The organism is Candidatus Symbiopectobacterium sp. NZEC135 (genome assembly GCF_025962695.1).
The window spans coordinates 1-57,602 of the sequence record NZ_JAGFPF010000026.1; the positions used below are offsets into that span (position 1 = coordinate 1).

At 53.6% G+C, this 57,602-nt stretch carries 43 protein-coding genes and 1 pseudogene; 9 read left to right on the top strand and 35 right to left on the bottom strand.

The window, feature by feature from the left end; translation table 11 throughout:
• Positions 1-141, top strand: a pseudogene (locus J5224_RS13835) (hemin ABC transporter substrate-binding protein); the annotation flags it as partial.
• Positions 142-272: 131 nt separating this feature from the next.
• Here J5224_RS13835 and yrIlm read toward each other — a convergent pair.
• From yrIlm to J5224_RS13905, 14 genes are all read right to left on the bottom strand, one after another.
• Positions 273-5,075: a YrIlm family inverse autotransporter adhesin gene (gene yrIlm, locus J5224_RS13840; RefSeq protein ID WP_319802442.1), complete on the bottom strand. Its 4,803-nt coding sequence runs from the start codon at positions 5,073-5,075 to the stop codon at positions 273-275.
• A gap of 281 nt (positions 5,076-5,356) precedes the next feature.
• Positions 5,357-7,633, bottom strand: coding sequence for a carbamoyltransferase HypF (gene hypF / locus J5224_RS13845; RefSeq protein ID WP_264625924.1), 2,277 nt, complete (start codon positions 7,631-7,633; stop codon positions 5,357-5,359).
• Between the two features lie 44 nt (positions 7,634-7,677).
• Entirely contained in the window at positions 7,678-8,706 is a 1,029-nt protein-coding gene (gene hypE / locus J5224_RS13850) for a hydrogenase expression/formation protein HypE (RefSeq protein ID WP_413544676.1), read from the bottom strand.
• Complete coding sequence (gene hypD, locus J5224_RS13855; protein WP_264625925.1) at positions 8,707-9,840, bottom strand: hydrogenase formation protein HypD; 1,134 nt, start codon at positions 9,838-9,840, stop codon at positions 8,707-8,709.
• Complete coding sequence (gene hybG / locus J5224_RS13860; RefSeq protein WP_252317407.1) at positions 9,827-10,114, bottom strand: hydrogenase maturation factor HybG; 288 nt, start codon at positions 10,112-10,114, stop codon at positions 9,827-9,829. Before hybG ends, hypD begins: the two co-directional genes overlap by 14 nt.
• Complete coding sequence (gene hypB, locus J5224_RS13865; protein WP_264625926.1) at positions 10,105-11,226, bottom strand: hydrogenase nickel incorporation protein HypB; 1,122 nt, start codon at positions 11,224-11,226, stop codon at positions 10,105-10,107. Before hypB ends, hybG begins: the two co-directional genes overlap by 10 nt.
• Positions 11,227-11,257: 31 nt before the next feature.
• Positions 11,258-11,599 carry a hydrogenase maturation nickel metallochaperone HypA gene (hypA, locus tag J5224_RS13870; RefSeq protein WP_264625927.1) on the bottom strand — a complete coding sequence of 114 codons (342 nt, stop codon included), beginning with the start codon at positions 11,597-11,599 and terminating at the stop codon, positions 11,258-11,260.
• 1 nt (position 11,600) lies between these two features.
• Positions 11,601-12,110, bottom strand: a complete 510-nt coding sequence (gene hybE / locus J5224_RS13875) for a hydrogenase-2 assembly chaperone (RefSeq protein ID WP_264625960.1) — start codon at positions 12,108-12,110, stop codon at positions 11,601-11,603.
• Between the two features lie 23 nt (positions 12,111-12,133).
• Complete coding sequence (locus J5224_RS13880) at positions 12,134-12,667, bottom strand: HyaD/HybD family hydrogenase maturation endopeptidase (RefSeq protein WP_264625928.1); 534 nt, start codon at positions 12,665-12,667, stop codon at positions 12,134-12,136.
• A gap of 70 nt (positions 12,668-12,737) precedes the next feature.
• Entirely contained in the window at positions 12,738-14,444 is a 1,707-nt protein-coding gene (hybC, locus tag J5224_RS13885; RefSeq protein ID WP_264625929.1) for a hydrogenase 2 large subunit, read from the bottom strand.
• Positions 14,422-15,621 carry a Ni/Fe-hydrogenase cytochrome b subunit gene (hybB, locus tag J5224_RS13890; protein ID WP_264625930.1) on the bottom strand — a complete coding sequence of 400 codons (1,200 nt, stop codon included), beginning with the start codon at positions 15,619-15,621 and terminating at the stop codon, positions 14,422-14,424. The genes hybC and hybB overlap by 23 nt, the downstream gene beginning before the upstream one ends.
• Positions 15,608-16,654, bottom strand: coding sequence for a hydrogenase 2 operon protein HybA (hybA, locus tag J5224_RS13895; protein WP_264625931.1), 1,047 nt, complete (start codon positions 16,652-16,654; stop codon positions 15,608-15,610). The genes hybB and hybA overlap by 14 nt, the downstream gene beginning before the upstream one ends.
• Before the next feature lie 3 nt (positions 16,655-16,657).
• Positions 16,658-17,806 (bottom strand): hydrogenase 2 small subunit, encoded by a 1,149-nt coding sequence (hybO, locus tag J5224_RS13900; protein WP_264625932.1) that lies wholly within the window; start codon positions 17,804-17,806, stop codon positions 16,658-16,660.
• Between the two features lie 839 nt (positions 17,807-18,645).
• On the bottom strand, positions 18,646-20,238 hold the full coding sequence (locus J5224_RS13905; protein WP_264625933.1) for an ABC-F family ATPase: 1,593 nt from the start codon (positions 20,236-20,238) through the stop codon (positions 18,646-18,648).
• Between the two features lie 661 nt (positions 20,239-20,899).
• On the opposite strand from J5224_RS13905, the gene J5224_RS13910 reads away from it, so the two are divergent.
• Positions 20,900-22,291, top strand: coding sequence for a diguanylate cyclase domain-containing protein (locus J5224_RS13910; protein ID WP_264625934.1), 1,392 nt, complete (start codon positions 20,900-20,902; stop codon positions 22,289-22,291).
• 139 nt (positions 22,292-22,430) lie between these two features.
• Here the strand turns inward: J5224_RS13910 and J5224_RS13915 are convergent, their stop codons facing one another.
• A complete protein-coding gene (locus J5224_RS13915) occupies positions 22,431-23,366 on the bottom strand; it encodes a ParB/Srx family N-terminal domain-containing protein (protein WP_264625935.1) in 936 nt (311 codons plus the stop codon).
• A gap of 125 nt (positions 23,367-23,491) precedes the next feature.
• Here J5224_RS13915 and J5224_RS13920 point away from each other — a divergent pair, with 125 nt between their 5' ends.
• The 3 genes from J5224_RS13920 (at position 23,492) to treC (ending at position 27,653) form a co-directional block, all read left to right on the top strand.
• The gene (locus J5224_RS13920) at positions 23,492-24,037 is read left to right on the top strand and encodes a GNAT family N-acetyltransferase (protein WP_264625936.1); all 546 of its coding nucleotides are present in this window, start codon (positions 23,492-23,494) and stop codon (positions 24,035-24,037) included.
• A gap of 448 nt (positions 24,038-24,485) precedes the next feature.
• Positions 24,486-25,904 carry a PTS trehalose transporter subunit IIBC gene (gene treB, locus J5224_RS13925; RefSeq protein ID WP_264625937.1) on the top strand — a complete coding sequence of 473 codons (1,419 nt, stop codon included), beginning with the start codon at positions 24,486-24,488 and terminating at the stop codon, positions 25,902-25,904.
• A 78-nt stretch (positions 25,905-25,982) separates the two neighbouring features.
• Positions 25,983-27,653 carry an alpha,alpha-phosphotrehalase gene (treC, locus tag J5224_RS13930; protein WP_264625938.1) on the top strand — a complete coding sequence of 557 codons (1,671 nt, stop codon included), beginning with the start codon at positions 25,983-25,985 and terminating at the stop codon, positions 27,651-27,653.
• A gap of 16 nt (positions 27,654-27,669) precedes the next feature.
• Here the strand turns inward: treC and tssK are convergent, their stop codons facing one another.
• From tssK to J5224_RS14010, 16 genes are all read right to left on the bottom strand, one after another.
• Positions 27,670-28,998 (bottom strand): type VI secretion system baseplate subunit TssK, encoded by a 1,329-nt coding sequence (tssK, locus tag J5224_RS13935; protein WP_264625939.1) that lies wholly within the window; start codon positions 28,996-28,998, stop codon positions 27,670-27,672.
• 412 nt (positions 28,999-29,410) lie between these two features.
• Positions 29,411-29,722: a stress response protein ElaB gene (gene elaB / locus J5224_RS13940; RefSeq protein ID WP_264625940.1), complete on the bottom strand. Its 312-nt coding sequence runs from the start codon at positions 29,720-29,722 to the stop codon at positions 29,411-29,413.
• A gap of 199 nt (positions 29,723-29,921) precedes the next feature.
• Positions 29,922-31,379: an NADH-quinone oxidoreductase subunit NuoN gene (gene nuoN / locus J5224_RS13945; protein ID WP_264625941.1), complete on the bottom strand. Its 1,458-nt coding sequence runs from the start codon at positions 31,377-31,379 to the stop codon at positions 29,922-29,924.
• 6 nt (positions 31,380-31,385) lie between these two features.
• Entirely contained in the window at positions 31,386-32,921 is a 1,536-nt protein-coding gene (nuoM, locus tag J5224_RS13950) for an NADH-quinone oxidoreductase subunit M (protein ID WP_264625942.1), read from the bottom strand.
• Between the two features lie 128 nt (positions 32,922-33,049).
• Positions 33,050-34,900, bottom strand: coding sequence for an NADH-quinone oxidoreductase subunit L (gene nuoL / locus J5224_RS13955; protein WP_264625943.1), 1,851 nt, complete (start codon positions 34,898-34,900; stop codon positions 33,050-33,052).
• Entirely contained in the window at positions 34,897-35,199 is a 303-nt protein-coding gene (gene nuoK / locus J5224_RS13960) for an NADH-quinone oxidoreductase subunit NuoK (protein WP_264625944.1), read from the bottom strand. Before nuoK ends, nuoL begins: the two co-directional genes overlap by 4 nt.
• On the bottom strand, positions 35,196-35,741 hold the full coding sequence (gene nuoJ, locus J5224_RS13965; protein WP_264625945.1) for an NADH-quinone oxidoreductase subunit J: 546 nt from the start codon (positions 35,739-35,741) through the stop codon (positions 35,196-35,198). The genes nuoK and nuoJ overlap by 4 nt, the downstream gene beginning before the upstream one ends.
• Positions 35,742-35,751: 10 nt before the next feature.
• Complete coding sequence (nuoI, locus tag J5224_RS13970) at positions 35,752-36,294, bottom strand: NADH-quinone oxidoreductase subunit NuoI (protein ID WP_222157554.1); 543 nt, start codon at positions 36,292-36,294, stop codon at positions 35,752-35,754.
• A 13-nt stretch (positions 36,295-36,307) separates the two neighbouring features.
• Positions 36,308-37,285: an NADH-quinone oxidoreductase subunit NuoH gene (gene nuoH / locus J5224_RS13975; RefSeq protein ID WP_264625946.1), complete on the bottom strand. Its 978-nt coding sequence runs from the start codon at positions 37,283-37,285 to the stop codon at positions 36,308-36,310.
• Positions 37,282-40,017, bottom strand: a complete 2,736-nt coding sequence (nuoG, locus tag J5224_RS13980; RefSeq protein ID WP_264625947.1) for an NADH-quinone oxidoreductase subunit NuoG — start codon at positions 40,015-40,017, stop codon at positions 37,282-37,284. The genes nuoH and nuoG overlap by 4 nt, the downstream gene beginning before the upstream one ends.
• Before the next feature lie 108 nt (positions 40,018-40,125).
• Positions 40,126-41,475: an NADH-quinone oxidoreductase subunit NuoF gene (gene nuoF / locus J5224_RS13985; RefSeq protein WP_264625948.1), complete on the bottom strand. Its 1,350-nt coding sequence runs from the start codon at positions 41,473-41,475 to the stop codon at positions 40,126-40,128.
• Positions 41,472-42,005, bottom strand: coding sequence for an NADH-quinone oxidoreductase subunit NuoE (nuoE, locus tag J5224_RS13990; protein ID WP_264625949.1), 534 nt, complete (start codon positions 42,003-42,005; stop codon positions 41,472-41,474). The genes nuoF and nuoE overlap by 4 nt, the downstream gene beginning before the upstream one ends.
• A 2-nt stretch (positions 42,006-42,007) precedes the next feature.
• Positions 42,008-43,807 carry an NADH-quinone oxidoreductase subunit C/D gene (gene nuoC, locus J5224_RS13995; RefSeq protein ID WP_264625950.1) on the bottom strand — a complete coding sequence of 600 codons (1,800 nt, stop codon included), beginning with the start codon at positions 43,805-43,807 and terminating at the stop codon, positions 42,008-42,010.
• Between the two features lie 112 nt (positions 43,808-43,919).
• The gene (locus J5224_RS14000; RefSeq protein WP_222157560.1) at positions 43,920-44,594 is read right to left on the bottom strand and encodes a NuoB/complex I 20 kDa subunit family protein; all 675 of its coding nucleotides are present in this window, start codon (positions 44,592-44,594) and stop codon (positions 43,920-43,922) included.
• A 17-nt stretch (positions 44,595-44,611) separates the two neighbouring features.
• On the bottom strand, positions 44,612-45,055 hold the full coding sequence (locus tag J5224_RS14005) for an NADH-quinone oxidoreductase subunit A (protein WP_264625951.1): 444 nt from the start codon (positions 45,053-45,055) through the stop codon (positions 44,612-44,614).
• A 654-nt stretch (positions 45,056-45,709) separates the two neighbouring features.
• A complete protein-coding gene (locus J5224_RS14010) occupies positions 45,710-46,669 on the bottom strand; it encodes a LysR family transcriptional regulator (protein ID WP_264625952.1) in 960 nt (319 codons plus the stop codon).
• A 489-nt stretch (positions 46,670-47,158) separates the two neighbouring features.
• Between J5224_RS14010 and J5224_RS14015 the strand changes: the two genes are divergently transcribed.
• Both J5224_RS14015 and yfbR read left to right on the top strand, forming a co-directional pair.
• Positions 47,159-48,373 carry a pyridoxal phosphate-dependent aminotransferase gene (locus J5224_RS14015; RefSeq protein WP_264625961.1) on the top strand — a complete coding sequence of 405 codons (1,215 nt, stop codon included), beginning with the start codon at positions 47,159-47,161 and terminating at the stop codon, positions 48,371-48,373.
• Positions 48,374-48,498: 125 nt separating this feature from the next.
• Positions 48,499-49,098, top strand: coding sequence for a 5'-deoxynucleotidase (gene yfbR, locus J5224_RS14020; protein ID WP_264625962.1), 600 nt, complete (start codon positions 48,499-48,501; stop codon positions 49,096-49,098).
• A gap of 327 nt (positions 49,099-49,425) precedes the next feature.
• Here yfbR and J5224_RS14025 read toward each other — a convergent pair whose 3' ends face one another.
• The 4 genes from J5224_RS14025 to yfbV all read right to left on the bottom strand — a co-directional run bounded on the left by J5224_RS14025 (position 49,426) and on the right by yfbV (position 53,224).
• Positions 49,426-51,261, bottom strand: coding sequence for an SLC13 family permease (locus tag J5224_RS14025; RefSeq protein ID WP_264625953.1), 1,836 nt, complete (start codon positions 51,259-51,261; stop codon positions 49,426-49,428).
• A gap of 165 nt (positions 51,262-51,426) precedes the next feature.
• Positions 51,427-52,086 carry a sugar phosphatase gene (locus J5224_RS14030; RefSeq protein WP_264625954.1) on the bottom strand — a complete coding sequence of 220 codons (660 nt, stop codon included), beginning with the start codon at positions 52,084-52,086 and terminating at the stop codon, positions 51,427-51,429.
• Positions 52,087-52,114: 28 nt separating this feature from the next.
• On the bottom strand, positions 52,115-52,609 hold the full coding sequence (locus J5224_RS14035; protein ID WP_264625955.1) for a YfbU family protein: 495 nt from the start codon (positions 52,607-52,609) through the stop codon (positions 52,115-52,117).
• A 159-nt stretch (positions 52,610-52,768) separates the two neighbouring features.
• The gene (gene yfbV / locus J5224_RS14040) at positions 52,769-53,224 is read right to left on the bottom strand and encodes a terminus macrodomain insulation protein YfbV (protein ID WP_264625956.1); all 456 of its coding nucleotides are present in this window, start codon (positions 53,222-53,224) and stop codon (positions 52,769-52,771) included.
• Positions 53,225-53,772: 548 nt separating this feature from the next.
• On the opposite strand from yfbV, the gene ackA reads away from it, so the two are divergent.
• The gene (gene ackA, locus J5224_RS14045; protein ID WP_264625957.1) at positions 53,773-54,975 is read left to right on the top strand and encodes an acetate kinase; all 1,203 of its coding nucleotides are present in this window, start codon (positions 53,773-53,775) and stop codon (positions 54,973-54,975) included.
• A gap of 93 nt (positions 54,976-55,068) precedes the next feature.
• Entirely contained in the window at positions 55,069-57,207 is a 2,139-nt protein-coding gene (gene pta / locus J5224_RS14050) for a phosphate acetyltransferase (RefSeq protein WP_264625958.1), read from the top strand.
• Positions 57,208-57,602: the final 395 nt, after the last annotated feature.

Sequence of the window (57,602 nt, forward strand, 5' to 3'; positions counted from 1 at the left end):
GCGGTGCCCGGCATCACCCACACTCGCGCCTGGCGGCAGCAACGTATTGTTGCCATCGATCAGGCGCTGGTGCTAGGTATGGGACCCCGGGTGGCACAAGCAGTGCAGACGCTGAGTGCTGGGTTTTATCCGGGGCCTTAATCGCATCTCTTACATCCACGTGTACTCACTGATGGCTTAACCTTGATTAATTTATGACTATCAGGCTTGCCCTCTTAAGAGGACAAACCTGAATTTTTACTAATGTTGGCTACTTAAAAAGTAAGAAATCATTAAAGCGCTTTATTACACACCATCCAATTAATGGTGCCGCTGATACGCACGTCACCCGAAGGCATATGAAGGAGCGACGTATTTATGGAACTCCAATAGTAACTATTGAAGTTACCGAGGAACCCAGATCCTGAATAAACACTCGCATCTCCCCATTCTCCCCATAAACTTCCGTACGCACGAATGCCGCTCCCTTGAGAGAGCAGAGTTCCTGCTGGCTGTGACAATCCCTGATCTGTGCACCACTGTTTTGCACTTGCCCATGTAGATGCATTACCTCCATTATTTGTAAACCACTGCTTAACAGTAAATGTATAGACCAGCGGGTCTAAACCATGCTTCGATGTTGCAGTGATTGTCACAGGGCCAGAGGGGGTATTGTTGAGTGTCACTTGGCCTGCATTATTAACGGTTGCTGCACCTGGCTGATTCGAGCTCCACGTATAATCCGTGGGATTTGTGTTTGTATTTAATGTAAACGTTGCGGCAGTAAACCCTGTGGAAGGAAACTGAGCGTCGAGTCCAAACTGATGACCATTGGCGGTGATATCGGTTAAACGAATAACCTCAAAACGCGAAACCTTGGCTTTCGTCGTGTGCGTGCCCACTGTTGCCGTTACCTGATTATCTCCGGCAACCCGACTGGTCAGCGTGGTTTGCGCTACGCCCTGCGCATCCGTCTGGACAGTGGATGTGGTTAATGTCGCATTACCGCTCGTTACCGCAAAGGTCACCGGAATGTCAGGAACCACGTCTCCCAGCCCGTTTTTCACCACAACACTCAATGTATTACTGTCAGTGCCGTTGGCAAGCGCACCGCTAGTTGCTGTGAAGTCCGCATCAGCTATCGTTGCCGTGCCCTCATCCGCCACAAAGCTGACATTGACCGTCTGGCTCTTGCTGTTCACCGTCGCCGTCACCGTACTGCTTCCAGCTGTAGTACTGGTCAGCGTCGCCGTGGCGATTCCGTCCGCACCCGTGGTGCCGATCACCGTGTTCACCGTGGCTCCGTTATTCGCCGAGAAGCTCACCGTCTGACCCGCGACCTTGTTACCGCTCGCATCCGTCACCACCGCCTGCACGGCATTATTCTCAGTACCGTTGGCCGCGGCATCGTCTGCCGTCACCGTCAGGTTAGCCGCCGTGATTTCTGCCGTTGTGCCGTCGGCCACAAAGCTGACACTGACCGTCTGGCTCTTGCCGTTCACCGTCGCGGTCACCGTACTGCTTCCAGCTGTAGTACTGGTCAGCGTCGCAGTGGCGATGCCGTCCGCACCCGTGGTGCCGATCACGGTGGTGACAGTAGCACCGTTATTCGCCGAGAAGTTCACCGTCTGACCCGCGACCTTGTTACCGCTGGCATCCGTCACCACCGCCTGCACGGCATTAGTCTCGGTACCGTTGGCCGCGGCATCGTCTGCCGTCACCGTCAGGTTAGCCGCCGTGATTTCTGCCGTCGTGCCATCCGCCACAAAGCTGACACTGACCGTCTGGCTCTTGCTGTTCACCGTCGCCGTCACCGTACTGCTTCCAGCTGTAGTACTGGTCAGCGTCGCCGTGGCGATTCCGTCCGCACCCGTGGTGCCGATCACCGTGGTGACAGTAGCACCGTTATTCGCCGAGAAGCTCACCGTCTGACCCGCAACCTTGTTACCGCTGGCATCCGTCACCACCGCCTGCACGGCATTAGTCTCGGTACCGTTGGCCGCGGCATCGTCTGCCGTCACCGTCAGGTTAGCCGCCGTGATTTCTGCCGTCGTGCCATCCGCCACAAAGCTGACACTGACCGTCTGGCTCTTGCCGTTTACCGTCGCGGTCACCGTACTGCTTCCAGCTGTAGTGCTGGTCAGCGTCGCCGTGGCGATTCCGTCCGCACCCGTGGTGCCGATCACCGTGGTGACCGTGGCTCCGTTATTCGCCGAGAAGCTCACCGTCTGACCCGCAACCTTGTTACCGCTGGCATCCGTCACCACCGCCTGCACCGCATTAGTCTCGGTACCGTTGGCCGCGGCATCGTCTGCCGTCACCGTCAGGTTAGCCGCCGTGATTTCTGCCGTCGTGCCATCCGCCACAAAGCTGACACTGACCGTCTGACTCTTGCCGTTCACCGTCGCGGTCACCGTACTGCTTCCAGCTGTAGTACTGGTCAGCGTCGCCGTGGCGATTCCGTCCGCACCCGTGGTGCCGATCACAGTGGTGACAGTAGCACCGTTATTCGCCGAGAAGTTCACCGTCTGACCCGCGACCTTGTTACCGCTGGCATCCGTCACCACCGCCTGCACGGCATTAGTCTCGGTACCGTTGGCCGCGGCATCGTCTGCCGTCACCGTCAGGTTAGCCGCCGTGATTTCTGCCGTCGTGCCATCCGCCACAAAGCTGACACTGACCGTCTGGCTCTTGCCGTTCACCGTCGCGGTCACCACGCTGGTGCCCGCCGTGGTGCTGGTCAGCGTCGCCGTGGCGATTCCGTCCGCACCCGTGGTGCCGATCACCGTGGTCACCGTGGCTCCGTTATTCGCCGAGAAGCTCACCGTCTGACCCGCGACTTTGTTACCGCTCGCATCCGTCACCACCGCCTGCACCGCATTGGTCGTCGTACCGTTAGCCACTGCATCGTTTGCTGTCACCGTGAGGTTGGCTGCGGTGATTTCTGCCGTCATGCCGTCTGCCACAAAGGTGGTTGCCACGGTCTGGCTCTTGCCGTTTACCGTCGCGGTCACCACGCTAACGCCCGCCGTGGTGCTGGTCAGCGTCGCCGTGGCGATTCCGTCCGCACCCGTGGTGCCGATCACCGTGGTCACCGTGGCTCCGTTATTCGCCGAGAAGCTCACCATCTGACCCGCGACCTTGTTACCGCTCGCATCCGTCACCACCGCCTGCACGGCATTAGTCTCGGTACCGTTGGCCGCGGCATCGTCTGCCGTCACCGTCAGGTTAGCCGCCGTGATTTCTGCCGTCGTGCCATCCGCCACAAAGCTGACACTGACCGTCTGACTCTTGCCGTTCACCGTCGCGGTCACCGTACTGCTTCCAGCTGTAGTACTGGTCAGCGTCGCCGTGGCGATTCCGTCCGCACCCGTGGTGCCGATCACCGTGGTCACCGTGGCTCCGTTATTCGCCGAGAAGCTCACCGTCTGACCCGCGACTTTGTTACCGCTCGCATCCGTCACCACCGCCTGCACCGCATTGGTCGTCGTACCGTTAGCCACTGCATCGTTTGCTGTCACCGTCAGATTGGTCTCAGAAACACTGGCCGTACTGAGTTCAACAGTAATCCGTAGCGTTGAGCGTGAAGAAGCATTTCCTTGGCTATCGTAGGCCACGGCACTTAGGGTATGCGTATTGCTGTTAATATTGCGTGCATACTGATAGGGGGGCAACGTTATCGTCACCCATTGTGGTGACACCTGCGTAATGCCACCGCCAGCAGCGAGTAGTGCACCACTATCCCAATCGATTCGCTCAAGGGCATGCCGGCTATCAACCAGTGCATTCACCGAGACCCTTGTGCCAGCCTCTCCGCTAATCTGATCGGGAAGGGTTAGGCGGATCAGATCCTGCTTTTGGTACTCCAGCACGATATTGTTATTTCGCTCGACCAGATCATAGCGACTACCGGCCAATGTACGGCTCGATGCTACCGCAGAAGGATTAATATGCGACTGCCAGGATTCACCCAAGCGGTAATTCAATTGAAAATTCAGGTTACTGTCAGATTTTCCGCCCTTCCCTGCACGGTGTTCTGCACCTGCGGTGAATAACGGAATCGGGGTGTAATTAACACCCGCCGTAATGGCATAGGGATCTTTCTGACGATTATTTTTACCGAACAAAGCGACATCATTACCACGATATTGCTCATACATAAGCTTACCGCCCAGTTGTGGATAGGCAGGTAAATACGCTTCGGCACGAACATCATAGCCGTTCGCGGGACGTTCGTAATAATCAATAAAATCACGTGATTGATGCCAATCTGTCAGACCAAAATAGCTATTTGCCGATAATTTCACATAGTCAGCCCAGGCCTCGGCACCCACACCGACCCGACGGTTATTACCTGTAAGATCATTGTCAAAAAAAGTATTAACACCGTACATCCAATTATCCTGGAAGGTTCGGTAACCGACACCGGCATTCAGCGTATTGCGGCTGTCCTTATTGCGCGCACCAAGTTGAGTAAATATCAGATTTTTGCTGTTATCCCGCAAAGGCACCAGAACATCGACTGCGCTGCCATCAAGCTTGAAATCATCATTGATGTTCAATTGTACTCGGGCAGTACCATACTGATTCAGCCACTGCTGGGCTGAGGTGTTGACTTGATTGTTGGCCGCCGAGCGTGCCATCTGCTCAGCCGATTTGGCAGTATTTTTGCTGGTCAGCAGCGTTGCACCGGCCATTGTATGGTTTTCAAGTCGGTTTTCTGTCTGCACAGGCGGTTGATTATCGACTGAAAAGGGGGAGCGCTTACGTGGCACCTCAATTTCATCGCCGGTTGTCAGGGCGGAGAACGGTTTGGAAAATGTTCTGTATTGATTGATTTTTTTTAATTCTTCAACAGAAATCCCGTGTTTTTTTGCAATAGAATTTACATTCTCTTTTGGACCTAAAATATAAGGTTCCGTTGCAGGAGGTAAGCGTGTAGTCTCTGCGATAACAGCCGCTATTGCCGGAGAAAAAGAGAGCGTCAGGGGAAATAGCACCTGAAATAAGACATTGGCCCAAACCACTACAGTGGCTTTGCGCGAGAGAGAATACACAGAGTTTTCTTTTTTAGAGAAAAAATAACCAAATGACATACAACAGACCCAGAATAATATAAAAATCAATTAAATAGTAACTAAATTTAGCCATTTGAATTTCACAACACAAGAAACAACAACTGAAATAAAAAATTTTAGGAATTTGATTTCATAAGCCAAGTAAATAAATTTACAATATTTTTCAATATATTAAAATTATTACATTGAGCGTTTTTTTAAAGCAATTTAAATACATTTATATTTTTATCTTTTAAAAAAACCTTCTCCATTATTCTATTTATAACGTATTTTTATATCCGCTAATAAAGATAAAATCGCTACTGTCGATGCACCGCAGCAATCAACGCCTGCCCCAACGAAAGACCACCATCCCCCGCAGGCAAACGCTTTGGTTGCAACACGGTAAAATCAGCCAGTTCCCGATGCAGCAATGTGCTAAGCAGTCGGTTATGCAGAACGCCGCCAGAAAGCACGATAGTGTGAGTATTCCCTTCACGCGCAACCTGACGAGCCAACGCAGCCAATCCCTGCGCCAACGCCACGTGAAAGGCGTGCGCGCGTCGCGCGGGTGATGCCTGATAAGCCAGCCATTGGTGCCAGAATGTCTCCAGATCTAACAGATTGCCGACAAGCGGCATCGATACCGGATGAAACGGGACATCACTTTGCCATGCCAACGCTTCCAACTGGCAGGCGGCTTCACCTTCCCAGCTTTGTTCACGCACGCCAAATCCCGTTGCCGCCGCAACCGCATCGAACAGTCGTCCGGCCGATGAACTGTGCGGGGATTGCACGCCGCGCTCAATCGCTTTGATCAACAAAGGCAGCGCATGCTGAGGAAACTGCTCCGCCTGCGGTTGTTCTCGCCAGTCAGGCACAAAACGCAGCCACTGCGCTAGCAAGTTACGCCACGGCTGGCGGGCCGCCAGATCCGCACCCGGCAATGCGACCGCAGGCAGTCCGCCCCGATGAGAGCAGGAACGGTAATCGGCCAGCAAACATTCACCGCCCCACCATTGGCCCTTTTCGCCATAACCAATGCCATCCAGCGTCAAGCCAACAACCGGTCCGGCATTGCGCGGCCAACCGTGCTCCGCCAGACAGGCGGCAATATGGGCATGGTGATGTAACACGTCATGGCAGGCAATACTGGCATGCTCGGCGCGCTGATGCCCGAGGCGGTGGCTGATATAGCCAGGATGCGCATCCACGGCAATCGCCGTGGGTGTGAAGCGATAAATGTCCTCAAAGAGTGCTATCGCGTTTTGATACTGTTGCTCAACATCACTGTCGGTGAGATCGCCCAGATGCTGGCTGACAATGGCATACCCATCGCGTAGTAAACAGAAGGTGTTCTTGAGATCGGCGCCCATCGCCAACAGTGCGGGTTGGTGCTCGAAACCGGGCGGCAGTGTAAACGCATCAGGTACATACCCGCGAGCACGACGCAGCATTTCAGCATCGCTGCCAACAAGACGCACCAGCGAGTCGTCGGCACGTTGCACGATATCACGGTTATGCAATAGCCAGAGATCGGCCAACCCATTGAGATCGTTTAACGCTTGCGCATTGGTCAGTGCAGGCGGTTTTCCGCTGGCATTACCAGAGGTCATCACCAGTGGGCGATCCACCCGTGCCAGCAGGAGATGCTGGAGCGGGTTGGCGGGCAACATCAGCCCGACTTCACACAATCCAGGCGCAATGGCATCACACAGCGCACCATCAGGTTTCAACGGCAACAACACAATGGGTGCAGCCGCACTCTTCATCAGGTTGAGTGCAGGCGCTTCATCCGTGAGTTGTGCACAACGCGATAGCCAGCGTTCATCAGGCAACATCACCGCCAACGGTTTTCCGGGACGACGCTTGCGTTGGCGCAATTGCTCTACCGCATGTTGTTGTGTGGCATCGCACGCCAGATGAAAACCACCCAGCCCTTTGACGGCAACGATCTGCCCCGCTTGCAGCGCCCTCGCAGCCCACTCCAGCGCCGTATCCCCCCGAGCCAGTTCGTTGCCGGTAGCATCGCACAACCACAGGTGTGGCCCACAATCCGGGCAGGCCGTCGGTTGGGCATGAAAGCGTCGATCGGCAGGGTTTTGGTATTCACTGGCGCACGGCGAACACAGAGAAAACGTCGCCATCGCCGTATTGGGCCTGTCGTAAGGCATATGGCGAATAATGGTAAAACGCGGCCCGCAGTGAGTACAGTTGATAAAGGGATAGTGATAACGCCGATTGCCGGGTGTCATCAGCTCTTGCTGACAGGCAGGACAGGTTGCCGCATCAGGCACTACCTGCGTATCCATCGCTCCCGCACCGCTGTGGGCGATGCTAAAGTCGGTAGGTTCCTGCTCCCATTCATACGGGTGTGATTCGATACTGTCGATATGGGCCAGCGGTGGGCATTCGCGGGCAAGGCCGTCAAGGAACACGGCAACCCGTGGAGACATCACCAGATGAATCAGCACCCCTGCGCTGTCGTTGCTGACATTGCCGCACAGTTGATGCCGATGCGCCAGTTGCCACACGTAAGGGCGAAACCCCACCCCCTGCACTTTGCCTTTAACGCGGATGCGAATGCCGTTGCTCATAGTAGGCGCTACACTCCAGAGGAATAAGGGCCGCCGTTGTTGCGCTAGCAGATACGCGGCATAGGTTCGTTATGCGGCAAATCTAACAGTCGTGACGTGCCGAATATGCCGCGCAGACGCACCTGCGTCGATACCGTCGCTTCACCAATGGTAACAGCCTCTTTGCCCAACGGATGCGCATGCAGTGCGTCAAGCACCGCCTGCTCCGCCTGCGGAGCCACTGCCAGCACCAGTTTGCCTTCATTGGCAAAGTTCAGCGCTTCCAACCCGAGAATTTCGCAGATACCCCGCACCGCCGATTTCAGAGGCAGTGCCGCCTCGTCAATCACCATACCGCAGCCGCTGGCTTGCGCGTATTCATGCAGGATGGCCGTCACACCACCGCGGGTAGCATCACGCAGCGCACGCACCCCGTCGATCGCACGCAAAGGCGCAATCATCGGCGTCAGCGCAGCGCAGTCGCTGCTGAGTTCCGCTTCCAGGCCCAATTTTTCGCGCAGATTAAGGATGGTCGCACCGTGATCGCCCAGGGTCCCGGTAACGATGATTTTATCACCGGCACGGATCTGCGCTGCGCCCCAATTGATCTCGGCTGGAATAACGCCAATTCCTGCCGTGTTGATAAACAGTTTGTCGGCGGCACCGCGCGGCACCACCTTGGTATCCCCGGTCACAATCTGCACGCCCGCCTGCTGCGCGGTGTGCGCCATGGACGTTACGATACGGGTCAGGTCCTCGCCGGAAAACCCTTCTTCAATGATAAAGCCGCAAGAAAGATAAAGCGGTTGTGCACCGCTGACCGCCAGATCGTTAACCGTGCCGCATACGGCCAGCTTGCCAATATCGCCTCCGGGGAAGAAAATCGGATCGATGACATAACTGTCGGTCGTAAACGCCAGACGATCGCCCTGCTGCGTTAATGGGGCCAGCGGCATACGCGCTTGATCTTCCCGTTGTCCGAGCAGCGGGTTATCAAATGCGGTTAAAAACAATGAAGCAATCAGTTGCTGCATGGCCTGACCGCCGCTGCCGTGCGCCAGCGTTATCTCTTTGGGCGGTTTGCTAATATTCACTTAAACGTCACTCCCGACGGGACTTTCTTCCCGGCGATATTGATAATAGGCGGCACAGGCCCCTTCCGACGATACCATCAGTGCACCAATGGCGTTCTCTGGCGAGCAGCGCGAGGCAAACAGCGGACAATCCGCAGGTTTGCAGCGACCAGTCAATACATCACCACAGCGTGACAGCGGTTCATCGGCCACTCGTTGCTGACGGGGTTGAAAGCGACGTTCGGCATCATAGTCATGATAGGCCGCGCGCAATTGCATGCCGGAATCGGCTATCTCACCCAGTCCGCGCCATTCACTGCTGGCCTTGATTTCAAACACCTCGTCCATCGCTTTTTGCGCCAGTCCATTACCGCTGTCCGGCACAATGCGACGGTACTGATTTTCTACCTGGCAGCGCGCTTCACGCAGTTGCGTCACCAGCATCAGCAACGCTTGCAGTATATCCAGCGGTTCAAACCCGGTAATCACAAACGGCTTATGAAACGCATCGCACAACGGTTGATACGGCGAGGCACCGATCACCATGCTAACGTGACCCGGTGCCAGAAAACCGTCGATGCGGATATCCGGCTGCTCCAGCAAGCTGCGCAAGGTGGGGATAATGGTGATGTGCTGGCAGAAAAGCGAGAAATTATGAATGCCGCGCCGTTTGGCCTGCTGTAGTGTCAGCGCCGTGCTGGGCATGGTGGTTTCAAACCCCAGCCCGAAAAACACCACCTGACGCTCAGGGTATTTCTCCGCCAGCGCCAGCGCATCCAACGGCGAGTAAACAATGCGCACATCCGCACCGTGACGGCGTGCATCCAGCAAGGAGCCGTTGCGTCCCGGTACACGCATCGCATCGCCGAAGGTACAGAAGATCACTTCCGGGTGCGAGGCGATTTCGATGCAGGCATCAATGCGCCCCATCGGCAGCACACACACCGGGCAACCGGGACCATGCACAAATTCGATCTCCGGCGGCAATAGCCGATCTAACCCAAACTTGAAGATGGCGTGAGTGTGCCCGCCGCACACTTCCATCAGTTGCAACGGCTGTTCACGCCAGTGCGGCATCGCCGCCACCTGCTTTTCAATTTCCCGCAGCAGCGTTTTGGCTAATTCAGGATCGCGAAACTCATCAACGTACTGCATAACCGTCCCCGTGCTGGCGCATTTCGTCCAGCTCCAGTCCAACTGCCTGCATGGATTGCAGTGCGTCCAGCGTGTCCTGGGCTTCCTGCTCATCGAGCAGGCTCATGGCAAACCCAACGTGCACCAATACCCACTGGCCGATCAATTCTGCCGGTTCACCTTCGCACACCAGTGCGATATTCACCGCACGCTGCACACCGCACACATCCACCAGCGCCGGTTGGTGAATATCTTCACCGACCGACACCACTTTACCCGGAATGCCTAAGCACATTGTTGTGCCTCCAGCCAGGCGAACCATTCATCCATCCCCTCGCCGCTGCGGGCTGAGAGGGCAATCACTTGAATATCCGGGTTCACACGGCGCGCATACGCGATGCAGGCGTCCAGATCGAAATCCAGATACGGCAGCAGATCGATCTTGTTTATAATCATTAAGGCGGCAGCAGAAAACATATGCGGATATTTCAGCGGTTTATCTTCACCTTCTGTCACCGAGAGCACCGCCACTTTATGGCGTTCACCAAGGTCAAACCCCGCCGGGCACACCAGATTGCCGACGTTTTCGATAAACAGAATGCTGTTATCCGCCAATTGCAGACGATGCGCGGCATCATGCACCATTTGCGCATCCAGATGGCAGCCCTTCCCGGTGTTCACCTGAATGGCGCTCACCCCGGTGGCACGAATACGTTCAGCATCGTTGGTGGTCTGTTGATCACCTTCGATGACGGCGCAAGGAACATGGCTGCTGATACGATCAAGCGTTTGTGTCAACAAGGTAGTTTTACCGGAACCGGGGCTGGAAACCAGGTTGAGCGCCAGAATATGTTGTGCAGAAAAATGTTCGCGGTTATGTTCAGCCAGCGCATTGTTTTTGCTCAGCACATCCATTTCAATCTGCAACAGACGCTGTTGTGCCATGCCCGGTGCGTGCGTTCCTGCTTCCCCCTGCCCGTAGTGCAGATCTGAACCGTTCACTTGCGGCTGAAAAACGGCCTGTTGATGCGAATCATGGTGGTGATCGTGATGGTGGTCATCATGATCATGATGGTGTGCATGCGCGTGTCCCTGTTCTACGCCGCGCTTTGACACCACTTTGCTTTCGCCGTGATAGTGGTGGTGAACATCACCGTTATGATGGTAATGGTGGTGATGAATCACAACATAGCGCGGCGAGCCAGCCTCTTCCGGCATGGCGTCATCAGCGTGATGATGCGGATGATGATGGGCATGCGCGTGTTGGTGCGTATGCGCATGATCGTGGTGATCGTGCCCGTGGTGATGCCCATGATGATGGCCGTGGGTATGTTCATGAGCATGATGGTCATGCTCATCACCTTCAATTCTGCGTTCCCCTTCGCCGCAGCCACATGTGGTACACATAGGAACTGACTCCTTACGGTGTTGAACCGCGTTACTCTACTGCTAACTGTTTCAATTGCAGGCTATCGCCTTCATCAATTCGCAGGTTATAGCTGCCACACTGCGGGCAACCCGCACCGTGGCGCGAAATGTCAACCACCGCGCTGCACTCCCAGCACCAGGCCTGGGCAGCGCGTACGGCAACGTGTAACTCGCATCCCTCCGCCAGCGTTTGTCGGCAAACGGATTCAAAGCAAAAGCGCAATGCGCTCTCTTCGATGCAGGACAGCGCCCCGATTTCCAGCCATACGCCAGTGACTTTATGCGCACCGTGTTGACGCGCCTGCTGCTCAATCAACTCTAGCGTGCTATAGCATAGGGATATCTCATGCATGCTACGCATTCCCTCGCAGGAACAGTGCACGACGGCTGAGATTACGCGGCGCATTGGCATCTACCACCGGGAGCGACAGCGCCATGCGCGCGCTCTGTTCTGCCAGCGTTAACGCCTGCTGAGCCGACATCAGGGGATCGATGGGCGACATCAGTGAACAGGAAAGATACTGGTGATTTTGGCCGCTCGCGTCGGCGATTTCGCTCACCATGAACGTGACGTTGCCGCACGGCAATTGCAGCGCCAAACGCTCACCGGTCGTGCGTCGTGACCACACCTGATCCGGCCCCGGCAACACCAGCAAACTTAGGGTCCAGGGCGTTAACAAACAGCCGACCCACTGCTGTTCAAACAGTGTGAAACCACATGTTTTTACCGGAATGGCGGCACGATAAAACGGTAAAGTTTGCATATCACTGTGCGCGACGCGGGTAAACGCCGCTTCCAGCCAGACGGCGGGAGAATCCGCGAAACCCAACGTATCCTCACTCACACCGCTATCGGTCACCATTGAGGGATCGTCGACACGCGCACTCATACGCAGTGCTCCACCGACAAGCAGGTGGTGGGATACGCCGCCTGTTCCTGTGGCGTTTTTCTGCGAACCGTGATGCCGCTGGCGCTCAGTGCCGCCAGAATCTGCGCCAGCGCAGGTTCGACAGCGCGCTGCACACAGTCGCTAAGCCCAATCGTTGACTCCAAGGACTGTGGCTCTACGCCAACCAGCATTAACCGACGAGGAAACTCGTCCGTCAGTTGTAGTGCCATCAGCACATCCGCCAACCCTAACTGGTGCGGGGAAATTTTGCGGGTAAACAGCGCAGGCACTTCATTGTCACGCAGCACGGTCACGGTGCCCGGCGCGCTGCCGGTCAGCACCGCATCGGCAACGATCATGTGCTCACGTTTGGCCATGGTTTCAAGCAACTCCATGCCCGCCGTGCCGCCATCGACGATATCAATTTCCGGTGAGAACGCGTATTGCCGTTCCAACGCTTCAATAATGCGCACGCCAACTGCTTCATCACTCAGCAGCAGATTGCCAATCCCTAACACCAATATTTTCATGATGAACCCTTTTACGACATCCTTCTCGTCATTCCCGCCAATGCGGGAATGACGAACAACAGCGTGACCGTTACAGCACTTTCACTCGGGTGACTTCATTGCCGTTCACCGCGTCAACCACGTGCACGGCACAAGACATGCAGGGGTCAAAGGAGTGAATGGTACGCACCACTTCCAGCGGTTTGTGCGGATCGGCCACCGGCGTACCCACCAACGATTGCTCGTAAGGCCCAGGTACCCCTTCAAAGTTACGCGGTCCGGAGGTCCAGGTTGAAGGCACCACCGCCTGATAGTTGGTGATCTTGCCGTTCTTGAACACAATCCAGTGCGACAGCATACCGCGCGGCATTTCGCCAAACCCGACGCCACGGTACTCTTTGTCCGGGGTGAAATCCGGCTTGATAAAGGTCTGATGGTCACCTTTACCAATGTTGGTCACCAATGCCTGCCACTGCTGCGCCAAAGTATCTTTCAACACGCAGCAATGCACGGTGCGGCCAATCACACGGCCTAGCGTCGAGTGCAGATGCTTCTCTTCCAGCGTTTTACCGGTCAGCGCTTTATACAGACCAGAAACCTGCGCGAAATGGGCTTCCGTGTCTTTGTGTTTGGCCGCCAAACCGCACAGTAACCAAGCCAGCGGCCCGACTTCGACGGTTTTGCCGTAGAACGTTGGCGCTTTCACCCAGGTGTATTTGCCATCATCCTGCCAGCCGGTGTAGTTGGGGCGAGTTAACCCTTCCCACGGTGCTAGCGGTTCATCATCTTTATACCAAGCATGCTTACCACTTTCTTTGATGCCGTCGATCAAAAACGCATCGTTGTGGCTGGTGATCGGACGATATTTGCTGAAATCACCGTTTTCCAGATAACCGCCGGTCAACAGGAAGTTGCCGCCTTTATTGTCGGTCGGTAATTCAGGCACGCTCAGGTAGTGATCGGCCCCTTTGCCCAACGTCAGCCACTCAGGGTAGTGCGCAGCGATAACCGCGCAATCCACTTTGTAAACCTGCTCGATAAAATCTCCCAGACGATCGATGAACGATTTCACGTACATCAGGCGTTCCATGGTCAGCACCGCAGGGGCATCGAGATTGATCGCGTTTGCCACACCACCGACCGCCAAGTTCTGGATGTGTGGCGTTTTGCCGCCCAGAATAGCAACGATGCGGTTCGCATCACGCTGGCATTCCAGCGCTTGCAGGTAGTGAGCGACAGCAATCAGGTTCACTTCCGGCGGCAGCGCCATGGCGGGGTGTCCCCAATAGCCGTTGGCGAAGATCCCCAGTTGACCACTGGCCACCAGATCTTTGATCTTCTGCTGCACTTTGGTGAATTCAGCCGCGCTGTTCAGCGACCAGGTGGATGCGCCTTTCAACAGGGCTTCCGCCTTGTTCGGATCCGCTTTCAACGCCGCCGTCACATCGACCCAATCGAGCGCCGACAGTTGGTAGAAGTGGACAATATGGTCATGAATGCTGTGTGCTGCCAGAATCAGGTTGCGGATGTACTGTGCGTTGACCGGTACGTTCAACCCGAGCGCGTTTTCCACCGCGCGCACTGATGCGATGGCGTGCACCGTGGTACATACCCCACAGATACGCTGCACAATCATCCACGCATCGCGCGGATCCTGACCTTTAACGATTTCTTCCATTCCCCGCCACATGGTCCCGGAAGACCAGGCTTTAGTGACTTTCCCTTGCTCAATTTCGCAATCAATGCGCAGGTGCCCTTCGATACGGGTAATAGGATCAATGGTGATGCGTTGGCTCATGCTTTACCTCGGCCTGATAATTCTTATGAACGCTTCCCAGTGCGGGAAGAACCGGCAACAACCGGATTAACAAGATGTATGCGCACACTTCAATGGCGACAAATCCCATAGAGATCAGCACTTCTTGTGCCGCAGGGAAATAGTGGTAGCCACCGCCAGGATTGAACGCCAACAGTGAATAGCTCAAACGCCACAGTGCCGCACCGAACAGCATGCTGAGACCGCCGACGAACAGCCAGCGCGAATCGTCACGCGCTCCCGGCAACCGGAACAGCACCAGCGGGAACGCCATCAGCGCAGCTTCACACCAGAACATGATGGAGAAGCGATCGCCGCTGAACAGATAGCCGGTTTTGTTGTGCCACAACAGTTCGCCAAAGCGCAGCACCAGGAACAGCACCAGCAATACCTGTGTTATCGCGCTCAACTTGGTAAACAACGGGCGTTCATTGGGACCACGACCTTTCAGCCCGGCCTGCACCAGCGATCCTTCAAACGTGACGATGGAGAAGCCCATGATGAAGGCCGTCAACAACGACAGCAGCGGCAGCAACTCATAGCTTTGCCACAGTGGATGCACCTTGTATCCCGCCGAAATCATCAGCGATCCCATGGAGGATTGGTGCATGGTGGGCAGCAATGCGCCGAGCGAGATGATAAAGAACATCACCTTGTTGAGGTGCTTCAGCGCTTTCTTCCATCCGAACCGTTCGAACACCACGGGCGCAAACTCCAACGCCATTACGCCGATGTAGATAGTCATACAAACGGCGGTTTCAAACAGCACCGAGTTGGTGTTGAAGAAGCCGGGAATGTAGAAGTACGGCAGGTTCCAGTAACGGCCGACGTCGATGGTGATGGACAGCCCACCCAGCGAGTAGCCGAACAGGCTCGCCAACAGCGCAGGACGCACCAGTGGGTGATATTCCCCACGGTTAAACACATAAACCGCCCAAGCCAACGCCCAACCGCCGCAGGCAAACCCGGTGCCCACCAGCAGGTCAAACGCGATCCACAGTCCCCACGGATAGCCCCCGTTCAGGGCTGCTACCGCGCCGATACCAAAGATAAGCCGCCGCAGAATCAATACGCCGCAAATCACCGCAAGCGGTGCCAGCAGCATCACCGGCCAACTGACCAGACGCCCGCCCAGCGGGCTGGCTTTATGCGCCGTCATGATCGTTCTCCTGATCTTTCTTCGGATGATGCGGATCGGCGTGGTGTTCGTCGTCCGCCTTGCGTTCATCCTTGGTATTACGGTGTACCAGCACAGAAAGCCCGGCTAACACCGCCAGCGGCAACACCATGCCTTTATACAAGGTGTGCTGAACGTGCTCAGATCGCGCGCCGGTAGACAGCTCATCCAGTTGCGGCAGATCGAGGTTTTGGTAGGGAACCCCTGCCATCACCAGTACCTGTGTGCCGCCCGCCTCTTTTTCACCGTAAATATGGCGATCGTAGGTCGGAATGGTGTGCAGGTAAGTATCTTTAGCCCCCAGTGTCTGGCGCGGATAGTGGTACTCATCGCCCGGTTTCATTGCCATACGGCGTTTGGCTTCATCCAGCAATTCTTCACGGGTGCCAAAGATCACCGCGCCGGTTGGGCACACTTCCACGCATCCAGGCATGCCGCCTTTATCCAACCGCTCCAACCCTTTCTGGTTACACAGCTCGCACTTGTGCAGTTTGCCGAACGGGTTTTCGTAGTCGTATTTGGGGATGTTGAACGGGCACGCCACCATGCAGTAACGACAACCGGTGCAAACGCTGGCGTCATAATGCACAACACCGGTTTTGGCATCTTTTTTCAGCGCGCTGACCGGACAAACCGAGACACAGTTCGGATCGACACAGTGCATACACTGCTTCTTGATGTAGGCATAACCGTTATCAACCTGGTCTTTGTTTTGACCCGTGCCAGTACTCCACACTTGAATGATGTTGTTGGTGTAAGGGCTCAACTTGTCATTGTTGGACCAGGTAGGTGAACCACCGGCATAAATCTGGCTATCCGGTCGATAGGCCAATTCATTAACCTGCTGACACTCGGTCACACACGCTTGGCAACCTACGCACAGCGTAGAGTCGTAAAGCATGCCCAATGCACCGGGGATCGGCGGTCGATTGGTCGCCGCTGCCTTAGCGGCAAACGGCGTTCCCGCCATGACCGCGCTGGCAGAGGCTAGCTTGAAAAAATTGCGTCTGTTCACGGCTTAGCCCTCCCGGGAATCGTTACCGGCGTCTTGCTGCCCCTGTTTTTGCTGAGCATTTTTCTGTTGACGCCCCAATTCCCTCACTGCCATCAAGCTGACGCCGCCGACCACGCCCAGAACCGCGCCGAGCAGGCCCACCGCCGTGGCAGAGACTTCTCCCCCTTCGGGACGATCTACCGTCGGTTTCTGCGCACGCGGCGTAGGATTCTCCACGTTCGCCAACTGGAAGATCCCTTTCTTAAAGCCGACACCCTCTTCGTTACAGCCATAGCAGGGGTGTCCAATCCCTACCGGCCAGATGCCGCCACCGACGTCACAGAATTCAATGATTGAGCAGTTGCCGTAGGTTTCCGGCCCTTTACATCCCAGATGGTAGAGACACCACCCTTGACGATGCCCGTCATCGCCAAATTCTTTGGCAAAGCGGCCCGCATCAAAGTGTGGACGACGTTCGCAGTGCTCATGGATCAGACGACCATAGGCAAACGTGGGGCGACCTTTGGCATCCAATGCCGGCGCACGTTGATAGGTGATGATATGCGCCACTGTTGCCAAAAAGTTGTGCGGGTTCGGCGGGCAACCGGGGATATTGATAACGGTTTTGCCCGGTAGTACTGCTTCCAGACTGACCGCACCGGTTGGGTTGCTGCCTGCTGCGGCAACCCCCCCCCAGGCAGAGCAGGAGCCGATGGCAATAATCGCCGCCGCATGTTCTGCTGCTTCACGGATATGATCGACGATGGGTTTGCCAGCTACCATGCAGTAGATGCCGCCATCCTTAATCGGAATAGAGCCATCCACCACCAGCACATATTTACCTTTGTACTGTTCAATAGCGCGGTGTTTGTTCTCTTCTGCCTGCTCACCAAAAGCGGCCGAAAGTACCTCGTGGTACTCGAGCGAAATGGTATTCAGGAGCAAGTTTTCAATCGTCGGGTGAGTCGCACGCAGCAGGGATTCGGTACAACCTGTACACTCCTGAGCGCCAATCCACAGCACCGGCGGACGTTGCGCGGAGCCAAGGGATTGCGCAATCTCTGCGGCAGCGGAATCCGCTAGCCCCATCGATGCGGCAAGTGCTGCACATAACTTCATAAAATCACGGCGATTAACGCCATGATGGGAAATCATTACATTTTCCCCAGTCATTTTTTATTATTCTCCTGTAACCAGAACGGAGCTTACCCAATGGATTTCGAAAAGCAGGTACACGACTGCCTCGCGTACTCCCGAAAACTGATGTGGATAAGTCTGGCGGAGTAAGCAAGATAGCCGACGCACCTGCAACTTCAACGGTGTGGGGTATAACACACAACATGTGTACGGGTATGGTAATGAGGAAATTCATTTAACAGACTTGATCTTCATCAAGCAGCGGAACATTAGCCTGCTTATTTCTGTTATAAGTGTGATTGTTTACGCATCATCCTTTTATTTTATTTACTCACACCGAATTTAAATGAGAAATAATCTCAATAACTAATTCTCACTATTTTTTGCAAGCTACAAAACCGCTGCTTAATCGATTAACCTTTAAAAAATGAAAATACAACTCATTGATTTAAAACAATAAAATATAATAATCATATCTTTTTATAATTTATCTTATTTCTCTGATTTAAGACGATCAACATAGAATCTTCCAATATTATCTTTAAATAATTTAGTTAAATAAAAATCTTTAGCGCAAATTTTTTGAATCACATCACAACGCGAAATATATCGCTCATGTACGGGAAAAGACAAAATGGCACCAATAGCCTACGGCTGACTGGCGAAAATAATAAATAACCGCAACTATAACTCTAAGGGAGTGGACGAAAAACGTCACTCACCTCGACAAACAGGGATAGAGGCAGTGATTGCAAGATCCTACGTATTATGAAGCGGTGAATTATGGGCTATCAACGGGGAGCGAACGAGGACGTTATACGGAACGCCCGCTGCGCACCAGTCGTTGCACACAGCGGGGTAACAGAAGCTATGGATTACTCAATACCCTGACTACGCAGGTACTCTTCATAACTGCCGGTAAAATCGACCACTTTGTTCGGCGTAATTTCCAGTACGCGCGTGGCCAGTGAACTGACGAACTCGCGGTCATGAGAGACAAACAGCAGAGTTCCCTGATAGAGCTCCAGCGCCATGTTAAGCGCTTCAATGGATTCCATATCCAGGTGGTTGGTTGGCTCGTCCATCACCAGAATATTGGGGCGCTGCATCATCAGCTTACCAAAAAGCATACGGCCTTTTTCGCCGCCAGAAAGCACTTTCACTTTCTTCTTGATATCGTCCTGACCAAACAGCAAGCGACCCAGTACGCTGCGTACTGCCTGCTCGTCATCCTTTTCCTGCTTCCACTGGCTCATCCAGTCAAACACGCTCAGATCGCCATCAAATTCATATTCGTGATCCTGGGCGTAGTAGGCAATGTTGACATTTTCAGACCATTTGACGGTGCCTTTATCCGCCGCCAACTCGCCCACCAGAGTTTTCAGCAGCGTGGTTTTACCAATCCCGTTGGTCCCCAGGATGGCGACCTTCTCACCCACTTCAATCAACAGGTTAAGACCAGAGAACAGCGGACCGTTATCAAAACCTTTCGCCAGCGCTTCCACTTCCAACGCGTTACGGAACAATTTCTTGTCCTGATCGAAGCGGATAAAAGGGTTCTGGCGGCTGGAGGCTTTCACTTCATCAAGCTGAATTTTTTCGATTTGACGTGCACGAGACGTTGCCTGACGTGATTTTGATGCGTTGGCGCTAAAGCGACTGACGAAAGATTGCAGTTCAGCAATTTGCGCTTTTTTCTTGGCATTGTCTGACAACAGGCGTTCGCGCGCCTGTGTGGCTGCCGTCATGTATTCGTCGTAGTTTCCGGGATAAACGCGCAGTTCACCATAATCCAGATCCGCCATGTGGGTGCACACCATATTCAGGAAGTGGCGGTCGTGGGAAATGATGATCATGGTGCTGTTGCGTTCATTCAGCACATTTTCCAGCCAACGAATCGTATCGATATCCAGGTTGTTGGTCGGTTCATCGAGCAGCAAAATATCAGGATTGGAAAACAACGCCTGCGCCAACAGTACGCGCAATTTCCAGCCAGGAGCGACTTCACTCATCAGACCGTAATGCTGTTCCAGCGGGATTCCAACGCCTAACAGCAGTTCCCCTGCGCGAGATTCTGCACTATAACCGTCCATTTCTCCGTATTTGACTTCCAAATCGGCGACTTTATAGCCGTCTGCTTCGCTCATTTCTGGCAACGCGTAAATGCGATCGCGCTCTTCTTTTACCGTCCAGAGTTCTGCGTGCCCCATAATCACGGTATCCAGCACGCTGAAATTCTCAAACGCAAACTGATCCTGACGCAGCTTACCCAAGCGCTCGTTGGGATCGAGAGCCACGTTGCCGCCACTCGGCACCAGATCGCCACCGAGGATCTTCATAAACGTGGATTTACCGCAACCGTTAGCACCAATCAACCCGTAGCGGTTGCCGTTGCCAAACTTGACGGAGATATTTTCAAAAAGCGGCTTGCTGCCAAACTGCATCGTAATGTTGTTACTTAATAGCAAAGGATATACTCTTATCAGAATGTGATTTTGGGCACATTATGGCACAAGAGAGCGGCAGGATCGCCTATCGTTGTGTGCGTTTTCAGGCAGTCGATAGGTGATAGCCAGAGAAGACGAACAGAAATCGCAGTAGCATACCGCAGCAAGAATAATCAGGAACGTCCCCGCAAGCACTCACAAAAGCGTAATATTACGGTCTGTAAGCAGAAAAACGCACCTCTCCAGTTCACTGTTGATCTCAACAAAAACAATTATATTGTTGATATAAAACCAATTTTTAACAAACCAGTTCCATACATCACTGAATGATGTGCTAAGTCCTTCAGAAAATTATCAGCTCAGGGTGATGTACGATCCAAGGCATTCTGACCCCCTATTACTGTAAGCACAACTGCCGTCATGAGAAATGGCTGAGAAAAACAAAATATTCGTAACACCTAGCGTGGCGACGGGGGTAATTACTATAATGTTCTAAGACCTACCTTTTGTTTTTACTGGGGAAGTACAAAATCTGCCTTAGGCAACTCAAGTTAACAAATCGTTTCTCAAGGTTATTATTTAACAGCATAAAACAGGAATTCATTAACAAAAATTAAGCAGTATAAATTTATCTTAGTGTTATCTACGACATTTCAAGAAACGATTAAATGTGGTTAACATCATGAATTATAGAAAAGAAAAATGGTTGTTCAGCGGTATTGATAGCGAAAGCATTTATGAGATGTACAACAAAAAAGTGATTGTTCCCTTAATGTTATTCTCAAGTGCACTTATCGTGATTGTCATCGGGATGGTTATTTGGATTGGAAACTGGCAAACCTCGTCTGCACAGCGAATTGAAGAGTCGTTAGCGTTGAGCGCTATCAATCAACGGTTTTCCTCTCTCATTAAGACCGTTGATGATTACGCCACATGGGATGATGCGAACAGCAAGATTTCAGACCTCGAATGGGTTAATGAAAATATAGCCATCGCTGTTTTAGGAAAGTATCAATTTACGCTAACCGCTGTTATTGATTCTCATGAAAAGGTTATTTTTTCTTCTTTTAATGGAGAAAGACACGCTGAAACGTTAGATGATTTAATGGGTGACGGATTAACGAGCCTATTAGAGAAACTTGAAAATTCAAAAACAGCCTCGGGTATACTCATTATTCAAGACCAACCTTTTCTGACCGTGGCCTCCGAGATAAGACCATTTTCTACACTTAAAAACAGTTCAAACGATCATGACAAAAAATACCTTATTTTTGCTGAACCGATGGGACAAGAACAACTTTCCAGCTTGTCAAAGATATATAACTTGCCAGCATTACGCGTTACAAATAAAAAACCTTCTCCACCTTATATCCCACTAAAAGCAATCAACGATGAGCATACCTTCTTTCTTTCCTGGGAGAGAAACCATCTAGGGAAAGACATGAGCAGCAAAGTCGTTCCCATATTACTCGTTGTTTTTATTATTTTATTTTTCATCTCCATATTGTCATTGCATAGCATCCGACGACTCTCTGAAATTATTAAAGAAAGCAAAAAAAAATCTTTTCTTGACTCATTAACAAACTTACCTAACAGATCATTGCTACTGATAACCTTAGACACACTAACATCCCGAGAAAAAGTTAGAGAATTCGCTGTTGCATACTTAGACCTGGACGGATTCAAGACAGTCAATGATAATTTTGGACACTATATTGGCGATGAAGTATTAAAAGAAACATCTCAACGTATATTATCTATTATTAACCCCGGTGATATGCTTTCTCGGCAAGGGGGAGATGAGTTTGTTATTATCTATTCTGGTGGAATTGATAAACTAAAGGAATTTTCAGAGCGATTAATCGCTGAGGTAAAAAAACCAATAAAAAGAGAGGGTTTTGTTATACAAATTGGTGTTTCAATCGGTATAGCCCTATACCCCAATCATGCTCTCACCGCGACAGAACTACTGAAAAAAGCCGACATAGCACTTTATCAATCAAAAAACTTTAATAAAGGAACAGTACAGTTTTATGATGAAAAAAACATAATGATAACGCCAACTCACACATAGCGCAGACGCGTTTTTATCATTAACCGTGGTGATGTTGTTGATGCTTAACACGGCATTGACTCAACTAACAAGTGTGATTTAACGTGCAGTGTGCCACACCGGATAAAAATGGCCATGCGCCCTCTGGCGCATGGTTCGCCTACGGCTTCGAATACAGCAGAGCCAACTTACCGTCGGGGTTATTCAGCTTGTTCAATTTTTTATGATTAACCTCGCTCAGTTGCCCCAATTGGCTCAAGGTCGGCGAAGCAGAATTGGGTAAGGTATGGGTTTGTGGTGATGCCTGAACCAGAAGCTGCGCCGCCTTTTGCAACAGCGCAAAATAGGCCTGCTGTGTTGCCGTATCCGCAGGCGTAATCGCCATCTGGCTTTTCAGCCATGCACCCAGATAAAACTCTAAAAACGGGGGGGACGGTTCTGGCCGTTCATACGCAATACCGCGTAAGAAATAGAGCACGGAGCGATAGGGATCGTCCTGCATGACGTCGATACCCACTTGAGTGGGCAATTCCTGCGGTGCAATCTTGCCTGTAGATCCCTCTAACCACACCAGATGATGCTGTTGCATGTAATCCCAGAACACTGCCATTGAGGATAAATGGCGCAAATCATCGGTAATGCGCAGCGACAGCGTGATATCGCTATCCGGCGTGCTGGCACGTAATGCGCTCACGGTGTGATGGCCATCCGTTAGGTAAACCTGACCATCCGGTGCAATCACTGCCGATTTTACCGCATCAGGCTGTGCCCCGGCCGGTTTCGCGCAGCGAAAACTCGTGGCGATGGCAAGGGTCGATGAGTCCGAAAAATCAGCCACTTTTCCCGCCCCTTCTCCCTTACAGAAATCATCAAACAGCGCGCGCGATTTTTGTCGGTAGTGGGCGAGATCGTAGGCAACTTCAGCCTTGCCTATCGCGGGTTGGGTAGGGTGAATAGCTGACGCTTTCACAGTAATCAGCGTCGCGTCGGCAAATACTGCCCCGCTCCAGGTTGCCATCAACATCACAATACCCGTGGCGATCCCGGTGGCACGCCCGTGTGATGGGCGCATGCATTGCAAATGACTTTGCTTCATAAAACCTCAAGATGGAAGACATTGACCCAACAGATCAGCACAGTAGAATCATATGCTATCGGATGGCAAGACTTTCACTGCATCCTCCCGATGCACACCACATAAAACAACAGCAGGGAGCTTCCATGTTGCACACACTACACAGGCTGCATCGCCCGCCGCATCTCACATTGGCATTACAAGAAGAGCGCGATGCCCCCGCGCTGTTTTCTCTGATACAACAAGAAAAGGCGCGTCTGCGCCACACTCTAGCCTGGCCAGACAGCGTGCAACACGTCGAGGATACCCTGACAACCATCAGAAAAAACCGCGCGGATTTTTTTGCCGGACGCTCAGCGGTCTATCTCATCCGTTGGCAGGGAGAAATGGCCGGTATGGCATCCTTTAACAGCCTGAACGCTTCTCAGGGTGAGATTGGTTATTGGATGGCTGAACGCTTTCAAGGGCAAGGCATCGCCTCGCAGGCGATCCAGTTGTTAATCGATTCATTCACCGATGCCGCCATACTGGACACCTTCATTATCAAGGCCGCCACAGTGAATACGCGCAGCAATGCGCTGGCTCAACGTTTGGGTTTTGTGTTTGTCGAGCGCTTACTCGCCGCAGAAAAAATTGGGGATAGCGTTTACGATCAAAACCGTTATCGCTTGCAGCGCACGGCGTCGCGATAAATCGACGCACAGTGGCAAATATCGTCTTTGCAAAAAATAGTGATATTCATCACAAAAAAGTTGAAACAACGTTCTCTTTGGATTACTCTTTAAAACGTGATGAACATCACACTTATTAACGAACCCAAGGAGACTGATTATGAAAATGTTCCGCGATATCAGTAAATTCTTCAAAAAAATGGGGAATGTATATGTCAGCTACTGCGAACGTATCGGCTCAATCATCAGCCCGTTCTGATAACAGCCACTTTCCTCACTAAGGCCGCTTTTTTTCACTAGGCGGCCTTTGTTTTTCTCTCCGTTCACGCCCCCATTCTGCCAAAATCCGCTTATAACTGCTTGGTTTATTTGATTGCGATCGCACTGCGATTATCTCGTTTCCCCCTACTGCATGTTCATTCCCTATCCTTAAACCTGTTCACTCTGGGTATTCACACAAGGAAGCGCAATGAGCAAGGTACAACAACAAGATATAGAGCGATTAATCACGCTGCTGGGTGGAGCCAATAATATTGTCACGCTCACTCACTGTGTTACCCGCTTGCGTTTAGTACTGCAAGACCCGGCTCTAGCCGATGCCAAAGGTATTGAAATACTACCGATGGTCAAAGGTTGCTTCATCATCGCCGGGCAGTTTCAGGTGGTGATCGGCACTGATGTGGGCGATTATTTTCAGGCAATTAGCGCGCGCACTGGCAAGAATAAAGCCAACAAAGAGAGTGTACGCCAGTCGGCACGCAATAACATGACAGTTCTGGAACGCGGAATCTCTCACTTTGCTGAAATTTTCTTCCCGCTACTGCCTGCACTCATCAGCGGCGGGCTGATTCTGGGTTTGCGTAACGTGATTGGCGATATTCCGTTTTCTGACGGACAAACCCTGATCCAACGCCACCCTATCTGGCAATCACTGTATGACTTTCTCTGGCTGTTGGGTGAGGCTATCTTCTTCTACCTTCCGGTCGCGATTTGCTGGTCGGCCGTGCGGAAAATGGGGGGGACGCCAGTATTAGGCATCATCCTTGGCATTACCCTAGTGTCACCGCAGTTGATGAATGCCTATCAGATAGGCCAGCAAGTCCCAGATGTTTGGGACTTTGGCTGGTTTGCCATCGAAAAGGTGGGCTATCAAGCACAAGTTATTCCATCGCTACTGGCTGGCATTACGCTGGCGATGATCGAGACGCGGTTAAAGCAATGGGTGCCTGACTCACTCTATCTGGTCGTCGTTCCTATCACTGCCCTGCTGGCTTCTGTTGCACTGGCGCATGCGGTGATTGGCCCGTTCGGTCGCTTGATCGGTGACGGCGTCGCCTGGGTGGTGAAGGGACTGATGACAGGTAGTTTCGCACCGATAGGTGCAGCACTGTTTGGATTTCTCTATGCGCCGTTGGTCATCACCGGCGTGCACCAAACGACGCTCGCCATTGATATGCAAATGATTCATAGCATGGGAGGGACTCCGGTATGGCCACTGATTGCCTTATCGAATATTGCCCAGGGCTCCGCCGTGATTGGCATCATTATTATTAGTCGCCGACACAACGAGCGGGAGGTTTCTGTGCCAGCGGCACTGTCTGCCATGCTGGGCGTCACTGAACCAGCTATGTACGGCATCAATCTGAAATACGGCTTCCCGATGCTATGCGCCATGACGGGTTCAGCCCTGTCAGGGTTACTGTGTGGACTTTTCGGCGTCACAGCGAACGGCATTGGCGTTGGCGGTTTACCGGGTATTTTGTCCATCAAGCCTACGTTTTGGGGCATCTATTTGGCGGCAATGGTGATTGCTATCGTGATACCAGCGCTGTTAACCATGCTGGTCTATCGCCGTAAACTGCGCAACGCGACGTTACCTTTCCAGTAAACAAAGGCTGGGCGCATTGCCCAGCGGGTAATTGCGTCCTATAACTAGCGTACAGGTAAAGCGTAAACGGATAATGTTATGACAGCACCGCTTCCTTGGTGGCGCACTAGCGTCATCTATCAAATCTATCCCAAAAGTTTTCAGGACAGCACCGGTTCTGGCACCGGAGACCTGCAAGGCATTATTTCGCGCCTTGCGTATCTGCAACAGTTAGGCGTCGATGCGCTGTGGCTTACGCCAGTGTATCCCTCACCGCAAGTGGATAATGGTTACGACGTTGCGGACTACTGCGACATCGATCCCGCTTATGGCACGATGCGTGATATGGAAACGCTGATCGCGCAAGCACACGCGCGCGGCATGCGTATCATTATGGACATGGTGTTTAACCATACGTCTACGCAGCATCCCTGGTTTGTGCAGGCCCAAACGCCTGACAGCGACTATCACGCGTTTTACTACTGGCGCCCAGGAACAGAAGCATCGCCGCCCAACAACTGGCGTTCAAAATTCGGCGGTAGCGCCTGGCAGTGGCATGACCCCAGCCAACAACATTACCTGCATCTGTTCGCGCCGCAACAGGCCGACTTGAACTGGGAGCACGCGCCGGTACGTGAGGCGTTGCAAGCGGTCTGTCACTTTTGGGCAGACAAGGGCGTGGATGGCCTGCGTCTGGATGTGATCAATCTGGTGTCAAAGCAGCAGGATTTCCCTTCGGATAGCGAAGGGGATGGCCGACGCTATTACACCGATGGGCCACGCATGGTGGAATTTCTTCACGAATTCAACCGCACCGTATTTTCACCGCGCGGACTCATGACCGTCGGTGAAATGTCTTCGACCACGTTAGAGAACTGCCTACATTATGCCCCACTGACAGGCCGAGCATTGTCAATGACGTTTAACTTCCATCATCTAAAAGTGGATTATCCGGGTGGAGAAAAGTGGACGCTGGCAGCCCCAGATTTTGTCGCGCTGAAAGCGTTGTTCAATACCTGGCAACGTGGAATGCATAATAAAGCCTGGAGCGCATTGTTCTGGTGTAACCACGATCAGCCACGCATTGTTTCTCGCTTTGGTGATGAGGGCGACTATCGCACACCATCAGCCAAAATGTTGGCGATGGTGCTGCACGGCATGCAGGGCACCCCCTATATTTATCAAGGGGAAGAGATCGGTATGACCAACCCCGGCTATGACACCCTTGAGCACTATCGCGATATAGAAAGCCTGAATATCTACGCGGAACATCTAGCCAACGGTGAAACGCCAGCGCAGGTGTTGCGTATTCTTGCCCACAAATCACGCGATAATGGACGCAGCCCGATGCAGTGGTCATCTGCGCCATCGGCAGGTTTTACGTCAGGTACGCCCTGGATATCCCCCGGAGCCGGTTACGCGGAGATCAACGTAGCGCAGGCACTTGCCGATCCACACTCGGTGTTTTACACCTACCAACGGTTGATCGCCCTGCGCAAAGCGCTTCCTCTGCTGACCTATGGCGACTATCACGATCTGGCCCCCGAGCATCCAACCGTTTGGTTCTATCGCCGACGCTGGCAGGGACAGCAGTTGCTGATGCTCGCCAACCTGAGCCGGGAAATACAGTATTACGCGCTACCAAACCAACCGTCCCCTCAGAACTGGCGTCTGCTGCTGAGCAACTATGACGATCCTCCCGTCCATCCTGCATCACTGACGTTGCGCCCTTATGAGGCGATTTATTGGCTGTCTGATACCGAACTCTGAGGATGAAGGCCACGGTTTACTCTTTCAGCACGGCGAAAAGCCTCAGCGATAAATCACCACAGTGATCCGGCACCGAGATAGCACAATGCCCGGAAGCCAGCGCATCCCGCACGCAGGAATGCTCAAGGTCGACGCTAAAGCAGAGATTTTCCCAATCCAGAGGAATGACCGCAGGGACATGGTTAACCGGCTGTAACGTTTTATCTTGACGCTCTGCGGCTTGGCGCACACTGACGGCATGCCGTGTGCCAACCTCGCACTGCGTCATGATATGCGCGCGCAGCCGGGACGAGGGCCAGGAAGAGCGCGCCAAAAGATAAATATCAGAGACAGAATCCAGATCATGCAGCGGCAACTGCCCGACCCACAGATGATCTTTTTCACGCTTCAGCGCGATCCTCACTGCTCTGGCAGGCATACAAATTTCAAGTAACGCACTGAGTAGTGAAAAGAGAGACGAAAACACCTCTGCGAGGCGAGAATGATCATAGCGGGGAATATCAGCTGCGCTCCACGCCTGCGTATAGGGCAACAGCGGTCCGGCTAATTTAACCAGTTCGCGATAGACCAATTCTGGATGCACTGCGGTTGCCAGGTTGACACCACTTAGCACGGACTCGTAGCGATTTAGCACATTCAACAGCCAAAACAGCGGGATATCAGGCTGTCCCTGCTTTTTGGGGAGATCATGACGCAGCGCAAGTAGGCGGCGACGTTTGATGCGAGAAAGCGACAACAGTTGCTTCGACTGCGCTACCAACATCGGCGAGGAGGAAAACATGAGCAGCGGGGGAATGAACGAGGAATCGATTTCCCAACGCCCTTGCGCATTGCGATTAAGTCGCGCAATGGGATAGGTTTGATAATCATGGTTTTCATCAACGCTAAAGCGTACACAAATTGCCGATCTCTCGACCACACTGTTTTCTCGGAAATCGCTATCCAGCGTTTTCGCGCTATAGGCTAATGCAGGCGGTTCCTGCACACGAGAATGGCGAGGTAATCGATCGCGCTGGCGCTCGCTGGACGGGAGCGCCAACAGCACATCCACCTGTTGCAGTTGCGGTGCCAAACGTTGTTCCAACGGTACTGCACAAGAAAGCGCTGACAAACTGGCAGAGTCAATCCATCTGCCATCGGGCAAACACAGACGCAGTTGCTTTAACGTTAATGACTGCAGCTGCATCGCCTCTTCATCAAGTTGTAACGCTTCAACACCCCATGCATTTGACAATGATTGCGGTAAGGCGTGTGTGCGGCTCAGTCTGTTCTGCTCCGAGGTAAGCAAAGAGGGCCGGGAAGAAAGCAAGGTGCCTCTGTTCCATCGAGGCCTCGGCGTCTTCATGCTTGATGGTTCTCCTCAATATCTTCATGCAGTAGGCAATGCCGGTTTATACAGCAGAGTATCTCAACCGACGTGTATGATGATAATACCTGCATCAGCCGCGAATCACGGCAGTAATGCACTTATCCGTTAGTGATATTATTTACAGGTAAGAGTAACGTTAATGACGGCAACACAGTAGCAGATATGGTAGCCGGGAAGAAACAAAATCACTCACAGAAAAAAGAAATGAGAATCTTCGCTCATCACAAAGATATTTAGCATCGATAAAAAAGTGGCGAATTTATTCCGTTGCAGACCACTATATAATAACAACAAGATAATATTTTTTGAATATAGTCAGCGAATTAAGAAAGCCCAAAAGACAGCACGGTAATAATCACATTATCACCGCACCCATTGAAAAGTCACGTTAGCGGCGCGCCAACAGCAGGCCAAGCACAATCCCTAACGATGCCCCTACCCCTACGCTGTGCCACGGCTTTTTATGCACATAGCCATCCGCACGATTCGCGACTTGTTTCGCTTTTGCATAATAACTGTCGGAAATACCTAATCTTGATTTAACCTCCAATAGGGCATTCTCCGCATTCTTCTTCAAAGTAATATAAGCTTCATCCGCACTATCACCAGAATAACGCAATATATCGTCCAATGTATCGGCCAATAATTTAGCGTCGTCTTCAATACGAATATCTTCAGCAGGTTGTTTTTTCTCAGCCATAATCTACTCCATGTTATTTCACACAACGGTAGATTAACTATAGTCAAGTTTTCAGCCTCTTAGGACCTTAATGACCACAGACCATTCTTAAAAATAGAAATAACGGTAAACAGCAGATCGACATAGCACCCTCACGCACAGAAAAAAGCCGCCACAACCGGTAACGGCTGTGGCGGCTTTATCGCGCAACGCTAGTGCATTACATCAGCGGCTGCGCCATCTGCACCAGTGAAATCAGCGGCTGTGGATACAGGCCCAGCAGCAGCACCGCAATGGCGGAAATCAACACCACCACGCCGCCTGCGGTTAGCGCCCAGTTGTTGGGCGTATCACGCTGACGTTCTTGCGGTGCGGTCAGATAGAGGCTAACCATAACACGCAGATAGTAGTAGAGGCCGATAGCACTCCCCACCACCACCGCGCCTGTCAGCCACCACAGCTTGGCATCGACGCCCACGGCCAACACGTAGAATTTGCCGAAGAAACCCAGCGTCATCGGGATACCGGCCAGAGAGAGCATCATCACCGTCATGACCGCAGACAGAATCGGTTTGTGCCAGAACAATCCGCGATAAGAGAACAGAGAATCCGCGTCCGGGCCACGGTACGGGCTGGACATCAGGCTGACAACCCCGAAGGCTCCCAGGCTGCTGAACAGGTAGCCCGCCAGATAGACGCCCACGGTTTCCAATGCCAACTGGTGGGTTTGCACGGCAATCAGTGCCACCAGCAGGTAGCCGAGGTGAGCAATGGAAGAGTAACCGAGCAGACGCTTGATGTTGCTTTGCGCCACCGCCATCAGGTTACCAAACAGGATGGAGGCAAACGCGATCACACCCAGTGCCGTTCTCACCGACTCACCATCAACCATCGGCGCATAGAGGAACAGACGCATGACTGCACCAAAAATGGCGATCTTGCTGGCGGTCGCCAGGAAGGTCGACACCGGTGCGGGGGCACCTTGATACACGTCCGGCGTCCAGAGGTGGAACGGCACCAGCGAGAGTTTGAACCCCAAACCGACAATCATCATGCCGAGGCCGGCCAACAGCAGTGGCTCATGCAGCGTACGATCCGCCATCCGCGCGCCCAGGCTGGCAAAGCTCAGACTTCCCGAATCCGCATACACCAGCGCCATCCCAAACAGCAGGAAGGAAGAGGCGGCAGCAGAAAGCAGCATGTACTTGATGCCCGCTTCCAGTGAGCGACGCTGACGAAAGGCATAACTCACCAGACCGAATAGCGGCAGAGAGATAAGTTCAATACCGATGAACAGCGACGCCAAATGGTTAGCGCTCGCCAGCAGAACACCGCCCAGTGCGGCAATCGCCACCAGCAGATAAAACTCGTCGCGGTTATCCGGATAGCCTTCCAGCCACGGGTAAGCGAACGTGCAGGTCGCCAGGCTGGCAAGCAGTACCAAAGCGGTGTAGAACATCGAGAAACCGTCTACCCGCAGCAGCGGCGTCACATCCATCGGACCGGCGTTACCCACCAGAATCAGCGAGAACAACGCAATGTTAAGACCGATCACCGTGACAGTGGCATTGAAGAAATGGTTGCGTCGCCACGCAATGCACAGCATCACAACCACGGCGGTCAAACCGACGATTAACAGCGGCAGAAGCGCGACCAGGTGTTGAAGAGTTATTGTCATGGCGAATTACGGCCTTGTCGTTGAAAGTGTTGAATCAGTCACTGATGACATAAACCAATGCTGGATATTAGCCATTGCCGCATCAGACGTATTCAGGATGGTCTGCGGGAACAACCCGAGCAGCACCAGCAATACCACCAGCAACATCACCATCGACAATTCACGGGTGGACAGCCCCGGCAGTTTTTCCTCAGATTTTGGCGTGCCATAGTAAGCGCGTTGCATCATCACCAGCGAGTAGACGGAAGCAAACACCAAACCGAAGGTCGAAATCACGGTGATCACCGGCACCACTGGGTAGCTACCGAACAAAATCATAAACTCACCGACAAAGTTGCCGGTACCCGGCATCCCCAGCGTCGCCACCGCAAAGAACAGCGACAGCGCGGGCAAGAAACGAATGCGTGCCCACAGGCCGCCCATCTGACGCAAATCGCGCGTATGCAGACGCTCGTAAAGCTGGCCGCACAGAATAAACAGACCGGCCGCAGAAAGCCCGTGCGCAATCATCTGAATGACCGCCCCCTGATACGCCAGGTGGCTACCGGAGTAAATGGCGATCATCACAAAGCCCATGTGAGACACCGACGTGTAGGCAATCAGGCGTTTGATATCGGTCTGCATAAACGCCATCCAGGCGCCGTAGAAGATACCGATAACGCCCAGCCACATCGCGATAGGCGCAAATTCATGGGACGCATTGGGGAACAGCGGCAGGCTGAAACGCAGCAGACCGTAGGCCGCTGTTTTCAGCAAGATACCCGCTAGGTCGACAGAACCCGCCGTCGGCGCCTGACTGTGCGCATCCGGCAACCAGCCGTGCAGCGGTACCACGGGCATCTTCACCGCAAAGGCGATAAAGAAGCCCAGCATCAGCATGTATTCCACGCCGCGCGACATTGGGGTGTGCAGCAGTTCGGTGTAGCTAAAGGTCCACACACCGGTAGCATCGTGATGCACAAACACCAGCGCCAGAATGGCAATCAGCATGATCAGACCGCTGGCCTGGGTGTAGATAAAGAACTTGGTGGCCGCGGTAATACGCGTTTTCCCATCGGAACCTTTGTGCCCCCACAGTGCGATGAGGAAATACATCGGCACCAGCATCATCTCCCAGAAGAAGAAAAACAGGAACATGTCAATCGCCAGGAACACGCCGATCACGCCGCCCAGGATCCACAGCAGGTTCAGGTGGAAGAAGCCTTGATAGCGCTGGATTTCATTCCACGAACACAGGATTGCCAACACCCCAAGCAGGCCGGTCAGCACCACCATCAACAGCGACAACCCATCCAACGCCAGGTGAATACCGATACCGAAGCGCGGGATCCACGACACGTTGTATTCAGACTGCCAGAGCGGCACATCAGCCTGCGCCGTTAAAGAGTATCCACCCTGCAACCAAAGCAGCAGTGATAGCACCAGCGTTAATCCCATCGATATCAGTGCGATCCAGCGTGGCGCGCGGGTGCCGAAGCGCTCGAGCTGCCAGCACAGCAGGCCGCCGATAAAGGGGAGAAGTATTAGCCAAGGTAGTAGCATGGCGTTTTGCGTCCCTAATTTTAAGAAATCTGAAAACTTGCTGTGACGGAAGCCATTATTCCTGGTCTTCCGCCCTGCGCATTATTACTGCGTATCTCTCATCGCGTTTACCCTGAGGCACATCGCCATCAGCTAAACTGTAACAATGCCAGCACCACAACCGCCCCTACGCCCATTGACGCAACATACCAGCGCAGTTGACCATTCTGACTGACGGCCAACCCTTTGTTACCCCAACGCACCACCACGGCAGGCAAGCCCATCATCGCGTTCAACGGATCGCGCTGTAGCAGTTTGGCAACCGCCAGATACGGTTGTACGAAGACTTTGTCATACAGCCAGTCAAATCCCCAGGCGTGGAACCACCAGGTGGAGAAGAAGCGACCCGGAGCACTCTGCGCTACGCTAGTCACGAACTGACGTTTACCCAGCCACAGCACGGCAGCCAGCAGAATACCGGCAATCGCCACCACGCCAGACGCGATTTCAAGCGTCAAGGTACGGTCATGACCGAGTTCCGTGGTTTGCGGCAGCACGCCGTGCAACGGCGGCACAATCAGCGCCCCCACGAACGTGGAGAGCACCATCAGCACCAGCAACGGAATATGGTGGGACAGCCCTTTACCGGCGTGCGCTTTGGTTTTCGCTTCGCCGTGGAACACGATGAAAATCATGCGGAAGGTGTACAGCGACGTCATAAACGCTCCTGCCAGCCCCGCCATCATCAGATCCATATGGCCGTTAGCCCAGGCACCTGCCAAAATTTCATCTTTACTGAAGAAGCCTGCGGTGACCAACGGCAGTGCCGCCAGCGCCGAGCCGCCAATCAGGAAACTGACGTACACCAGCGGAATGGTTTTACGCAGCCCGCCCATCTTGAAGATGTTCTGTTCGTGATGGCAGGCAAGAATCACCGAGCCGGAGGCCAGGAACAGCAATGCTTTAAAGAAAGCATGCGTCATCAGGTGGAAAATCGCCGCGTCCCACGCCTGCACGCCCAATGCCAGGAACATGTAACCAATCTGGCTCATGGTGGAATAGGCCAACACGCGTTTGATGTCGCTCTGTACCAGTGCGGCAAATCCTGCCAGCACCAGCGTCACGGCCCCAACGATGCCCACCAGATGCAGTACATCCGGTGCCATCAGGAACAGGCCGTTTGTCCGAGCAATCAGATACACACCGGCCGTCACCATGGTTGCGGCGTGAATCAGTGCAGAGACGGGCGTCGGGCCGGCCATCGCATCCGCCAGCCAGGTTTGCAGCGGCAACTGAGCCGATTTACCCACCGCACCGCCCAGCAGCATCAGCGTTGCCCAAGTGATCGCCGGAGACCCTTCTGCCAGTTTCTGCGGTGCCAACACCATCAGTTCGCGGAAATTGAGCGTGCCCAACTCTTTGAACAGGATGAACAACGCAAAGGCCAGGAAAACGTCACCGACACGCGTCACGACGAAGGCTTTCATCGCCGCCGCACCGTTCTTCGGATTGGTGTAGTAGAAACCGATCAGCAGATAACTGCACAGCCCTACCCCTTCCCAGCCGAGATACATCAGCAGCAGGTTATCCGCCAACACCAGAATCACCATGCTGGCAATAAACAGGTTGGTGTAAGCGAAGAAGCGGGAGTAGCCCTCTTCACCACGCATATACCAAGAGGCAAACAGGTGAATAAAGAAGCCAACGCCCGTCACCACCGACAGCATGGTAAGAGACAGGCCATCCAGTGCCAGACGAAAGGCAATGTCAAAGTTACCTACCGCCATCCAGGTCCACAGATGTTGCGTGAAAAACGTGACGCCGCCCTCATGGTGCTGCGCAAAGAAATCCATCGCAACCCAACAAGTGGTCAATGCGGCCAACCCGATAGACCCCACGCCCACGGTCGCGGCGGTATTTTCCGACCAGCGACCGCGTGAAAATGCCAACAGCAAAAAGCCGAGCAGCGGGAATAATATTGTTAAGTAGAGTAAGTTCATCCGCGCATCTCACTGACAGTATCGATATTCAGGGTATGACGACGGCGATACATCTGGAGCAACAGCGCCAGACCGATGCTGGCTTCCGCTGCCGCCAGCGTGATCGCCAGAACATACATCACCTGCCCATCCGCGTGCCCCCAATAGCTGCCGGCAACCACAAACGCCAGCGCGGCGGCATTGATCATCACTTCCAGACTAATCAGCATAAACAAAAGGTTACGCCGAATAATCAGGCCCGTCAGGCCGATAAAGAATAAAATGGCAGCCAAAGCTAACCCATGTTGTAACGGGATCATGCACGCTCCTCCGCCAGTTTCTTCTCGGTCTCTTCTTTAGCCAGGCTATCGACCATCTTGTCCTCACGGCCCACGTGGAACGCAACCACCAGCCCGGCCAACAACAGCATAGAGGCCAATTCCACCGCCAACACATAAGGTCCAAACAGCGTGATACCAACGGCTTTGGCATCAATCATGTTCCCTGCAATTTCCGCGCTGCTGATACTGAAAATGGCGCGAACCACGACGAGCAGCAGAACCAGAGCCAGCACCGCCGGACCAATCCATACGCTCGGTTTCAACCAGGCGCTTTCTTGCTGGTCTACGCTATTCAAGTTCAGCATCATCACCACAAACACGAACAGCACCATGATGGCACCGGCATAAACGATGATTTCCACCGCACCGGCAAAATAAGCCCCCAGCGAGAAAAACACGCCGGAGATAGCCAGCAGCGAGACGATTAAATACAACAATGCATGTACGGGGTTAGTGTGAGTAATCACACGTAGGGTCGCCAGAATGGCGATTAACCCCGATGCATAAAACGCGAATTCCATGCTCGGCTCCTTAAGGCAACAGGCCTTTGACATCAATGGGTTTGGCTTCGTTTTCGGCGTCGCCCTTCTCTTTCCCATCGATAGCCATGCCCGCCATCCGGTAGAAATTGTATTCCGGGTATTTACCGGGCCCAGAGATCAACAGATCTTGTTTTTCGTACACCAGATCCTGGCGCTTGTACTCGCCCATTTCAAAATCCGGCGTCAGCTGAATCGCGGTGGTCGGGCACGCTTCTTCGCAGAACCCGCAGAAAATGCAGCGCGAGAAGTTAATGCGGAAAAACTCGGGATACCAACGGCCATCCTTCATTTCCGCTTTCTGCAACGAGATACAGCCGACCGGACAGGCCACGGCGCACAGGTTACACGCCACACAGCGCTCCTCACCATCCGGATCGCGCGTCAGCACAATACGGCCACGGTAACGCGGTGGTGGGTTAACCGGCTCTTCCGGATACATTTTGGTTTCACGCTTTTTGAAAGCGTTGGACCCGACCATACAGATACTGCGTACCTGGGTACCGAAACCAACCACAATGTCTTTTATCTTCATGGTTCAGTTCCCTTTAGTGTGCGTTGTACAAAATCACGGCCGCCGTCGCCAGCAGATTGAGCAGCGTTAACGGCAAACAGACGGTCCACCCGAAGGTCATCACCTGGTCATAGCGCGGACGCGGCAACGAGGCACGGATCAGGATGAACATCATCATGAAGAAGCCGGTTTTCAGCGCAAACCAAACAAAAGGCGGTAAGAACGGCCCGTGCCAGCCACCGAAGAACAGCGTTACCATCAGCGCCGATACGGTCACGATACCGATATATTCCCCCACGAAGAACAGGCCAAATTTCATACCGGAATATTCGATGTGGTAACCATCTGCCAGTTCCTGCTCCGCTTCCGGTTGGTCGAACGGATGGCGGTGACACACAGCCACACCGGCGATAGCAAAGGTCACGAAACCGAAAAACTGCGGGATAACGTTCCACAAGTGCGCTTGGGATTCAACGATATCGCGCATGTTGAACGAGCCCGCCTGTGCCACTACGCCCATCAGCGACAGACCGAGGAACACTTCGTAGCTCAGCGTTTGCGCTGATGCACGCACCGCCCCCAACAGAGAGTATTTGTTACCGCTCGCCCAGCCGGCGAACAGCACGGCGTACACTGCCAGCCCCGCCATCATCAGGAAGAACAGTAAGCCGATGTTTAAATCGGCAACGCCCCAGGTCGGCGTGACCGGCACAATGGCGAACGAGAGCAGCAGCGAGGTAAAGGCAATCACCGGTGCCAACGTGAAAATCACGCGGTCGGTAAAGCGCGGCACCCAGTCCTCTTTGAAGAACATCTTGATCATGTCCGCGACCAGCTGCAACGACCCGCCCCAGCCCACGCGGTTTGGCCCGTAACGCCCCTGGAACAGCCCCAGAAGACGACGTTCGCCCATACTCATGAATGCGCCGCAGGTGACTACCACCAGCAGGATCACCACGGCTTTGCCGACGGCGATCAAGGTATCCATAACCTCCGGTGTTAACCAGCTCATTGTGCAGCCTCCCGCAGACTTTCAATGGTTGCCCCTGCCAGCGACGGCGCAATACCCGGGAACCCTAACGGCAATCCGACCTGTCCCTGACGCAGCGCATCGCTCAGGCGCAGCGGCAGACGCAGGGTCTGCCCCTGACAGCGTAGCTCAAGCAGCGCGCCTGCGTTAACGCCCAGCAGCGCCGCATCGGCAAGACTGACCATGACATAAGCATCATCCATACGTTGTTGGATAACCGTAGAGCGCTGCGTCATCTCTTCACTGCCGAACAGATGGTAGTAAGGTGCAACGCGCCACTGCCCCGGCTGTGCGTTAAACGCTGCCGGAATGGCGTCGAAATAACCCAGTTCGCCTTCGCCCGCTTCAATCAATCGCACACCCGGATCGCCGTGGCGCAGGTGACCGCCCACTTCATCCTGGAATTTGTTCCACGCCTGCGGGGAGTTCCAACCGGGAGACCAGGCAAACGGAATCTGCTGGCGCGCGGCTGTCGGGCTGTTGTTCCCTTCCATCGAGAAGGCGAACATCGTGTCTTTGTCTTGTGGCTGACGCGGTTCATGCACGCTGATATTGGCACGCATCGAGGTGCGGCCACTGGAGCGGTTAGGTGAACGCGCCAGTTTCTGCCCGTTGATGCGGAAGTTGGCATCCGGCGCGGCGTCTTTGACGCCTGCCAGCTGCGGCAACGCCGCCACACAGGCATCAATCACGTGATCCAGTTGCGTCCAATCGACCTTACGGCTTTGGTAAGTGGTCGCCAGCGAATGCAACCAGCGCCAGCTTTCCAGCATCACCACGCTGTTATCGTAATAGGCCGGATCGTACACCTGGAAGAAACGCTGCGCGCGGCCTTCCTGATTGATCAGCGTACCGTCGCTTTCAGCAAAGCTGGCGGCAGAGAGGATCAATGACGCTTTATCCATGATCGCAGTGCGCTGATGATCCAACACGATCAGATTGGTGGCTTTAGCCAGCGCCGCATCCACACGCGCCTGCGGGGCGTGACGATAGAGATCGTTTTCCAGCACCACCACGCTATCGGCAGCACCGCTCTCCAACTGTGCCAGCGCATCGTCCAACGAACCGCCGCCAATCATTGACAGGCCAATACTGTTTGCCGCGGAAGCAACAAAGGTCACGCCGACATCAGCACCGCGTTGTTTAAGCGCTTTCGCCACGTTGGCAGCCGCTTCAATAATCGCTTCGCTACCAGAATGGGTACCAGAGATAATCAGCGGTTTTTTCGCGCCTGCCAGAGCCTGCACGATGACGTCAACTTTCGGTGCCAGTGAGGCATCCAAATCAGTGACTGCCGGAGCATTTTCATCTAACGCATGAGCGATAGCGAAGCCAAGGCGCGCCTGATCCTCTACCGGTGCGCGGTAGTTCCAGGCAGCGATATCATCCAGACGAGTTTTGTCCACCGATGTCATAAACAGCGGGTGCTTGGCATGTTGGCCGATGTTGAGAATGGCCGCAATCTGCCAGTCTGCCACTTTTTGCGCAGCCGCCATTTCACGCGCTTTCCCCTTCACCGCCTGACGAACTGCCAGCGCGATACGCGCCCCGGTTTGGGTCAAATCTTCACCCAACACCAATACGGCGTCATAGCTTTCGATATCACGCAGCATCGGGGTGCGTACACCGCTGTCGCGCAACACGTTGAGGATCAGTTGCAAACGCGCCTGCTCACCGTGGGCAATACCGGTGTAGAAGCTTTCCGCACCCACCAGTTCACGCAGCGCAAAGTTGCTTTCTACGCTGGCGCGCGGGGAACCAATACCAATGACGCGTTTTGACTGGCGCAGCACATCCGCCGCCCCTTGCAGTGCCTGATCGGCGTTCAGGGCAATCCAGTCATCGCCACGACGTTGCAATGGCTGACGCGGACGATCTTTCGCGTTGACGTAGCCATAACCAAAACGGCCACGGTCACACAGGAAATAGTGGTTCACACTGCCGTTGTAGCGGTTTTCGATACGACGCAGTTCACCGTAACGTTCGCCTGGGCTGGTGTTACACCCAACGCTGCACTGCTGGCAAACGCTGGGCGCAAACTGCATATCCCATTTACGGTTGTAGCGCGCAGAGTGCGTTTTATCGGTGAACACCCCGGTCGGACACACTTCGACCAGGTTGCCGGAAAATTCGCTTTCCAGCACGCCATCTTCAGGGCGGCCAAAGTAGACGTTATCATGGGCACCATACACGCCCAGATCGGTACCACCGGCGTAGTCTTTGTAGTAACGCACACAGCGATAGCAGGCGATGCAGCGGTTCATCTCATGCGAGATAAACGGCCCCAGGTCCTGATTACGGTGAGTACGTTTGGTAAAGCGATAGCGGCGGAAGTTGTGTCCCGTCATCACCGTCATATCCTGCAAATGACAGTTGCCACCCTCTTCGCAGACCGGGCAGTCGTGCGGGTGGTTAGTCATCAGGAATTCGACGATGGTTTTACGGAACAGTTTGGCTTCCTCATCGTCGATGGCGATAAACGCGCCATCGGTTGCGGGGGTCATACAGGACATGACCAGACGGCCACGCGTGTCCTCCGCATTCTGGTACTGCTTCACCGCGCACAGGCGGCAGGAACCGACGCTACCCAGCGCGGGATGCCAGCAAAAGTAAGGAATATCAAGCCCCAGCGTCAGACAAGCCTCTAGCAGGTTGTCCGAGCCGTTCACCTCATACTCTTTGCCGTCTACATGAATCGTAGCCATAGTCAGCATGCTTCCATAATGGCCCGTGTTGCCACAGGCGCTAATCAAAAATTCTGTAATAAGAGCAGGCTATCCGCCAGCGGAGACGTGCTTCGTCCCCTGTTATTGTCGGCTTGATTACCAACGCTCTTTCAGCAGGTTCGGCTGAATACCGCCAATCGCTTTGGTATTTCCCAGATATTGCGGCGCAATACCTGCTTCAAATTCGTCACGGAAATACTTGATAGCACTTTGCAGCGGTTCAACAGCACCTGGCGCATGGGCGCAGAAGGTGTTGCCCGGCCCGAGGAAGCGGCACAGTTGCTCCAGCGTTTCAATATCGCCGGGTTGCCCTTCGCCGCGCTCCAGCGCACGCAGGATCTTCACGCTCCACGGTAAACCGTCGCGGCACGGCGTACACCAGCCACAGGATTCGCGGGCAAAGAACTCTTCCAGATTGCGGGTCAGCCCCACCATGTTGATCTCGTGATCGACCGCCATGGCCAACGCGGTACCGAGACGGCTGCCTGCCTTGGCGATATGTTCGAAATCCATCGGCAGGTCGAGATGCGCTTCGGTGAGGAAGTCGGTACCCGCGCCGCCCGGCTGCCAGGCTTTGAATTTAAGCCCGTCGCGCATGCCGCCCGCGTAGTCTTCCAAAATCTCGCGCGCCGTGGTGCCAAACGGTAGTTCCCACAAACCGGGGTTTTTCACACGGCCAGAGAAGCCCATCAGCTTGGTGCCCGCATCTTTACTCTTACCGGCAGACAACCCCTGATACCATTCGGCGCCGTGCGCGATAATCGCAGGCACGTTACACAGGGTTTCCACGTTGTTTACGCAAGTCGGCTTGCCCCACGCACCGGCAGATGCCGGGAACGGTGGCTTGGAGCGCGGGTTCGCGCGACGGCCTTCCAGCGAGTTGATCAACGCGGTTTCTTCACCACAGATATAGCGCCCGGCACCGGTGTGCACGAACAGCTCGAAATCAAATCCGCTACCAAGAATATTTTTACCCAGCAGGCCAGCCTGTTTAGCTTCTTCGATGGCGCGACGCAGGTTTACGGCGGCTTCCACGTATTCGCCACGCAGGAAGATATAGCCGCGATAGGCTTTGAGGGCAAATGCGCTGATCAGCATGCCTTCCACCAGCAGGTGCGGCAGTTGCTCCATCAGCAGACGGTCTTTGTACGTGCCCGGCTCCATCTCATCCGCGTTACACAGCAGATAGCGAATGTTCATGCTTTCGTCTTTCGGCATCAGGCTCCATTTCAGACCGGTGGAGAAGCCCGCACCGCCACGCCCTTTCAGGCCCGCGTCTTTTACCAGACTAACCACTTCGTCCTGTGCCATGCCGCTGAGCGCTTTCTGCGCTGCCGCATACCCATTCTTTGCGCGGTATTCGTCAAGCCAGACCGGCTGCTTGTCATCACGCAGACGCCAGGTCAGCGGGTGCTGTTCAGGCGTCAAAATCCTGTTCATACTCATTGATACGGCTCCAATAGCGAATCGATATCGTCAGGCTTGACATGACTGTGCGTATCCTCGTCGATCATCATCGACGGGCCTTTGTCACAGTTGCCCAGGCAGCAGGTCGGCAGCAGGGTAAAACGTCCGTCAAAGGTGGTTTGTCCGGGTTTGATCTTCAGTTTTCGTTCCAGTGCTGCTTGCACACCCTGAAAACCGTTGATGTAGCACACCACGCTATCGCAATAGCGAATCACGTGGCGTCCAACCGGTTGACGGAAAATCTGGCTGTAAAACGTCGCTACGCCTTCCACATCACTGGCCGGAATTGCCAGAATGTCAGCAATGGCATGAATAGCGCCATCCGGCACCCAGCCACGATGTTTCTGAACAATTTTCAACGCTTCGATGGACGCCGCGCGCGCATCTTCGTAGTGATGTTTTTCATGCTCGATGGCATCGCGCTCAGCGTCGCTCAATACAAAAACAGACTCGTTCGGCGCGGCATCGGCTGCGGCGTTAATAGGTTGTTGAGTGTCTTGATCATGCATAATTAGCGATCCACATCTGACATAACGAAATCAATACTCCCGAGGTACACGATCAGGTCAGACACCAGACAACCGCGAATCACGGAAGGGATCTGCTGCAAGTGCGCATAGCTCGGGGTGCGAATACGGGTGCGGTAACTCATGGTGCCGCCGTCGCTGGTCAGGTAGTAACTGTTGATACCTTTCGTCGCTTCGACCATCTGGAACGATTCGTTTTCCGGCATCACAGGGCCCCAGGAGACCTGGAGGAAGTGGTTGATCAGCGTTTCGATGTGCTGCAACGTGCGCTCTTTCGGCGGCGGCGTGGTCAGCGGGTGATCGGCCTTGAACGGGCCTTCCGGCATGTTGTTCAGGCATTGCTCCAGAATCCGCAAGCTCTGGCGCAGCTCTTCCACTTTCAGCATCACACGGGCGTAGCAGTCACTGATGCCGTCACCCACCGGTACTTCAAAGTCAAAGTTTTCATAGCCGGAGTACGGACGCCATTTACGCACGTCAAACGCGACGCCGGTCGCACGCAACCCAGCACCAGTAACGCCCCATTCCAGCGCTTCTTTGGCGTTGTACGCCGCTACGCCTTGAGTACGTCCTTTGAGGATGGTGTTTTTCAGCGCAGCCGTTACGTAGGTATCCAGACGTTTTGGCATCCAGTCCAGGAACTCACGCAGCAGACGTTCCCAACCGCGCGGCAGGTCGTGTGCTACGCCGCCGATACGGAACCAAGCCGGGTGCATACGGAAACCGGTGATGGCTTCCACCAAATCATAAATTTTCTGGCGATCGGTAAAGGCAAAAAAGACCGGCGTCATAGCGCCGACGTCTTGAATAAAGGTACTGATGTAGAGCAGGTGGCTGTTTATTCTGAACAGCTCTGAGAGCATGACGCGGATAACGTTCACACGTTCCGGCACCACGATCCCTGCCAGTTTTTCTACGGCTAACACATAGGGCATCTCATTGACGCAGCCGCCCAGGTATTCGATACGGTCGGTATACGGGATATAGCTGTGCCAGGACTGGCGCTCGCCCATCTTCTCCGCACCGCGGTGGTGATAGCCCACATCAGGAATACAATCGACAACCTCTTCACCATCCAGTTGCAGGATGATGCGAAACGCCCCGTGTGAGGAGGGGTGGTTCGGACCGAGGTTAAGGAACATGAAATCTTCGTTTTCCGTCCCGCGCTTCATGCCCCAGTCTTCAGGCTTGAACGTCAGGGATTCCATCTCCAGATCTTCCTTCTGCTTGGTCAGCACAAAGGGATCGAATTCGGTGGCGCGCGCCGGGTAATCTTTACGCAGCGGGTGCCCTTCCCACGTCTGCGGCATCATGATGCGCGTCAGGTGCGGGTGACCGTCAAACGTAATACCAAACATGTCCCACACTTCACGCTCATACCAGTTGGCGTTAGGGAACAGTTTTACCATGGTCGGCAGGCGCAGGTCATTTTCAGACAATGGCACCTTGATCATGATGTCGCGATTACGTTCAATGGAGATAAAGTGATAGAAGACGGAGTAGTCTGCGGCAGGCAAACCTTCACGGTGTGTGCGCAGGCGCTCGTCCACCCCGTGCAGATCGAACAGCATCACATAGGGTTTGGGCAGCTTTTTCAGGAACGTGACAACGTCCAGTAATTGCTCACGCTTCACCCATACAACCGGCATCCCGGTACGGGTTGCCTGCACGGTAAAGGCTTCAGGTCCAAAACGGTTACACAGCTCGCCAACGACGGGATCATCCCGGTGATCGCGGGTAGCCCAGGCCGGCTGCGCGAGGTCGTGCGTCGTTAAATCTGTCATAAATATGTCACCACGGTAATTTTGCCATTCTGTTAATGGTGCGGCTGCCGTTTATTATCTTGCTACCCTGTGAGAGTAGTATTACGCAGCCATTCTGCTTGTCATTAACAGATTAAATCTCGTCGGGCGAACGCAGGTTCGTCACCGCAATACGCTCTTCACGTTTGCGTTCGCGCTCGGATTGCATATTGGCGCGATACACGCCCTGCTCTCCCACCACCCATGACAGAGGGCGGCGCTCTTGACCAATAGACTCTTTGAGCAGCAACAGCGCTTGCATATACGCTTCAGGGCGCGGTGGGCAGCCCGGAATATAAACATCCACCGGCAGGAATTTATCGACGCCCTGCACCACGGAGTAAATGTCGTACATGCCACCGGAGTTGGCGCACGCGCCCATGGAAATCACCCATTTCGGCTCCAGCATCTGTTCATACAGGCGCTGAATCACCGGGGCCATTTTGGTGAAACAGGTTCCGGCCACCACCATGAAGTCAGCCTGACGCGGGGAGGCACGTAACACTTCAGAACCAAAGCGCGCCACGTCATGCACGGCAGTGAACGAAGTCACCATTTCCACATAGCAGCAGGAAAGACCGAAGTTGTAGGGCCACAGTGAGTTCTTGCGGCCCCAGTTGACCGTGTCGTGTAAGGCATGCTCCAGGTTTCCCATGAAAACACTGCGGTGAACATGCTGCTCCAGAGGATCGGTAACGATCTCCTGGCGTTGCAGGGGATAACGGTCATTCTCACCGTCCGGCTCTATGCGGGTGAGCGTATAGTCCATCTTAAAGTGCCTCGCTGTTACTGCGGATGAGTGTTGGTAGTGTTAACCGGAAAGTCAGACTTGATAACCTGCCGTTTTGAACGCGTCGGCGTCCAGTCGAGCGCGCCGATACGGACCAGGTAGACCAACCCCGCCAACAACACCAAAATGAAAATGGCAGCTTCGATGAAGCCCAGCCAGCCGCTTTCCCGAATGGAAACGGCCCAGGCATAGAGATACAGAGCTTCAACGTCGAAAATAACGAAAAACATGGCAACCAGATAGAACTTGGCAGACAGGCGCAGGCGCGCAGAGCCAACCGAGTCAATCCCGGATTCATAGGGAACGTTCTTTGCCCTTGCTCTGGCTCTCCCGCCTAGCAGGAACCCGCCCAACAGCATGAAGCCGCACAGGCCGACGGCGATGATAACGAATAGCGCAAATGCCCAGTGATGGGCGAGGATTTCAGTCGTTGTTGACATACTCTTGCTTACTCATCAAAAGTGACGTTGAACACCTGCTCTACTGGCAGTTAATGCGTCACATCGATTAAAAGGAAGGATAATCACCCTGCAAATAATGCGGAAAACAGCTACGTTAAGCGCGTTTTGCAGCGGTTGCGTCCTTTATTTTGTAACCTTTTTTCAACCTTACTAAAAATAACAGCACATAACTTAACATGCACGCTGTTTTGTTAACATTTCACTTTTCATGCTTCAGCTAAATCGAGTCAGTCTGGCTCTGGCGGGTGCAATTGTTAACAACCTGCTAGCTAAAGGATAGGTGATAATGCACAAGCACTATACCATTTTCGTGCGGAAAACCCGGTCCCCCTTAGCCTTAATAGGGTTATTTTTTGATCCAACACACAATTTTGTCAATTTAGTTAGTAAAAAAACCCAATTGTCAGCGCCAATGTTAACAACTGAAAGTCTGCAACATTCATTTGAAAAATAAGAAACAGCTTTTCATAAAATACAAAACCTTAGAAAGCAGGAGGAATAACGATAAGAGGAACGCGATTGAATGGGAATAATCATGAAGTGGGATAATCATAAGGAGGTAAAAAACGGGCATAGCCATGACGGCGTCCTGCTACTACGCCATACCCGTATGAACGCGAGCCACGTTCTGAATTACATAAACAGGGCGTTTTTCAGCGCCGCATCTCCCTCGCTTGTGCTGTTATCGTCACCGGCTGAGGCACCAGAGAGCAGAGGGCCACGATAGTAGTGACCGGACACGACCACATTGAAAATGGCATCAGCCAGGGTGTTGCTTTCTTGCTGGCGTTTGCATAAAAAATACTGCGTATCAGGAAGTGCCGGCAAACCATCTGCCGTTCCCAGTACCCGCAGTTCTGGATTCATCATCTCAACGGTTCGCAACGTCACGCCCAACCCGGCCTTCACCGCAGCACGCACGGCAGGGAGCGTTGACGCGACATAGGCAATACGCCAGGGGATCCCCGCTTCATTGAGCAAGGTGATCGCCAATGCGCGAAAATTGCTGGGCTCATCCAGTAGCACCAGCGACACGGGTTCGTCCTGACGAAAGCGATAATCCGCCGCGCAATACCACATGGTCGGCGAAGTGCGCAGCAAAATTTGCTCGGCGCTCTCACTCGACATGGTAGTAATGGCCAAATCAATCGCTTTTTTTTCCAGCATACTGTGCAGTTCTGGACTAGGCTTTACGCTAACGTCAATAGTCAGTTTGGGAAACAGCGTGGTCACGCGATGCAAAAGCGTAGGCAAAATGTTATCTGCCGTATCTTCACACGCGCCGATCGCCAGCGTGCCCAGCATGTCGCTGTACATCAGCGAGGTGCAGGCTTCATCATTAAATTGCAGGATCTTGCGGGCATAACCCAGAAACTGCACCCCGTGTTCCGTCAGCAATTTGTTACGACCGTGGCGAGCGAACAGCTCTTTACCCACCAGTTGTTCCAGTCGTTGCATTTGTTGGCTCACCGCAGATTGCGTGCGGCAAACTGCCACGGCGGCGGCGGCGAAAGTGTTCAAATCCGCTACCGCTACAAACGTTCTGAGTAGATCGAGATCAAGATTGAGTACCGATCGATTTGCATTGGCCATACGATTTTCACTTATCTATTTTAGTATTTAACAAACATTCCTGGTGTTTTATTACATGTATCATTAATTACAATACATGTTGAAACAGTATCGCAGTCGTTCGATTAGGGCAAAAAAATACTCACGTTTCGTTACCATTATCGCCTTTTCATCCAGCCGCTAACGCCCCCACCAAATAGTGTCAGGATCATTATCCACTCGGTAAAAAAACAACTGCTCCGCCTTTATACTGGAAATTATATTTTCACGCTCCGAATAAATAGCCTGACGAAAAGAAAGGCGCACAGGATGTGTTATCTCCCTTTTTTCAAAAGTGGATTCGTGCCATTCAGCGGGGATAAAATGCACAATAACAGTGCAGCAGCCCGCAGCATTGCACTAAAATCGACGATCATTCTTCAAAAGGGGTAAACACAGGAGTACATTAGGCAGGTTATGCTATTTCATCGCGAAATACGCTTTTCCTGAAAAAGGTTCGCTCTATCTATGATGTCTCCCATTGAGAAGTCTAAAAAGCTTGATAATGTTTGCTATGACATTCGCGGCCCGGTGCTAAAAGAAGCCAAGCGCCTGGAAGAGGAAGGAAATAAAGTACTCAAACTGAACATCGGTAATCCTGCCCCCTTCGGTTTCGATGCACCGGATGAAATTCTGGTCGATGTCATCCGTAATTTACCTACCGCACAGGGTTACTGCGATTCTAAAGGACTTTATTCCGCGCGTAAGGCCATTGTGCAGCATTATCAAGCGCGCGGGATGCGTGAAATGACGCTGGAAGATGTGTATATCGGCAACGGCGTCTCCGAGCTGATCGTGCAATCCATGCAAGCGTTGCTTAACACCGGCGACGAGATGCTGGTTCCTGCACCGGATTATCCGCTGTGGACCGCCGCCGTCTCGCTATCCAGCGGGCATGCGGTGCACTATCTGTGCGATGAAGAAGCCGGCTGGTTCCCCGATCTGGACGACATCCGCAGCAAGATCACCCCGCGCACGCGCGGCATCGTGATCATCAACCCCAACAACCCTACCGGTGCCGTCTACAGCAAAGAGCTGCTGATGGAGATCGTGGAAATTGCACGCCAGCACAACCTGATTATTTTTGCTGACGAGATCTACGACAAAATTCTGTACGACGAGGCGCAACACCACTCCATCGCCGCGCTGGCACCGGATCTGCTGACGGTAACCTTTAACGGGCTATCTAAAACCTACCGTGTGGCTGGGTTTCGTCAGGGCTGGATGGCGCTGAACGGTCCTAAAAAACACGCCAAAGGCTATATCGAAGGTTTGGAAATGCTGGCGTCTATGCGTCTGTGTGCCAACGTGCCGATGCAACACGCCATTCAGACTGCGCTGGGCGGTTATCAGAGCATCAGCGAGTTTATTCATCCCGGTGGACGCTTGTATGAGCAGCGTCTGCGCGCCTGGGAACTGATCAATCAGATCCCCGGTGTCTCCTGTGTCAAACCGCAGGGAGCGCTTTACATGTTCCCACGTATCGATGCTAAGCGTTTCAATATCCATGACGACCAAAAAATGGTGTTGGATCTGCTGCTGCAAGAAAAAGTGCTGCTGGTACAAGGCACCGCGTTTAACTGGCCGCATCCCGACCACGTACGTATTGTCACGCTGCCGCGCGTAGATGAACTGGATTCCGCCATCCACAAACTGGGCCGCTTCCTGTCGCACTACCATCAGTAACGCGCTTGTTTGCATCACGCCTGCACATCATTTTTCACGACGTGCAGGCGGCTTTACCTTGGTTTACATCCTTCCCGTGAGCGGCGACAATAGCTGATTATGGTGCTGCCGTCTGAGAGAACATGATGAATCAGAGTCACTTTTTCGCCCACTTATCCCGCTTGAAACTGATTAGTCGCTGGCCGCTGATGCGCAACGTGCGCACCGAAAACGTGTCTGAGCACAGCCTCCAAGTCGCCTTTGTCGCTCACGCGCTGGCGGTGATCAAAAACCGCAAATTCAACGGCAATCTGAATGCAGAACGCATTGGGATGCTGGCGATGTACCACGATGCCAGCGAAGTGTTAACCGGAGACATGCCGACCCCGATCAAATATTTCAATGCGCAGATTGCCCATGAGTATAAGAAGATAGAAAAGCTGGCGCAGCGCAGCCTGATTGCCATGCTACCACCTGAATTACAGCAGGATTATCGTCAACTGATTGATGACAGTTGTTGCAGTGAAGAAGAGCACGCCATCGTCAAACAGGCGGATGCCCTGTGCGCTTACCTGAAATGTCTTGAAGAGCTTTCAGCCGGTAACAGCGAGTTCGCTCTTGCCAAAACCCGACTGGAAAAGACGCTGCAACAGCGCCAAAGCCCGGAGATGGACTACTTCATGGAGGTGTTTATTCCGAGTTTTAGCCTGTCACTGGATGAGATTAGTCAGGGTTCCACCCTGTAAGTCGGAATAGGGTTGTTTTGTTTTTTATCCGCGTAAAAAATCACGCCGAGGTGGGCGAGACCGCCGGGTGAGCCGCATGGATGCGGCGAAAGGCAGCGCCGCGTCGGGAACGCGTCGCTGGCGGCCCGATGGCGGTCACGAACGCCGAGGGCACCGCGCAGCGGCGTGATTTCTCGCAAAAAGCCAGGGGCCATGGGGCGACGGCGATTGAGCCGCCCCATGTCGGGCGCGCGCTACGCATGTAGCAAAAAGTCGCTTAGCCCGTTGCGCACGAAACCTTCACTGCATGCACAGAAAAATGGTTTTATAAGCTGCATCAACGCACAGTTAAAAACCATACAGCCACGGCACCATGATGACACTAACAATCATCACCAGCACGGTAAACGGCACACCCACTTTCACGAAATCACCAAAACGGTAGCCGCCCGGACCGAGCACCAGCGTATTCACCGGTGACGAAACCGGTGTCATGAATGCCGCCGAGGCGGCAATAGCCACAATCATCGCGAAGGGATACGGCGAGACTCCCATCTGTTTTGCGGCAGCGATAGCTATAGGTGCCATCAATACAGCAGTGGCGGTGTTGGAAATAAACAGTCCGATGGTCGCACACAGCACAAACAGGCACACCAGCATCACCTGCGGCCCTGCTCCACCGGCAATGTCCATCAGTCCGTTAACAATCAGCGTCACACCGCCGGTTTGCTGAAGCGCCAGCGCAAACGGCATCATCCCGACGATCAAAATCAGGCTCGGCCAGTGGATTGCACGGTAAGCGCTCTCCATATCGATACAGCGAAATTTTCCCATCAGCAAACAGGCAATCAACGCGGCAATCGCATTGGGGATTTCATCGGTCAGCATCATGGCGACCATCAGCGCCAGACAGAACAGCGCGTGTGGAGCTTGACTCACCGCAGGCGCAACGTCATCCACTTCAGCGGGTAGGTTCAGCACCAGCATCACATGCTTTTGCGATTGCAGTTGGCGGATCATACGCCAGTCGCCAATCACCAGCAGGATATCCCCCAATTGCAGCGGTTCATCGGCCAGCAATCCGTCCATCGCTTCACCATTGCGGCGGATACCGACCACGGAAAGCCCGTAGCGACTGCGGAAGCCTACGTCATAAAGCGTCTTGCCAATCAGTTCAGAATCGGGGATCAGCGACACTTCTGCCATCCCGACATCGCGTGCCTGTTCGGAAAAGTATTCTCCGCGCAGCACCATCGGTTCCAGGCGCTGCGAGGCGCAGAATTCACGCAAATCAACCTCAGAGGCTGACATATCGATCAACAACACATCGTTTAACCGCAGTTCGGTGTTGCCCGCTACGCTGACCATTACGCGACGAAACTTACGCCAACGTTCAATCCCCACCACGTTGGCACCGTAGCGCTGGCGCAGTCGCAAATCATCAAGGCGGTGGCCGATAAAAGGAGACCCCGGCAGTATCGCCAAACGACGCGCTCTGCCCGTCAGTTTATAATCGCGAATCAGGTCACGGAAGGTCTTGCGCTTCCAACCTTCTTTTTTATCCGCATTGGGATCGATGCCGCTCAGCCAGAATCGCGCCACCAGCATGTAAGCAATGCCCAGCAGCAGCACCACAATGCCAATCGGCGTGACGCTGAAAAAGCCAAAACCGTGGTTGCCGTCACGCATCAACTCACTGCTTACCACCATGTTGGGCGGCGTCGCCACCAGCGTCATCATCCCGCTGATAAGGCCGGCAAAACTAAGCGGCATCATCAGCCGCCCCGGCGACGTTTTCATTTTGGCCGAAACGCTTAACACCACAGGAATAAATATCGCCACCACGCCGGTGGAGCTCATAAACGCGCCCAGCGCCGCCACGGTCAGCATCAGCAGCACCAACATTTTGATCTCACTGTTACCCGCGACGCGGATCAGCCACTCCCCGACCTGATACGCCACGCCAGTTCTCACCAGCCCTTCGCCAATAACAAACAGCGCGGCAATAAGAATCACGTTCGGGTCGCTAAAGCCGACTAGCGCATCCGGCAGCGTTAAGGTACCGCTCAACACAAAGGCGATGATAACCAACAGCGCCACCACATCCATGCGTAGCTTATTGGTGCTAAACAATAAGATAGCGATCAACAGCAGGGATAACACCCAGAGCAGTTCGCGGTTCAAAAGATCCTCCCGAAAAAAGGCATAAGCCAGCGGCAACACGGTTACTTCTCACCGTCCAGACGGTAACAGCCTAAAAAATCACGCTTAACCCAAGTCTGTTCTGGTAGTCTGCCATAAAAAAACCCCGCCGAGGCGGGGTTTTGATCATATTTAGTTACGCTTTTATCAATCGGTTAGCTTATGCACCGCTACGCCGTTCGGCGTTGCAGTCAAGGTCAGTTGCGTTAGCGATGTCAGAACCATATCAACGTCCTCTAACGCCAAGGTATCCGCCGGGGCATTAACGGCAATCACCTGACAGCCAGCCGCTAACCCGGATTCCAATCCGGCAGGTGCATCTTCTACCACCACACACTCATGCGGTTCCAGGCCCAAGCTTGCGGCACCCAGCAGATAAGCATCCGGCTGCGGCTTACCGCGAGCCACCTGTTCCGCAGTGATAAACACCTGCGGCTGCGGCAATTGCCCGGCACGATGGCGCGCATGGGCGATAGGCACGGTGCCTGATGTCACGATAGCCCAAGGAATACCGAGCGCGTTGAGGCGTTCGAGGAGTTGGCTTGCACCTGGCATCGCCTGCACGCCCTGCGTGTCAGACGCTTCGGTGCGCTCCAGTTCGTCAAACTCACGCTGAATCTCCACTTCGCTTTTACCCTGCAAAAAGTGGCGCAGCGAGGTGATCGCCTGTTTGCCATGGATAAAATCAAGCACCTCCTGGGGGTCGATATCATGGGCTACCGCCCAATTCACCCAGGCACGCTCCACGGCGGGTAATGAATCCACCAACGTACCATCCAAATCAAACAGGAAACCTTTACACTCCACAACCACCTCTTTGTTTTATTTCACCGGTTCAGGCATTGATGATTTGCGCAATCTCTACGGCGCTTAAATGATACTGACGCGGGCAGGACACCCACACAGCCAGCATGCGGTTGTATTTTTCCCACATTTTAGTCTGTGCGTTGAAGCCGTGGGTACCGGAATCAAAATGCGGGTAACGCCCTTCGACATGCACCATGAAACGCACAAAGCCGAGATAACGCGCTTCGGTCGCGGCATCAAAGCCCAAAAAGGCCAGGCGACGCTGATCCAGATCCTTGCGGTCTTTCAGGTTATCCCAGGAAACCTGCAAGGCGTGGTGCATTTCCATGATATTGATGATGGTGCGGCATACGTCTTCACTGAGTTCGCCAAATTCCCGATCCAACTCACGCATTTGCAGCCCATAGCCGCGCTCGACGATGGTTTGCAGCCGACGATAGCGTTCTGCATTGTCCGGATCCATCATCGTCATCATTTTGTATTGATTCGAAAGGATCAATCTCTGGGCATTGGTCATTTCCATCGTGCTCTCCTGAACCTCTATAGTACCGGCCTGACGCCGCTGACTCGTTTAACCTGATACCAGAATCGCATACCCAAAAGTGGGAAGATAGCGCTAGCCTCAGGTTTTTTGATTTAAAACAGAGGGGAAGGACAAAATAATACTATCTACCCGTAAAGATCACAGATCGTCTAAAAAGGTTTTATCCAGCTGTTTAAAAGCACGTTTCAGCACGTCGGCCAGCATCTGGTAAGTGGGTTTACCTTCAATCGGTGCCAGCGCCATCCCAGCCTCTTGCAGTTTAAAGCGAAGATCGTGAAACCATTCGGAAAGGGTTGGTGGTAACGGCGATACCGAGCGGCGACCCAGCCACCACAGCCCCTGTAACGGCAGGCTACAGGCAAACAGTGCGGTCGCCACCGCCGGACCCAACTGACCGCCCAGCGCAATCTGCCAGGTTAAGGTGAACACGGCCAACGGCGGCATAAAGCGAATACCGAACTGGGTAGCGCGCACTACGCGATTTTCAGGAAAAACAGGAGCCAGACGTTTATCCAGCGGCCAGGTTTTCATATAATGCTGCCCGTAATGGAGTACACGCCATCCCCCGCGTTTATCAGTTGGTTGAGATTTCATGGCGACTCCTTTGTTACCGTTTCAGTTATTACCATTTTCAATTGCATCATCAAAATAACAGATAAAAAATAAAATCCTAAAACAAGCCAGCAACTCTATTTGATAAACTTAAAATATATTTTGTGTTTGCCTGACGCTATCGGTATCCTACCTCGGCGTAGGTCGCCATCTATACTAAAGTAGTCATGTCACTGAACCCATGTGGTCATGCTGCATGCCAGAATAACGATCCTTTCACCATCGTGCTTGATGATGAATGCCGTTTTCAACTGTATTAACTACAGCATAGGCAAAAAACAGGGGACCATTGGTGCGGGCGCGACATTTATCGCCTTATTTTTCGCCACATGCTTTTCAGGGCCGATATGTCATCTTCGCACGCCATGCATCCAGTATGCTATGCGGATAGGCCATATCGGCGCTTTTTCATGGTCATGTCAGGGAAATCACACCGTGCCATGACGTTAGTCATAAATGTCAGCGGCTGTTTAGGCTACGCTACGCGCTGTTTGACATTTGTTCACCATGTATAACAAGTAGGTACTTCCATGTCGAGTAAGTTAGTACTGGTTCTTAACTGCGGTAGTTCATCCCTGAAGTTCGCTATCATCGATGCTGTTAACGGGGAAGAGTACCTGTCAGGTCTGGCCGAGTGTTTCCATCTTCCTGAAGCCCGTCTGAAATGGAAAATGGATGGTGCCAAGCAAGAAGCTGCGCTGGGCGCAGGCGCTGCACACAGCGAAGCGTTGAACTTCATCGTTAACACCATTCTGGCACAGAAACCGGAACTCTCCGCGCAACTGGTTGCTATCGGTCACCGTATCGTACACGGCGGCGAGAAATTCACCCAGTCTGCCGTGATCAACGACGACGTATTGCAAGGCATCAAAGATTCCGTGCCTTTCGCACCGTTGCACAACCCGGCTCACCTGATTGGCATCGACGAAGCGCTGAAATCCTTCCCGGCGCTGGCAGACAAAAACGTTGCCGTATTCGACACCGCATTCCACCAGACCATGCCGGAAGAATCCTACCTGTATGCCCTGCCGTACAAACTGTACTCAGAGCATCACGTTCGCCGCTATGGCGCACACGGCACCAGCCACTTCTTTGTGACCCAACAGGCCGCTGAAGCGCTGAACAAGCCGGTTGACGAAGTTAACCTGATCACCTGCCACCTGGGCAACGGCGGTTCCGTAACCGCAGTGCGTAACGGTAAGTGCGTCGATACCTCCATGGGTCTGACCCCGCTGGAAGGTTTGGTCATGGGTACCCGTAGCGGTGACATCGACCCAGCCATCATCTTCCATCTGCACGATTCTCTGGGCATGAGCGTTGAGGCTATCAACACGCTGCTGACCAAAGAATCTGGCCTGCTGGGCCTGACTGAAGTCACCAGCGACTGCCGCTATGTTGAAGACAACTACACCACCAAGGCGGATGCCAAACGTGCCATGGACGTTTACTGCCACCGTCTGGCTAAATACATCGGTGCCTACAGTGCGCTGATGGAAGGCCGTCTGGACGCCGTTATCTTCACCGGTGGTATCGGTGAAAACGCGGCCATGGTTCGTGAACTGACGCTGAACAAACTGGGCCTGCTGGGCTTTGAAGTTGACCACGAACGTAACCTGGCTGCTCGCTTCGGCAACGGCGGCAACATCAGCAAAGAGGGCTGCCGCCCTGCGCTGGTAATCCCGACCAACGAAGAGTTGGTTATCGCGCAAGACGCCCTGCGTCTTACCGCGTAAGACAAGTAATCCCACACCGTCAGCCAAGGCTGACGGTGTCGTTTCTGACCAAGCTGTTTTTGACTCAGCGAGCAACCGTAAAGAGGTTTAGCCGTGTCCCGTACAATCATGTTGATCCCCACTGGCACCAGCGTTGGTCTGACAAGCGTCAGCCTGGGTGTCATTCGTTCCATGGAACAAAAAGGCGTGCGCCTGAGCGTGTTCAAACCGATCGCGCAGCCGCGTTCTGGCGACAATACGCCGGACCAGACCACCACCATCATCCGCGCCAACTCAGCCATCACAGCGGCTGAACCGTTGAAAATGAGCCACGTTGAAGCGCTGCTCAGTTCCAACCAGCAAGACGTGCTGATGGAAGAGATCATCGCCAACTACCACGAAAACACCAAAGATGCAGAAGTGGTGTTGGTAGAAGGTCTGGTGCCGACGCGCAAACATCAGTTTGCCAACGCGCTGAACTATGAAATCGCCAAAACCCTGAATGCCGAAATCGTGTTTGTTATCGCACTGGGCAATGACTCTCCAGACCAGTTGAAAGAGCGCATCGAACTGGCTCGCAGCAGCTTTGGCGGCAGCAAGAACAAAAACATCACCGGCGTTATCATCAACAAGCTGAACGCTCCGGTGGATGAACAAGGTCGTACCCGTCCTGATTTGTCTGAAATCTTCGACGATTCCAGCAAAGCAGACGTGCCGAACGTCGATCCGAAACAACTGTTTGCCAACAGCCCGTTGCCGGTACTGGGCTGCGTGCCGTGGAGCTTCGATCTGATCGCCACTCGCGCTATCGACATGGCAAAACACCTGAATGCCCGCATCATCAACGAAGGCGAAATTCAGACCCGTCGTGTGAAAACTGTGACCTTCTGTGCGCGCAGCATTCCGCACATGTTGGAACATTTCCGTCCGGGTTCCCTGCTGGTAACCTCTGCGGATCGTCCTGACGTACTGGTCTCCGCGTGCCTGGCCGCCATGAACGGCGTTGAAATCGGGGCCGTGCTGCTGACAGGCGGTTATGAAATCGATGCCAGCATCGCCAAACTGTGCGAACGCGCCTTCCAGACTGGCCTGCCGGTATTTATGGTGAACACCAACACCTGGCAGACCTCGCTCAGCCTGCAAAGCTTCAGCCTGGAAGTGCCGGCTGACGACAGCGAACGCGTTGAGAAAGTCCAAGACTACGTGGCCCGCCACATCGACAGCCAGTGGATTGAATCCCTGAGCGCCGCGTCCGAGCGTTCTCGCCGTCTGTCTCCGCCGGCATTCCGCTATCAGTTGACCGAACTGGCACGCCAAGCGGGCAAACGCGTTGTGCTGCCGGAAGGCGACGAACCGCGTACCGTGAAAGCCGCTTCTATCTGTGCCGAACGTGGTATTGCACACTGCGTGCTGCTGGGTAACCCAGAAGAGATCCAACGCGTTGCTGCTGCACAGGGTGTTGAACTGGGCAAAGGCATCGAAATTGTCGATCCGGAAGTGGTTCGCGAACGCTATGTTCCGCGTCTGGTTGAGCTGCGTAAGAGCAAAGGCATGACCGAAGTGGTCGCGCGTGAGCAACTGGAAGACAACGTGGTGCTGGGCACCCTGATGTTGGAACAAGGTGAAGTTGACGGTCTGGTTTCCGGTGCCGTTCACACTACCGCTAACACCATCCGTCCGCCGTTGCAGTTGATCAAAACCTCTCCGGGCAGTTCACTGGTTTCTTCTGTGTTCTTTATGCTGCTGCCGGAACAAGTGTTTGTCTACGGTGACTGCGCTATCAACCCGGATCCGACCGCAGAACAACTGGCCGAGATTGCGATTCAGTCCGCCGATTCCGCCGCCGCGTTTGGTATCGAGCCGCGCGTTGCCATGATCTCCTACTCCACCGGTAACTCCGGTGCGGGCAGCGACGTGGAAAAAGTGCGTGAAGCAACCCGTCTGGCACAGGAAAAACGTCCAGATCTGGTGATCGACGGTCCGCTGCAATACGACGCCGCAGTCATGGCCGACGTAGCGAAATCCAAAGCGCCGAATTCACCGGTTGCGGGTCAAGCTACCGTGTTCATCTTCCCGGATCTGAACACCGGTAACACCACGTACAAAGCGGTACAACGTTCTGCTGACCTGATCTCCATCGGGCCGATGCTGCAAGGCATGCGCAAGCCGGTGAACGATCTGTCCCGTGGCGCGCTGGTAGACGATATCGTTTATACCGTTGCACTGACCGCTATTCAGGCTACCCAGCAGTAATCTCGGGTAACCCACTGAAGTAGTGTACTGCCACTTCAGTACCCATCCCCTCGCAGCGCAGGTTGCGTGGGGATTTTTTTACGTCAATCCCGCTCACAGCACATGACCAAACTGGACATCAGCCAGTGAAAACGCGTCCCCAGATAACCAACATAATATTTCCTTTTATTTGACCGATATATCCAGTGTAACCCGATGATTATTCGCTTGTCTGTTTTTCATGGCAACGTCTATTGACAGTGCACTCGCAGACAAATAATCTCAAAACAAACAGAAAAACAACACATTAGCGATTCGCTATTCACTTCGTAAGGAACGCACAGCATGAATCTGGTTCACTATCTCGGCAAGCAGACGCTGGGGGTTTTAGCCTGCTACCAGCAGGGAAAGGTGGT

Excerpts from the sequence above, each read along its gene's own strand:
- yrIlm (WP_319802442.1), bottom strand. The coding sequence starts at position 5,075 with ATGTCATTTGGTTATTTTTTCTCTAAAAAAGAAAACTCTGTGTATTCT.
- hypF (WP_264625924.1), bottom strand. The coding sequence starts at position 7,633 with ATGAGCAACGGCATTCGCATCCGCGTTAAAGGCAAAGTGCAGGGGGTG.
- hypD (WP_264625925.1), bottom strand. The coding sequence starts at position 9,840 with ATGCAGTACGTTGATGAGTTTCGCGATCCTGAATTAGCCAAAACGCTG.
- hybG (WP_252317407.1), bottom strand. The coding sequence starts at position 10,114 with ATGTGCTTAGGCATTCCGGGTAAAGTGGTGTCGGTCGGTGAAGATATT.
- hypB (WP_264625926.1), bottom strand. The coding sequence starts at position 11,226 with ATGTGTACCACATGTGGCTGCGGCGAAGGGGAACGCAGAATTGAAGGT.
- hypA (WP_264625927.1), bottom strand. The coding sequence starts at position 11,599 with ATGCATGAGATATCCCTATGCTATAGCACGCTAGAGTTGATTGAGCAG.
- hybE (WP_264625960.1), bottom strand. The coding sequence starts at position 12,110 with ATGGTGACCGATAGCGGTGTGAGTGAGGATACGTTGGGTTTCGCGGAT.
- J5224_RS13880 (WP_264625928.1), bottom strand. The coding sequence starts at position 12,667 with ATGAAAATATTGGTGTTAGGGATTGGCAATCTGCTGCTGAGTGATGAA.
- hybC (WP_264625929.1), bottom strand. The coding sequence starts at position 14,444 with ATGAGCCAACGCATCACCATTGATCCTATTACCCGTATCGAAGGGCAC.
- hybB (WP_264625930.1), bottom strand. The coding sequence starts at position 15,621 with ATGACGGCGCATAAAGCCAGCCCGCTGGGCGGGCGTCTGGTCAGTTGG.
- hybO (WP_264625932.1), bottom strand. The coding sequence starts at position 17,806 with ATGACTGGGGAAAATGTAATGATTTCCCATCATGGCGTTAATCGCCGT.
- J5224_RS13910 (WP_264625934.1), top strand. The coding sequence starts at position 20,900 with ATGAATTATAGAAAAGAAAAATGGTTGTTCAGCGGTATTGATAGCGAA.
- J5224_RS13915 (WP_264625935.1), bottom strand. The coding sequence starts at position 23,366 with ATGAAGCAAAGTCATTTGCAATGCATGCGCCCATCACACGGGCGTGCC.
- J5224_RS13920 (WP_264625936.1), top strand. The coding sequence starts at position 23,492 with ATGTTGCACACACTACACAGGCTGCATCGCCCGCCGCATCTCACATTG.
- treB (WP_264625937.1), top strand. The coding sequence starts at position 24,486 with ATGAGCAAGGTACAACAACAAGATATAGAGCGATTAATCACGCTGCTG.
- treC (WP_264625938.1), top strand. The coding sequence starts at position 25,983 with ATGACAGCACCGCTTCCTTGGTGGCGCACTAGCGTCATCTATCAAATC.
- tssK (WP_264625939.1), bottom strand. The coding sequence starts at position 28,998 with ATGAAGACGCCGAGGCCTCGATGGAACAGAGGCACCTTGCTTTCTTCC.
- elaB (WP_264625940.1), bottom strand. The coding sequence starts at position 29,722 with ATGGCTGAGAAAAAACAACCTGCTGAAGATATTCGTATTGAAGACGAC.
- nuoN (WP_264625941.1), bottom strand. The coding sequence starts at position 31,379 with ATGACAATAACTCTTCAACACCTGGTCGCGCTTCTGCCGCTGTTAATC.
- nuoM (WP_264625942.1), bottom strand. The coding sequence starts at position 32,921 with ATGCTACTACCTTGGCTAATACTTCTCCCCTTTATCGGCGGCCTGCTG.
- nuoL (WP_264625943.1), bottom strand. The coding sequence starts at position 34,900 with ATGAACTTACTCTACTTAACAATATTATTCCCGCTGCTCGGCTTTTTG.
- nuoK (WP_264625944.1), bottom strand. The coding sequence starts at position 35,199 with ATGATCCCGTTACAACATGGGTTAGCTTTGGCTGCCATTTTATTCTTT.
- nuoJ (WP_264625945.1), bottom strand. The coding sequence starts at position 35,741 with ATGGAATTCGCGTTTTATGCATCGGGGTTAATCGCCATTCTGGCGACC.
- nuoI (WP_222157554.1), bottom strand. The coding sequence starts at position 36,294 with ATGAAGATAAAAGACATTGTGGTTGGTTTCGGTACCCAGGTACGCAGT.
- nuoH (WP_264625946.1), bottom strand. The coding sequence starts at position 37,285 with ATGAGCTGGTTAACACCGGAGGTTATGGATACCTTGATCGCCGTCGGC.
- nuoG (WP_264625947.1), bottom strand. The coding sequence starts at position 40,017 with ATGCTGACTATGGCTACGATTCATGTAGACGGCAAAGAGTATGAGGTG.
- nuoF (WP_264625948.1), bottom strand. The coding sequence starts at position 41,475 with ATGAGTATGAACAGGATTTTGACGCCTGAACAGCACCCGCTGACCTGG.
- nuoE (WP_264625949.1), bottom strand. The coding sequence starts at position 42,005 with ATGCATGATCAAGACACTCAACAACCTATTAACGCCGCAGCCGATGCC.
- nuoC (WP_264625950.1), bottom strand. The coding sequence starts at position 43,807 with ATGACAGATTTAACGACGCACGACCTCGCGCAGCCGGCCTGGGCTACC.
- J5224_RS14000 (WP_222157560.1), bottom strand. The coding sequence starts at position 44,594 with ATGGACTATACGCTCACCCGCATAGAGCCGGACGGTGAGAATGACCGT.
- J5224_RS14005 (WP_264625951.1), bottom strand. The coding sequence starts at position 45,055 with ATGTCAACAACGACTGAAATCCTCGCCCATCACTGGGCATTTGCGCTA.
- J5224_RS14010 (WP_264625952.1), bottom strand. The coding sequence starts at position 46,669 with ATGGCCAATGCAAATCGATCGGTACTCAATCTTGATCTCGATCTACTC.
- J5224_RS14015 (WP_264625961.1), top strand. The coding sequence starts at position 47,159 with ATGTCTCCCATTGAGAAGTCTAAAAAGCTTGATAATGTTTGCTATGAC.
- yfbR (WP_264625962.1), top strand. The coding sequence starts at position 48,499 with ATGAATCAGAGTCACTTTTTCGCCCACTTATCCCGCTTGAAACTGATT.
- J5224_RS14035 (WP_264625955.1), bottom strand. The coding sequence starts at position 52,609 with ATGGAAATGACCAATGCCCAGAGATTGATCCTTTCGAATCAATACAAA.
- yfbV (WP_264625956.1), bottom strand. The coding sequence starts at position 53,224 with ATGAAATCTCAACCAACTGATAAACGCGGGGGATGGCGTGTACTCCAT.
- ackA (WP_264625957.1), top strand. The coding sequence starts at position 53,773 with ATGTCGAGTAAGTTAGTACTGGTTCTTAACTGCGGTAGTTCATCCCTG.